This is a genomic window from Mucilaginibacter sp. L3T2-6 (assembly GCF_030519355.1).
Taxonomy (GTDB): Bacteria; Bacteroidota; Bacteroidia; order Sphingobacteriales; family Sphingobacteriaceae; genus Mucilaginibacter.
Window position 1 is genome coordinate 57,672 of sequence record NZ_JAUMKC010000018.1, and the last position, 57,671, is coordinate 115,342.

General features: G+C 44.9%; 48 protein-coding genes, 1 tRNA gene and 1 pseudogene (2 of these 50 cut by a window edge). 26 read left to right on the forward strand and 24 right to left on the reverse strand.

Translation table 11 applies throughout. From position 1 onward, the window contains the following. Positions 1-479, reverse strand: partial view of an MOSC domain-containing protein gene (locus Q3W13_RS18480; protein ID WP_302866300.1) — the 5' portion only. 355 nt of this gene lie to the left of the window's left edge; the window shows 479 of its 834 coding nt (coding positions 1-479); its start codon is at positions 477-479; the stop codon falls past the left edge of the window. A gap of 75 nt (positions 480-554) precedes the next feature. Between Q3W13_RS18480 and Q3W13_RS18485 the strand changes: the two genes are divergently transcribed. The 3 genes from Q3W13_RS18485 to Q3W13_RS18495 all read left to right on the forward strand — a co-directional run bounded on the left by Q3W13_RS18485 (position 555) and on the right by Q3W13_RS18495 (position 3,660). After that, positions 555-1,421 carry a sugar phosphate isomerase/epimerase gene (locus Q3W13_RS18485; RefSeq protein ID WP_302866302.1) on the forward strand — a complete coding sequence of 289 codons (867 nt, stop codon included), beginning with the start codon at positions 555-557 and terminating at the stop codon, positions 1,419-1,421. Between the two features lie 146 nt (positions 1,422-1,567). Then, entirely contained in the window at positions 1,568-3,292 is a 1,725-nt protein-coding gene (locus tag Q3W13_RS18490) for a GMC oxidoreductase (protein ID WP_302866303.1), read from the forward strand. Positions 3,293-3,336: 44 nt separating this feature from the next. Next, a complete protein-coding gene (locus Q3W13_RS18495) occupies positions 3,337-3,660 on the forward strand; it encodes a YbjQ family protein (protein WP_302866305.1) in 324 nt (107 codons plus the stop codon). A gap of 199 nt (positions 3,661-3,859) precedes the next feature. Here the strand turns inward: Q3W13_RS18495 and Q3W13_RS18500 are convergent, their stop codons facing one another. The 5 genes and pseudogenes from Q3W13_RS18500 to Q3W13_RS18525 form a co-directional block, all read right to left on the reverse strand. Beyond that, positions 3,860-4,567 (reverse strand): DUF4397 domain-containing protein, encoded by a 708-nt coding sequence (locus Q3W13_RS18500; RefSeq protein WP_302866307.1) that lies wholly within the window; start codon positions 4,565-4,567, stop codon positions 3,860-3,862. 152 nt (positions 4,568-4,719) lie between these two features. Further along, positions 4,720-6,276 (reverse strand): M20/M25/M40 family metallo-hydrolase, encoded by a 1,557-nt coding sequence (locus Q3W13_RS18505; RefSeq protein WP_302866309.1) that lies wholly within the window; start codon positions 6,274-6,276, stop codon positions 4,720-4,722. A 145-nt stretch (positions 6,277-6,421) separates the two neighbouring features. Continuing rightward, positions 6,422-6,996, reverse strand: a pseudogene (locus Q3W13_RS25245) (DUF2238 domain-containing protein). Between the two features lie 38 nt (positions 6,997-7,034). Next, a complete protein-coding gene (locus Q3W13_RS18520) occupies positions 7,035-7,232 on the reverse strand; it encodes a hypothetical protein (RefSeq protein ID WP_302866315.1) in 198 nt (65 codons plus the stop codon). A gap of 79 nt (positions 7,233-7,311) precedes the next feature. Beyond that, on the reverse strand, positions 7,312-7,704 hold the full coding sequence (locus tag Q3W13_RS18525) for a hypothetical protein (RefSeq protein WP_302866316.1): 393 nt from the start codon (positions 7,702-7,704) through the stop codon (positions 7,312-7,314). 135 nt (positions 7,705-7,839) lie between these two features. Here Q3W13_RS18525 and Q3W13_RS18530 point away from each other — a divergent pair, with 135 nt between their 5' ends. The 3 genes from Q3W13_RS18530 (at position 7,840) to Q3W13_RS18540 (ending at position 11,980) form a co-directional block, all read left to right on the forward strand. Then, a complete protein-coding gene (locus Q3W13_RS18530) occupies positions 7,840-9,354 on the forward strand; it encodes an MFS transporter (RefSeq protein ID WP_302866318.1) in 1,515 nt (504 codons plus the stop codon). Between the two features lie 132 nt (positions 9,355-9,486). Then, on the forward strand, positions 9,487-11,202 hold the full coding sequence (locus Q3W13_RS18535; protein ID WP_302866320.1) for an IlvD/Edd family dehydratase: 1,716 nt from the start codon (positions 9,487-9,489) through the stop codon (positions 11,200-11,202). A 10-nt stretch (positions 11,203-11,212) separates the two neighbouring features. Beyond that, positions 11,213-11,980 (forward strand): SDR family NAD(P)-dependent oxidoreductase, encoded by a 768-nt coding sequence (locus tag Q3W13_RS18540; protein WP_302866321.1) that lies wholly within the window; start codon positions 11,213-11,215, stop codon positions 11,978-11,980. A gap of 89 nt (positions 11,981-12,069) precedes the next feature. Here the strand turns inward: Q3W13_RS18540 and Q3W13_RS18545 are convergent, their stop codons facing one another. Next, positions 12,070-12,261, reverse strand: a complete 192-nt coding sequence (locus Q3W13_RS18545; protein ID WP_302866323.1) for a cold-shock protein — start codon at positions 12,259-12,261, stop codon at positions 12,070-12,072. Between the two features lie 120 nt (positions 12,262-12,381). After that, positions 12,382-13,092, reverse strand: coding sequence for a DUF92 domain-containing protein (locus Q3W13_RS18550; protein WP_302866325.1), 711 nt, complete (start codon positions 13,090-13,092; stop codon positions 12,382-12,384). Between the two features lie 115 nt (positions 13,093-13,207). Here Q3W13_RS18550 and Q3W13_RS18555 point away from each other — a divergent pair, with 115 nt between their 5' ends. The 3 genes from Q3W13_RS18555 (at position 13,208) to Q3W13_RS18565 (ending at position 17,282) form a co-directional block, all read left to right on the forward strand. After that, a complete protein-coding gene (locus Q3W13_RS18555) occupies positions 13,208-14,752 on the forward strand; it encodes an MFS transporter (RefSeq protein WP_302866326.1) in 1,545 nt (514 codons plus the stop codon). Positions 14,753-14,847: 95 nt separating this feature from the next. Beyond that, the gene (locus Q3W13_RS18560) at positions 14,848-15,687 is read left to right on the forward strand and encodes a TonB-dependent receptor (RefSeq protein ID WP_302866328.1); all 840 of its coding nucleotides are present in this window, start codon (positions 14,848-14,850) and stop codon (positions 15,685-15,687) included. Between the two features lie 5 nt (positions 15,688-15,692). Further along, positions 15,693-17,282 carry an outer membrane beta-barrel family protein gene (locus tag Q3W13_RS18565; protein ID WP_302866330.1) on the forward strand — a complete coding sequence of 530 codons (1,590 nt, stop codon included), beginning with the start codon at positions 15,693-15,695 and terminating at the stop codon, positions 17,280-17,282. A 68-nt stretch (positions 17,283-17,350) separates the two neighbouring features. On the opposite strand, the gene Q3W13_RS18570 is transcribed toward Q3W13_RS18565, so the two are convergent. Next, the gene (locus tag Q3W13_RS18570; RefSeq protein WP_302866332.1) at positions 17,351-18,244 is read right to left on the reverse strand and encodes a cation diffusion facilitator family transporter; all 894 of its coding nucleotides are present in this window, start codon (positions 18,242-18,244) and stop codon (positions 17,351-17,353) included. A 234-nt stretch (positions 18,245-18,478) separates the two neighbouring features. Between Q3W13_RS18570 and Q3W13_RS18575 the strand changes: the two genes are divergently transcribed. Next, complete coding sequence (locus tag Q3W13_RS18575; RefSeq protein ID WP_302866334.1) at positions 18,479-19,234, forward strand: DUF72 domain-containing protein; 756 nt, start codon at positions 18,479-18,481, stop codon at positions 19,232-19,234. A 7-nt stretch (positions 19,235-19,241) separates the two neighbouring features. On the opposite strand, the gene Q3W13_RS18580 is transcribed toward Q3W13_RS18575, so the two are convergent. Further along, positions 19,242-20,000 carry an N-acetylmuramoyl-L-alanine amidase gene (locus Q3W13_RS18580; protein ID WP_302866335.1) on the reverse strand — a complete coding sequence of 253 codons (759 nt, stop codon included), beginning with the start codon at positions 19,998-20,000 and terminating at the stop codon, positions 19,242-19,244. A gap of 223 nt (positions 20,001-20,223) precedes the next feature. Between Q3W13_RS18580 and Q3W13_RS18585 the strand changes: the two genes are divergently transcribed. After that, entirely contained in the window at positions 20,224-20,778 is a 555-nt protein-coding gene (locus Q3W13_RS18585; protein WP_302866336.1) for a dihydrofolate reductase family protein, read from the forward strand. 153 nt (positions 20,779-20,931) lie between these two features. On the opposite strand, the gene Q3W13_RS18590 is transcribed toward Q3W13_RS18585, so the two are convergent. From Q3W13_RS18590 to gltB, 5 genes are all read right to left on the reverse strand, one after another. Continuing rightward, positions 20,932-21,492, reverse strand: a complete 561-nt coding sequence (locus Q3W13_RS18590; RefSeq protein WP_302866338.1) for an RNA polymerase sigma-70 factor — start codon at positions 21,490-21,492, stop codon at positions 20,932-20,934. Positions 21,493-21,639: 147 nt separating this feature from the next. Then, entirely contained in the window at positions 21,640-22,662 is a 1,023-nt protein-coding gene (gene ruvB, locus Q3W13_RS18595; RefSeq protein WP_302866340.1) for a Holliday junction branch migration DNA helicase RuvB, read from the reverse strand. Between the two features lie 150 nt (positions 22,663-22,812). Continuing rightward, the gene (locus tag Q3W13_RS18600; RefSeq protein ID WP_302866342.1) at positions 22,813-23,544 is read right to left on the reverse strand and encodes a polyprenol monophosphomannose synthase; all 732 of its coding nucleotides are present in this window, start codon (positions 23,542-23,544) and stop codon (positions 22,813-22,815) included. A gap of 233 nt (positions 23,545-23,777) precedes the next feature. Further along, complete coding sequence (locus tag Q3W13_RS18605; RefSeq protein ID WP_302866343.1) at positions 23,778-25,268, reverse strand: glutamate synthase subunit beta; 1,491 nt, start codon at positions 25,266-25,268, stop codon at positions 23,778-23,780. Next, positions 25,268-29,788, reverse strand: coding sequence for a glutamate synthase large subunit (gltB, locus tag Q3W13_RS18610; protein ID WP_302866345.1), 4,521 nt, complete (start codon positions 29,786-29,788; stop codon positions 25,268-25,270). The genes Q3W13_RS18605 and gltB overlap by 1 nt, the downstream gene beginning before the upstream one ends. A 364-nt stretch (positions 29,789-30,152) precedes the next feature. On the opposite strand from gltB, the gene Q3W13_RS18615 reads away from it, so the two are divergent. The 4 genes from Q3W13_RS18615 to Q3W13_RS18630 are packed head-to-tail and all read left to right on the forward strand — an operon-like array spanning position 30,153 to position 36,153. Then, a complete protein-coding gene (locus Q3W13_RS18615; protein WP_302866347.1) occupies positions 30,153-32,111 on the forward strand; it encodes a nucleoside-diphosphate sugar epimerase/dehydratase in 1,959 nt (652 codons plus the stop codon). Beyond that, complete coding sequence (locus Q3W13_RS18620; protein ID WP_302866349.1) at positions 32,108-32,752, forward strand: hypothetical protein; 645 nt, start codon at positions 32,108-32,110, stop codon at positions 32,750-32,752. The genes Q3W13_RS18615 and Q3W13_RS18620 overlap by 4 nt, the downstream gene beginning before the upstream one ends. After that, positions 32,749-34,443, forward strand: coding sequence for a capsule assembly Wzi family protein (locus Q3W13_RS18625; RefSeq protein WP_302866350.1), 1,695 nt, complete (start codon positions 32,749-32,751; stop codon positions 34,441-34,443). Before Q3W13_RS18620 ends, Q3W13_RS18625 begins: the two co-directional genes overlap by 4 nt. A gap of 15 nt (positions 34,444-34,458) precedes the next feature. Further along, entirely contained in the window at positions 34,459-36,153 is a 1,695-nt protein-coding gene (locus tag Q3W13_RS18630; RefSeq protein WP_302866352.1) for a capsule assembly Wzi family protein, read from the forward strand. Here Q3W13_RS18630 and Q3W13_RS18635 read toward each other — a convergent pair. The 3 genes from Q3W13_RS18635 to Q3W13_RS18645 form a co-directional block, all read right to left on the reverse strand. Then, positions 36,137-37,213: a hypothetical protein gene (locus tag Q3W13_RS18635; protein WP_302866354.1), complete on the reverse strand. Its 1,077-nt coding sequence runs from the start codon at positions 37,211-37,213 to the stop codon at positions 36,137-36,139. The two genes, Q3W13_RS18630 and Q3W13_RS18635, sit on opposite strands and share 17 nt — an antisense overlap. A 3-nt stretch (positions 37,214-37,216) precedes the next feature. Further along, positions 37,217-39,553, reverse strand: a complete 2,337-nt coding sequence (locus tag Q3W13_RS18640; RefSeq protein ID WP_302866355.1) for an SLBB domain-containing protein — start codon at positions 39,551-39,553, stop codon at positions 37,217-37,219. 177 nt (positions 39,554-39,730) lie between these two features. Then, positions 39,731-41,218 carry an MFS transporter gene (locus Q3W13_RS18645; RefSeq protein ID WP_302866357.1) on the reverse strand — a complete coding sequence of 496 codons (1,488 nt, stop codon included), beginning with the start codon at positions 41,216-41,218 and terminating at the stop codon, positions 39,731-39,733. A 632-nt stretch (positions 41,219-41,850) separates the two neighbouring features. On the opposite strand from Q3W13_RS18645, the gene Q3W13_RS18650 reads away from it, so the two are divergent. The 5 genes from Q3W13_RS18650 (at position 41,851) to trxB (ending at position 47,479) form a co-directional block, all read left to right on the forward strand. Beyond that, positions 41,851-43,479 carry an acyl-CoA carboxylase subunit beta gene (locus Q3W13_RS18650; protein WP_302866358.1) on the forward strand — a complete coding sequence of 543 codons (1,629 nt, stop codon included), beginning with the start codon at positions 41,851-41,853 and terminating at the stop codon, positions 43,477-43,479. Positions 43,480-43,606: 127 nt separating this feature from the next. After that, positions 43,607-44,017, forward strand: coding sequence for a DUF3592 domain-containing protein (locus Q3W13_RS18655; RefSeq protein WP_302866360.1), 411 nt, complete (start codon positions 43,607-43,609; stop codon positions 44,015-44,017). Between the two features lie 216 nt (positions 44,018-44,233). Further along, entirely contained in the window at positions 44,234-45,409 is a 1,176-nt protein-coding gene (locus Q3W13_RS18660; RefSeq protein WP_302866361.1) for a dipeptidase, read from the forward strand. 28 nt (positions 45,410-45,437) lie between these two features. Continuing rightward, complete coding sequence (locus Q3W13_RS18665) at positions 45,438-46,433, forward strand: toxin-antitoxin system YwqK family antitoxin (protein WP_302866363.1); 996 nt, start codon at positions 45,438-45,440, stop codon at positions 46,431-46,433. 89 nt (positions 46,434-46,522) lie between these two features. Beyond that, entirely contained in the window at positions 46,523-47,479 is a 957-nt protein-coding gene (trxB, locus tag Q3W13_RS18670) for a thioredoxin-disulfide reductase (RefSeq protein ID WP_302866364.1), read from the forward strand. 268 nt (positions 47,480-47,747) lie between these two features. On the opposite strand, the gene Q3W13_RS18675 is transcribed toward trxB, so the two are convergent. Further along, on the reverse strand, positions 47,748-48,140 hold the full coding sequence (locus tag Q3W13_RS18675) for a putative quinol monooxygenase (RefSeq protein WP_302866367.1): 393 nt from the start codon (positions 48,138-48,140) through the stop codon (positions 47,748-47,750). 159 nt (positions 48,141-48,299) lie between these two features. Here Q3W13_RS18675 and Q3W13_RS18680 point away from each other — a divergent pair, with 159 nt between their 5' ends. The 4 genes from Q3W13_RS18680 (at position 48,300) to Q3W13_RS18695 (ending at position 52,412) form a co-directional block, all read left to right on the forward strand. Then, positions 48,300-48,425, forward strand: a complete 126-nt coding sequence (locus tag Q3W13_RS18680) for a 30S ribosomal protein THX (protein ID WP_302866368.1) — start codon at positions 48,300-48,302, stop codon at positions 48,423-48,425. Between the two features lie 136 nt (positions 48,426-48,561). Further along, complete coding sequence (locus Q3W13_RS18685) at positions 48,562-50,889, forward strand: family 20 glycosylhydrolase (RefSeq protein ID WP_302866371.1); 2,328 nt, start codon at positions 48,562-48,564, stop codon at positions 50,887-50,889. Between the two features lie 8 nt (positions 50,890-50,897). Next, positions 50,898-51,689 (forward strand): hypothetical protein, encoded by a 792-nt coding sequence (locus Q3W13_RS18690; protein WP_302866373.1) that lies wholly within the window; start codon positions 50,898-50,900, stop codon positions 51,687-51,689. A 126-nt stretch (positions 51,690-51,815) separates the two neighbouring features. After that, positions 51,816-52,412, forward strand: a complete 597-nt coding sequence (locus Q3W13_RS18695; RefSeq protein WP_302866374.1) for a short chain dehydrogenase — start codon at positions 51,816-51,818, stop codon at positions 52,410-52,412. Between the two features lie 79 nt (positions 52,413-52,491). Here Q3W13_RS18695 and Q3W13_RS18700 read toward each other — a convergent pair whose 3' ends face one another. Next, positions 52,492-53,010: a C40 family peptidase gene (locus tag Q3W13_RS18700; RefSeq protein ID WP_302866376.1), complete on the reverse strand. Its 519-nt coding sequence runs from the start codon at positions 53,008-53,010 to the stop codon at positions 52,492-52,494. Between the two features lie 42 nt (positions 53,011-53,052). Next, a complete protein-coding gene (locus Q3W13_RS18705; protein WP_302866377.1) occupies positions 53,053-53,601 on the reverse strand; it encodes an RNA 2'-phosphotransferase in 549 nt (182 codons plus the stop codon). A gap of 82 nt (positions 53,602-53,683) precedes the next feature. On the opposite strand from Q3W13_RS18705, the gene Q3W13_RS18710 reads away from it, so the two are divergent. After that, positions 53,684-54,769: an MBL fold metallo-hydrolase gene (locus tag Q3W13_RS18710; protein WP_302866379.1), complete on the forward strand. Its 1,086-nt coding sequence runs from the start codon at positions 53,684-53,686 to the stop codon at positions 54,767-54,769. 44 nt (positions 54,770-54,813) lie between these two features. Here Q3W13_RS18710 and Q3W13_RS18715 read toward each other — a convergent pair. Both Q3W13_RS18715 and Q3W13_RS18720 read right to left on the reverse strand, forming a co-directional pair. Then, positions 54,814-54,895, reverse strand: a tRNA-Leu gene (locus Q3W13_RS18715). A 112-nt stretch (positions 54,896-55,007) separates the two neighbouring features. Next, positions 55,008-55,454, reverse strand: a complete 447-nt coding sequence (locus Q3W13_RS18720) for a carboxymuconolactone decarboxylase family protein (protein ID WP_302866381.1) — start codon at positions 55,452-55,454, stop codon at positions 55,008-55,010. A 141-nt stretch (positions 55,455-55,595) separates the two neighbouring features. On the opposite strand from Q3W13_RS18720, the gene Q3W13_RS18725 reads away from it, so the two are divergent. Beyond that, positions 55,596-57,542, forward strand: coding sequence for a tetratricopeptide repeat-containing sensor histidine kinase (locus tag Q3W13_RS18725; protein ID WP_302866383.1), 1,947 nt, complete (start codon positions 55,596-55,598; stop codon positions 57,540-57,542). Between the two features lie 55 nt (positions 57,543-57,597). Here Q3W13_RS18725 and Q3W13_RS18730 read toward each other — a convergent pair whose 3' ends face one another. Further along, a protein-coding gene (locus tag Q3W13_RS18730) for a Crp/Fnr family transcriptional regulator (RefSeq protein ID WP_302866384.1) crosses the window boundary here: on the reverse strand, positions 57,598-57,671 show its 3' portion. It continues 499 nt past the right edge of the window; only the last 74 of its 573 coding nucleotides appear in the window; its start codon lies beyond the right edge, outside the window; its stop codon occupies positions 57,598-57,600.

Below are 57,671 nucleotides of genomic sequence, written 5' to 3' on the forward strand. Positions count from 1 at the left end.
GCTTGCCCGACTAGCAGGAATGGATAAGCATCTGCAAATGAAGTGATCGAATCCTCCTTAGCATAACGTTGATCAACCATACGGTGCGTACTGTCAGGCATGTAAACTAACCTGCATTTTATACCCAGCATTTCGGTAAACCATTTGTCGGCCTCAGCGCTTACTAATTCCGCAATGCAGTTATCATCCCAAATGGTTACCATGACTTGTTCATGACCTGTACCAGGTGTATAAAAAGGTATGAATATTGATTTGTTGTTGACTTTATGCGTTACCCTTAAACCATCATTTTCGATTGCAACCTGCAATAAAGCCATCTGGTGATGCTCGCGTTGGGTTATGAAGCAATTGTTCTCATCAACTAACAGCCAACGCCGGTCGTGCCCCAAGCCGCGGGATGTTACAAAAGCTTTTTTTACCGGTATGCCGGCCAATGATTTGATAGGATAAATGTATAGTTCGCTTACCTTTAGCATCATCAAATTTATTAAATACGATTTTAAAAGGCATAATAAACAGTTATTTAGTATGTTTACGGCCTATTTAATTATCGTATGACAACTAATTTTATAAAGCACATTAAATTTGCCGCAGCAGCTGTGATTTTCTGCTTAGTGGCGCAAGGCAGTTTTGCCCAAACATCCACGCCGCAAAAACCAGGTGTGGTTTCTTACACCTACCGCAAGGCTTTTGAAAAAGACCCTGCTGCTGCTCTTGATATGATCAAGGCAGCCGGTTTTACCGATTTAGAACTTTCAAGCCTGTTTGGTAAAACGGCTACTGAAATGAAGACGTTGATGGATGCCCGCGGCATAAAATGTTCTTCATACGGCGTGAGCTATGAGGACCTTGTTGGTAAAACTGATCAGGTAGCAAAGGATGCCAAAACGCTCGGCGCTACATTTGTGAGGGTTTCAAACATTCCTCATAAAGGGCCATTTACCGAGCAGGATGCACAAAAAGGTATCGACGATTTTAATAAAGTTGGTAAAATACTCCTGGATAAATACAGCTTAAACCTGGTTTACCATAATCATGGCTTTGAATATGAGCCATTCCGAAATGGTACTTTGTTCGATTTCCTGGTGGAACAAACCGACCCAAGCTATGTAAGCTTCGAAATGGATATTTTCTGGGCTTACTTCCCCGGACAGGAGCCTGCTGCAATTATTGACAAATACACCAGCCGTTTTAAGCTCATACATATAAAAGACCTTAAAAAAGGTGTGACCGGAGATTTGTCGGGAACAACATCCCCTGAAAATAGTGTTGTTTTAGGAACAGGCCAGATAAATGTTGCAGATTGCCTGGCAGCCGCAAAAGCAGCTGGTATATTACATTATTACCTTGAGGATGAAAGCGACAACGTACAGGCGCAGGTTCCTCAGAGCCTCGCTTATCTTGCCGGATTGAAATTATAATATCGCATTTTATTGAAAACAAAGCAGCGCAGGTCACAAGCCTGCGCTGTTTTGTTTTTGAGCTTTTTTTTCAATTGTTTGGATATTACGGTAGCCTACAGGAATATTTTTTTATTTTTAGTAATCCAATTATTTAATGTTTGTTTATGTCTTCAACTGCCGGATTTAATTATACTGCCAATTCAAATCATACTTACGATGCCATTGTTATCGGTTCGGGAATAAGTGGCGGCTGGGCCGCTAAAGAACTGTGCGAAGCCGGTTTAAAAACACTGGTGCTGGAACGTGGCAAAAAGGTAGAACATTTAAAAGATTACCCTACCGCCACTAAAAATCCATGGGATTTTAAACATCATGGCGATATCCCTATAAAAAACAAACAGGAAAACCCGGTAGTTAACCGTTGTTACGCGTATGACGAAAGTACCGAGCACTTTTTTGTAAAAGATACTGATCATCCCTACATCCAGCAAAAGCCTTTCGACTGGATACGAGGTTACCAGGTTGGCGGAAAGTCGTTATTGTGGGCGAGGCAAACCCAGCGCTGGAGCAAATATGATTTTGAAGGCCCCGCTCGTGACGGGTTCGCTGTTGACTGGCCAATACGCTATGATGATTTGGCGCCATGGTATAGCTATGTGGAACGTTTTGCGGGAATCAGCGGAAACAACGATGGGTTAGATACTTTACCCGACGGTGAATTTTTGCCGCCGTGGGAAATGAACGTAGTAGAAAAAGTGATGCAACAACGCATCATGAACAACTACAAGGACCGAAACGTCATAATCGGACGTTGCGCCCATCTCACCAAACCCAAAGAGGTGCATTTACAACAAGGCAGGGGGCAGTGCCAGGCGCGTAATCTTTGCCAGCGCGGCTGTCCCTTTGGCGGATATTTTAGCTCCAACTCGTCAACATTACCCACGGCTGCTAAAACCGGCAATCTCACTGTTTTGCCAAATTCTGTAGTCCATTCAATTATTTATGACGAAAAGAAAGGGAAGGCTACAGGGGTAAGAGTGATAGATGCGCATTCGAAACAGGCAACTGAATACTTTGCCCGGATAATTTTTGTGAATGCGGCTTGCCTCAATACAAACTTAATATTGCTTAATTCAACATCGTCGCGTTTCCCGCAAGGTATTGGAAATGATAATGGATTGTTGGGCAAATATATAGCATTCCAGAATTACCGCGGTTCATTAACCGCGCGCATGGAAGGCTACGAAGATACATATTACTATGGGCGCAGGCCGACGGCTGTAATGATGCCTAACTTCAGGAACGTACATAAACAGGAAACCGACTTTTTGCGTGGTTATATGGTATTTTATACCGCTACCCGCGGTGGCTGGGGGCATTATACACCTGGCAGCCAAATCGGCGCAGACTATAAGGATGCTATTTCGGAAGCGGGTAACTGGGGCGTTTATATGATGATGCAGGGCGAAACTATCCCGAAAGCCAGTAACCTGGTTTATTTAAGCAAGGACAAGAAAGATGAATGGGGTATTCCGCTGCTTGCCGTGTCAGTGGATTATGACGACAATGACGAAAAATCGCTGAAAGACTTTTTACAGCAGGGGGCTGAAATGCTGGAAAAGGCAGGATGTAAAAACATTAGTCCGAACGATAGCAAACAGGCTCCTGGCCTTGATATTCATGAGGTTGGCGGCGTGCGTATGGGGCATGACCCTAAAACATCCCTGCTTAACAAGTGGAACCAGTTACATGCCTGCACCAACGTTTTTGTAACTGATGGCGCCTGCATGACCTCAACAGGTACACAAAATCCGTCGCTTACTTTCATGGCTATTACTGCCAGGGCGGCTAACTATGCCGCTGAACAAATAAAAAAAGGTAGTCTTTAGAAACAAATCGCCGGGGAAGGCATCCAATAATAAAACAGAAGAATATGTTAGTAACAACAAGCACTCATTTGGAAGGATACAAAATTACCCAGCATCTTGGCATTATCAGGGGTATTACTGTTCGCTCCCGCGGCATAGGCGGCAATGTATTAGGTGGCTTACAAACGTTGGTGGGCGGTCAGAATACCATTTACACCGAATTATGTGAAACAGCACGCGAGGAAGCGTATCAACTAATGATGCAACATGCTCAGCAGCACGGGGCCAACGCAGTAATTAATATGCGGTATGACGCTAATGAAGTTATGAATGGCGTAACCGAAGTATTAGCTTACGGAACAGCTGTTGTGGTTGAGAAGATACAATAACAATATGCTTTGATAAAGCAGTCAGGCTAAATAGTTGGTTGTGAGGTTTTTGCAGTTTGCTATTTATGACCCGGTGATCAGCCCGGTAAGCCTCCTTCATTTGCTTCACCGAAAACGGGACGGCCTGTGCTACTTATCAAAAAAACAACGAGGCTACCCAAAAAGCAGCCTCGTTGTTCTAGTAGTTGCAGGCTGGTGACTAGTATATGGCGTTAATTATCAAATCTCCGGTTGGGGCATTGCCATCTGTAGCTCCTGCCAATCCGCGGAAATAAATAGTGTATACCAGGCCAGGGGCGATAGTTTTGTTCGATAAGGTGGCCAGGACGGTGGCAGTACCTGCTTTTCTTATCTCAAAAGTATAGTTCTTTCCTTCCAGGGAAGCAAAATCCGAATAACCTTTAAAAGGTTTGTTTGCTACCAGAACCGCACCATCTTTCACGGCCAGGTCAACAGCTCCGTTGTCTGGGCTGAGGTTAACAAAGCGCAGGTTTGCATTACCCGAGGAGGGCTGTGTAATAGCATCATGCAACAGCAGGAACTCCGGGGTTGCGGCTTTGTTTACCAGGCAAAGTGAGTAAGCCAGGTTCTGCTCCAGCGTTATGGTATCTGATTTAACAACGGTTCCGCCGGTTTGGGTAAATGCCGCTGTTCTTTTTCCCGCATAAGCTCTGAAATAATCCAGTCCGCTGCCATAAACTATTGAATTGTTGTTTACCCGGCTGCCATTAAGCGTAAAATTAAGCGGCTGCTGCCCGGGTGAATCCTGGATAACACTCAGCAGCGCTACCGGCGGCGGCGGGGTAGTATCGTGATTTTTTATGCACGATGTTAAAGCCATGGATAATATGCATACTGCACCAATCCTTGCCACTAATCCTTTTGAAATGTTTTTAAAGTTTTTCATAATCTATAATCAGAAAGTAAGTTTATAATGGCATTACGAAGTAAAAATGAATTGCGCTACAGTGATATTTCCAAAACTGATTTTTATTTTTTATCTCAAAAGCAAAAAGCCGCCCTGTAAACAGAACGGCTTTGATACTAAGTTAAATAATGTTATAAACCGTCAAACACGAAAGTGCCTTTTTCTGCCGGCTTACGTGGCATCATATCGGGCCTTACGCTGGTTTGATACACAAAAGAAGCTACAATAATAGCCGCTTGTTTAAGGTCTTCGATTTTTAAATGGTCGTAATTGTCCATGTTGCTGTGGTGTGTACGCGTCTCATAATCAATAGGGTCCTGTATAAACTGGAATCCCGGGATACCTGCCCAGTCAAACGACAGGTGGTCGGTTGAGCCTGTGTTGGCAAGAGTTACAGTGCTGGCGCCCAAATCGGCAAACGGTTTAAACCACTGTTCAAATACGGGTTTAATTGCCGTGTTGCCTTGTGCAAATATGCCCCTGATTTTGCCGGTTCCGTTATCGAGGTTAAAATATGCAGACACCTTAGCAGCTTCAGGCTTTAACACCATGTCGGTTCCCCTGAAGTGATTTTTTACATAGCCGTATGAGCCTAAAAGCCCCTGTTCTTCGCCGCCCCACAAAGCGATCCGGATAGTACGTTTGGGTTTTAAACCAAGCGAATCCAGCAACCGAACAGCTTCCAGCATCACAATACAACCTGCTCCGTTATCGGTAGCGCCGGTTGATGACGCCCAGGCATCCATATGGCCCCCAAGCATTACCAGCTGCGATTTTAGCTTGGGATCCGTGCCCGGGATTTCGCCCACTACGTTGTATCCCTTCGTGTCCGCATCGTAAAATTTACCTTTAACATTCAGGTTCAGCTCAACATTCTGGCCCGATTCAACCAGTCTTTTTATACGCTGTCCGTCTTCTGATGAGATTGCCACTTTAACCACGCTTGCCTCTGTATTGGTTTTGTAGCCAATAAGACCCTGAACAAACACGGTACCGTTTCGATTTTCATTACCACTGGTAAGAATAGCCAATGCACCTGCTTGTTTGATAAGCTCCGGAACCCTGGCGATCACCTTAAAAAATTTAAGGTAGCCTTCCAGTACCTGGCGGCTGAGCATATAAGTATCTTTCATATTGGCCAATGCAGTATCAGACAACCGCTCGGCAGATGGTTTAAAATCGGCATCGTATGCTGGCGCCTTACCGGCGATCAGTACAAACTTTCCCTTAAAGTCAGCAGAATGCTTAATGATGTAGGCGGTATCCATAGCATTTGCCTGTGGTAAAATCACCACGCCGCCGCTAACCGGTCCGTTAGTGTTGCCTGTCCATGGTTCAGGATAAGCGATAATCGATTGCGAATAAGGCGACTTAAATGAAATGCTGAAGTCCTGTATTTCCCAGCCTTTGCCGAAATCGCCCCAGGGCTCCATGGCGGTATTTTTCATCCCCCATTTTTTCATGGTTTCAACAGCCCACATACCAGCTCGTTTATATCCAGGTGAATTGGTAAGCCTTGGCCCGGCAACATCGGTAATATAATGAGCGATCATCGGGATATGTGAATTCGACATTTCGGCCCTGCGAATTTTGCCGAATACGGCGGTATCAACGTTCTCCTGTGCGTATAAGCTTGCGGAGGCCAACATCAAAACCGCTAAAACGGGTTTAAAGTAGTTGTGTTTCATGTTCTTTTAGTTCTGTGGATTTTGGTCAGTTAATTATATAAAACTAAGATATTGGCTTTGCAACCGCAACTTTATTTGAAAAGCTCGTTTAAAACCATTAAGGCAGACAGTTTTCGCTCAACGGTCCTTCAATTTGGCAATGTGCTTATTTTGGATTCCCGACATGAATATAATCATGCATATCGCCAATAGTGGCAAAAAGCATATCCGGCTGCGTATTCCAAACATCACCCTGCGTCCCCAGGAATGAATCACCGGCGGAGCCGGACACAACGGATACAAACCACTCAAGAAACTCATAGCACATACTGATCGCCATGCAGACGGTAACCGTGAGAAAAGCCATCCAGCCTTTTCCACGAACTACTTGCTTTCTTATCAAGACTTCACGAACAATTAAGCCGGTACAAAGCCTTGCGCAAAATGCCCAAGCTTATCATAGTTGTTCCGGGTTTGATGCAACATATCGCGAACCCAGTTAAATGCGGGCACCTGGGCATAGGTATAGTGACCTCCGACAAATAGGATGTAACATTGTATAAGGATAAAGCAATACGTAAGGTAGCTGAACCTGAATTTTCTAAAAGTAATAAGCAATATGAAAAAGCCTGCAATTTCAGGAAAGACTTCCAGTATCCAGGTAAAATAATCGTGCGGACTAATGGCCGAAACTCCCAGGCCGGCCCAGAACAAAATAATAAGCAGATAATATTTTTGCATACCCTAATGTAGCACTATCGCTATTATATAGACTGTTATTAATCCATTTTGCTAAATTTTAAATATTCTGTTTCATTTTCTTCCGAACCTCTGGTTTCGTTTTGTTCGGTATCTGCAAATAATTTTCGGTCTTTGGTTAAAATTGGGGGGACGCCGTACAGGCCTATGCCAGCCAAAGCCAGCATAAGAAAAAGAATCAGGGCACAAAGCCTTAACACCTTTTTTATGGGTTTCATAAGAATATTTTAAAATAATTGAGAAGCTGATTTTATAAGCAGCGTTGATTGATTGCGGCAGGCCGCTAAAGAGTGGAGTTTATATCAGGACTATGTCAGGATCGTCGTATTGTTGAGAAGTTATTTTGGGCTGATAAAAGAACCAGTTGTCCGGCTTACCGATAGTTTTGCTGTTGTAAACTTTATTGAGTGTTTTAGTGTGAAGACTAGCGAAACGTGATAATACTGTTAGTGGCTTATCAATTGAAATCAGCCGGTTCTGTAACTGATATACTTGTATGATAGCTCTTTGGTAGGTAATACTTTTTACAGCATGCCTTTCTGAAATGTAGAAGACTTCAGTGCCTGATAGTTCTTGATTGGGCTGGGCTCGCAGCGTAGCGCCCGAAAATAAAAAGACGCCCGGCAACAGGGCAATTGCCAGCAGCCATTTGATGAATAGCGCTTGATAATTAAAATGCCGGTCATTCATTGTAGCATAAATATACAAAGAAAGGCTGTAAATCAACTATTTAATACCCGGATATAATGGGTTGTCATTATTTCCGCCCTACGTTGGCATATATTCACCGTATTCAATTAGCCTCACATTTATATTTTTGGCTTTATGCAAACAGTTCAGTCTAAAGCCGGAAGCAAAGAATGGATAGCACTTGCCGTGCTTGCATTGCCTACTTTACTGGTATCAATGGACACCACGGTTGTTTACCTCGCAGTGCCATCCATCAGCCAGGCACTTAAACCGTCCAGTTCACAGCAGTTGTGGATAACAGATATTTATGGTTTTTTGGAATGCGGTTTCCTGATTACAATGGGGACAGTTGGCGACAGGATTGGCCGCCGAAAGCTATTGCTGGCAGGCGCCATAGCATTTGCGGCAGCATCTGCATTGGCCGCATTTGCAAAAAACGCCGATCTGCTTATATGTGCCCGGGCCATGCTCGGTATAGCAGGGGCTACCTTATTGCCCTCTACGCTTTCTATGATTCGCAATATGTTTCATAACGATAACCAGCGCAACTTTGCCGTGGGGTTGTGGACTACCTGCTTTTCAACAGGCACAATGTTAGGACCGGTGGTTGGCGGTTTTTTGCTGACTCACTTCTGGTGGGGCTCGGTGTTTTTGATGAGTGTGCCTGTGATGATACTGTTTTTAATATTGGGTCCCTTGCTGCTTCCGGAATTTAAGGATCCGGGCACTGCAAAGTTTGATTTCATCAGTGTAGTTTTGTTGTTGGTAACTATACTGCCTGTTACCTTTGGCATAAAAGAACTTGCAGAAAAAGGTTTAGAGCCTGCGATGTTAATACCGGCTTTAATTGGCGGCGCGTTTGGCGTCGTATTCTTTCGCCGTCAGCAAAAATTGACCGCCCCCCTGATCAACCTGGACCTATTCAAAATACCACTTTTCCGTATTGCGCTGGTTACAACTTGCATCGCGTTGTTTATGTGGTGCGGCATCTTTTTATTTGTGGGGCAATACCTGCAATTGGCCTTAGGCATGACGCCGCTTGCCGCCGGGCTGTGGACCTTACCGGCAGCTATTATCAGCACCTTTTCCTGCTCATTTGCAGCTCCGCTAAGCAAGTTCATCCGTAAGTCGCTATTAATCACGCTGTCGTTAATAACAATGGGAGTTGGGCTAACCGTTTTCACACGTATCAATACAGATCTAACGGTAATGCTTATCGCCTCAATGCTGATCTCCACCGGCTGCGGGATGGCCGTAACCTTAAGTATGGGTAATGTAATGACAGCCGCGCCACCCGAACGGGCTGGTGCGGCGGCAGGTATTTCGGAAACAATCACAACATTAGGCGGCTCATTTGGTATTGCTTTGCTTGGTAGTATCGGTGTGGCGGTATACCGAATGGATTTTTTGAGGTTGAAAGAAACAGGGCTTCCGCAAAGCGCAATTCATGCTGCTTCTGCAACTTTTGGGGCCGCGGTGGAGAATGCAAAACAGCTTCCCGGCGCGGCTCAGCATGGCATTTTAACGATAGCCCGTAATGCCTTCCTGCATTCGTTTAGAGTTAGCGCCATAATAGCTGCAATATTGATGTTTACTGTCGCTTTTATTGTAGGAAGAATGTTCAGGAAAAATAAGCTAACGGCAGGTTGATGTTCTTTTCGTGGAGACGCAATGCTTTGCTTTTTTTGTCGGCAGGCTATCGAAAAGTAGCTTTTATAAGACCCGGGTATCGCGTCTCTGTAAAAAAAACTAACTTTACCCATCACAAGCCCAATTATAAACATGAGTGAAAAAAAGCTGCGCAGCAGTGAATGGTTTGGCCGTACAGGCAAGGATGGCTTTATTTATCGTTCCTGGATGAAAAACCAGGGTATCCCAGCGCACGAATTTAAGGGTAAGCCGGTAATCGGCATTTGTAATACATGGTCGGAATTGACGCCTTGCAATGCACACTTCCGCGAACTGGCTGAATCCGTAAAGCACGGCATTTACGAGGCCGGTGGTTTTCCGGTTGAGTTTCCTGTGATGTCACTGGGCGAAACGCTTATTAAACCCACAGCGATGCTTTATCGTAACCTGGCAAGCATGGATGTAGAAGAATCGATAAGGGCCAATCCTCTTGATGGGGTAGTGCTGCTGTGCGGCTGCGATAAAACCACGCCATCGCTGATTATGGGCGCATGCAGCGTGAATATTCCAACTATCGTAGTCTCGGGCGGCGCTATGCTTACCGGCAAGTACGAAGGCAGGGACATTAGCACTTCGGATGTATGGCGTTTTTCTGAAGCACAACGCTCCGGCAGGATGACGGAGGAAGAAATGAATGTTGCTGAGGCCTGCATGTCGCGAAGCAGGGGGCATTGCGCTGTAATGGGCACAGCATCTACTATGGCCGTTATGACAGAGGCACTTGGCTTATCACTCCCCGAAAATGCCGCCATTCCTGCGGCTGACTCTCGGCGTAAGCTGCTGGCCCACCTGTCAGGTATGCGGATTGTAGATATGGTTAAAGAAGATTTGAAATTATCGGATGTATTGACCCGTGAAGCCTTCGAGAATGCAATTATTGCCAATGCGGCTATCGGCGGTTCTACCAATTTTATCATTCACTTACTGGCCATTGCCGGCAGAATTGGAGTTGAATTAACGATAGATGATTTTGACACTGCTGCAAAAGGCGTCCCGTTGCTGGTTAATCTTCAGCCCTCCGGCAAGTACTTTATGGAAGACCTTTATTATGCAGGTGGCATACCCGCTGTAATGAAGGAACTTGACTCTTTATTGCATCGTGAAACAATTACGGTAAGCGGCAAACCTATAGCAGAAAACTATCGGAACGCTGCGTGCTATAACCGGGACGTGATAGCAACTATTGCCGAACCGTTTAATCAACTGGCCGGCATAACCGTTTTGAAGGGCAATTTGTGCCCAAATGGCGCAGTGATGAAGCCGTCTGCGGCTAATACAGCGCTGATGCAGCATACAGGTAAAGCTGTAGTTTTTGAAAATATAGAAGATTACAAGGCGAGGATAGATGACCCGTTGCTTGATGTTGACGAAAACAGCGTATTGGTTTTAAAAAACGTCGGTCCGCAAGGCTATCCTGGCATGCCTGAAGTTGGCAATATGTCGTTGCCTAAAAAGCTGCTTGAAAAAGGAGTTACCGATATGGTGCGCATTTCAGACGGGCGTATGAGCGGAACCGGTTTTGGCACTGTGGTGCTGCATGTTTCTCCCGAAGCGGCCGCAGGTGGTACCATCGCCATTGTGCAGGATGGCGACCTGATTACGCTTGATGTTGCCAGTAAAACATTGCACCTGGCGCTTAGCGGGGAAGATATTGAAAAACGTAAGCAAAACATGCTTCCCTCTTATCCGCAAGTACAGCGCGGCTATACCTGGCTTTACCAGCAAAATGTTGAGCAAGCGCATTTGGGAGCCGATTTTGGCTTCCTTAAGGGCGGCAGCGGCAGTGAGGTGTTAAGGGATTCGCATTAATTTATTAATAATGACAGAAAAGAAATTCGACGGCCAGGTGGCTGTAGTAACGGGTGCAGGGCAGGGTATAGGTTTCGAAATTGCAAGACAGTTGGCGCATCAGGGCGCTTCAGTAATTTTAAATGATATTGAAGATGAATTGGCGAGCAAGGCAGCTGATACTATAAAAAACGAGGGCGGTAAATGTGAGGCTGTAGCAGGCGATGTAAGCAACGTCGCATTTATCCAATATTTAGTGGATGAGGCCGTAGAAAAATTCGGCAAGCTTACAATCGCCATAGCTAATGCCGGGATAACCACTTTTGGTGATTTCCTGGAATATCAGCCTGAATCGTTACAGCAGCTGATGGGCCTTAATTTGTACGGCAGCTTTTTCCTTACACAGCGGGCCGCGATTCAGATTAAAAAACAAGGTTCGGGCGGCAGAATATTGCTGATGTCATCAGTAACAGGGCACCAGGCACATAAAAACCTGGCAGCATACGGTATGACCAAGGCGGGGCTTAATATGCTAGCCAAGAGTTTGGTGGCCGAATTGTCACCTTATAATATTACTATTAATACTATTGCGCCGGGGGCCACACTAACCGAACGAACCATGATGGATGAAGACTACAAAGATATCTGGTCGCGCATAACACCTATAGGTAAGCCGGCTACGGTGCAGGATATCGCCAATGCGGCTTTGTTTTTCGTTTCGCCGGAGTCTGGCCATGTAACTGGTCAGAGCCTGGTTGTTGATGGCGGGTGGACTTCGATGAGCCCTTCGCCATATTAAGAACGGTACTTACCTGAGACTAAGACTCTAAAACGAAAAAGCGCCTTCGGTTTAACCAGAAAGCGCTTTTAAGATTGTTTAATAGTATGTTAAGCTATCTTTACTCGTACGGCGTTAGGGCCTTTTCTACCTTCTTCTACTTCATACTGTACGGTGTCATTCTCGCGGATGCGGTCGATTAGTCCTGATGAATGTACAAAGACTTCTTTGTCACCGTTGCTTGGGATAATAAATCCAAAGCCTTTTTCTTCGTTAAAAAACTTTACTGTTCCTTCTTGCATTATATTGATATTAATAGCGGTAAATGTAGTTAATATTATTTACCAAACATCTATAATAAATTTTTAGCAGAAATCTTTTTTAAGAGGTTTTAACCTGATGGTTATGTAAATATCTAATTATTAAATGTTTTCCAGGAAAAGGCAACACAAGGCTCCGGCCGAAGTATTCATAAAATTCACTGCATTATTTCCAATTATTCCTTTCTTTTCGAGAGTTGCGCCTAACAATGAGTCGATAAAATTGCCGGTAAGGCCCGCAATTATTATCCATATCAACTCCTTACACCAGCCTTGTGAAATACCGTACACCAGCGCTATCAGTACACATCCTCCGGCTCCGGCCAGGGTACCTTCCAGGCTTATAACGCCGTCAAGCCCGGGTTTATCTTTTTTTAATGTTACAACATTGTAAAAACTGCGGCCCAATAGGGTGCCTAATTCGGATGATATCGTATCTGCGGTGGCAGCGGCGAGGCTTCCGGCCAGCATTAACTGTAACGTATGCGCAGATGAAGGAAAATACCATGCCAACGCCCCGGTGATAGCTGCCACGCCGCCGTTTGCAAACACCTGCCCGGCGGTGCGGCAACCCTTGTTGGCTTCGGCAAAGCCCAGCGCTTGCTTTTTATTTAGCCCTTGTCCTGTAGCCCACGAACCCAACACAAAAAATAAAGTAAGGAGGATTATACCTGTATAACTATCACCGAGGTACACTAACCCACCAACAACAAAACCTAAACCGGCGCCGGATACCGTTAGCTTTTTTGCAACAACGCTCAACACAGCGCCGGTAAAAAGCAAGGTATAAATAAGATAGGGGATGAGGGTCATGGCTCAAATATAGGTAACAGGCAGCGCTCATTGATATATGTAAATTGTGTCCCGCTGGTTTTGCCAAACTTTTCTGCTGATATTTGTTAGCATCATCACGCTATAAATCAACAATATGCTCACGGTATCACTTCGCAGCAGAGCGGGAAAATGGATCATGATTTCTACCATATTGGCTTCATCAATGGCATTTATTGATGCTACGGCGCTGAATGTGGTGTTGCCTGCTCTTCAAAAAAGCCTCGGGGCCTCTGGTGCTGATTTATTCTGGATATTGAATGCCTATCTCCTGATGCTGGCTTCGCTGATATTGATAGGTGGTTCATTGGGCGACAAGCTGGGCCGCAAAAAGGTGTTCATGGCCGGCATATTTATTTTTATATGTGGATCAGCAGCGTGTGGTATATCTCCGGGCGTTACCTATCTAATCTTATTCAGAATAATACAGGGAGTTGGCGGCGCCCTGATGATACCCGGCAGCCTTTCCCTGATATCATCATCCATCAACCCGGATGAGCGGGGGAAAGCTATAGGTACCTGGTCGGCAGCCACCACATTAGTTACCATGGGGGCGCCAATACTGGGTGGGGCCTTAGCCGATTCGGGCCTGTGGCGTTATATTTTTTTTATAAATATACCTATCGGTATAGCTGCTTTGCTGATGCTTGGCTTTAAAGTATATGAAACAAAAGACCAGGACACAAGGCAACCGCTCGACTTTCAGGGAGCGATGACAATTGCCTTTGGCCTGGCTTTATTAACTTTTGGCTTTTTGAGGATACCGGCTGTCGGCTTACATAATCTACAGGCCTATGGCTCGCTGGGAGCAGGCATATTATTGCTGGTGATATTTATAGTAATCGAAAAAAACAGCAAACAACCTATGATGCCTTTATCACTTTTCGCCAATCCGATATTTACCGGCACAAATCTGCTTACTCTGTTTTTATATGCGGGTTTGGGGGCCGGCATGTTGTTCATATCGTTAAATCTGGTACAGGTACAGGGCTATAGTCAGTTACAAAGCGGGCTGACGTTTTTGCCATTTACGCTAATGATGATCACCCTGGCGCGTTTTGCCGGCAGTCTTGCTGATAAATTCGGTCCCAGGCTTTTGCTGATTTTCGGACCCACAACGGCCGGGGCGGGCTTGTTAATTTTATCATTCATAAAACAGACAGCAGGTCCCTCTGATTACTGGACAACCTTTTTTCCCGGTTATATTGTTTTTGGTTTGGGCGTGTCGTTTACAGTGGCCCCGCTTACCGCTGCGGTTATGGGTTCAGTAAGCGATCATTTTTCAGGAACAGCATCCGGTGTAAATAATGCCATGTCGCGTATTGCGGGTGTTTTTGCTAACGCGATTTTTGGCGCTCTTGCCGTCTTATTTTTCATAAGCGCTCTGCAAATCCATCTAAGAGATACAACACTAAAGCCTTACGAAAAACAGCAGGTTATAGCCCGGGCTGCAGATCTGGGCAACGCGGAAGTCCCGGCGGGAATAACCGGCAACGAAAAGCAGTTAATAGCAAAGGCTTATCACGAAAGCTTTATCAGTGCCTATGCTAAAATTATGCGAATTTCCTCGGGGTTGGGGTTCTTAGCAGGTTTAACGGCTTTTGTTTTTGTGAAAAGACAGGGAGGCGGCGGAAAAAAATGAAGCCGGTAAAATATGACTAAAGACAAAAGTGATTCCGGCACACCTTTAATCAGGATTAGTTGGATAACTTGGCGCCATATTAACCAATAAGATTGATGTTGCAAACCCGAAAATTTTTCTACAGCTTTTTTTTTACTATCTGTGTCACCGCAACCGCATACTGCCAGCAACTACAGTCAAATACTTTTTCATTAATAGTAGTAAATGAAAAGGCGCTGCCCGCCGATGGTGCAACTGTCAAGCTCGTGCAAGACGGTAAACCTGTTAAAAGCATAGCTGCCAACCCGGCTGGTATTGCAAAGTTTGGAAATATCTCTGCCGGCGATTATACTTTTTCGGTTTCTTACACCGGTTATCAAGTTCAATCAAGCCGGCTATATCATTTTCCATCAAAGACTGTCAGTGATACCCTGAGACTTCAGCCTGTCACCACAAATCTCAGTCAGGTCGAGATAACATCGAAGGCAAAAGCAATTGAGGTGCAAAAAGGAAAAGTTATTGTAAACGTTGATGCGTCAGTCACCAATGCAGGTACAACGGTATTGGAGGTGCTGGAGAAATCTCCAGGTATAACAGTGGACAGGAATGGCGGTATTGCCTTACAGGGAAAAACCGGCGTGCTGGTTACCATCGATGATAAACCCACTTATCTATCTGGCGCTGATTTAAATAACCTTTTGAGCAGCATGAGCTCCAACCAGGTTGCCCAAATTGAATTGATCTCCAACCCGACAGCAAAATATGATGCCAGCGGCAATGCGGGCATTATTAATATCAAGACAAAAAAGAACAAGCTTAAAGGCTTTAATGGTTCGGTAAGCACTGCATTTGGCCAGGGTGTTTATTCAAAAAATAACAATAGCCTGGTATTAAACTATCGCATCGGCAAAATCAATACATTTTTAAATTACAGTAATGCTACAACCATTATCTGACTGATTTGTATGCCCTGCGCACATACTATGACGACAATAACAACATAACCGCGCTGCTCAAACAACCATCTTATTTTAAAGGTACTGCAGTAAACAATACTGTAAAAACCGGGCTCGATTATAGCATTACACCTAAAACAACAATCGGCTTTGTAGCCACTGGTATGTTCATTCACAGGGAGGGTAACAATGTTTCAACGGCATCGTGGATGCAACCGGCGGGCACTGTGGATTCGGCGATTTTTACCGGAAATAACAATACCGGCAGCTTCAAAAATGGTGCGGTAAACATTAACCTGCGGCAAGAGATTGGCGAGAGCCAAAACATCGCGGCAGATTTTGATTATCTGCATTATTCCATAGGCAGCGACCAGGATTTCATTAATCACCTGTTAACGCCCGATGGTTATACCGAGCAAACCCGGAGCAACATCCCTACGTCTATCAAAATTAAATCGGGCAAAGCTGATTATACTTTTAAAACCGATAAAAACTCGACGCTTGAAGCTGGTTTCAAATTTTCATCGAGCAGTACGGACAACTTTGCCGCCTATCAAAATCTTCTTGATGGTCAATGGGTTAACGACAATACCAAAAGCAACCATTTTATTTACGACGAGAATATTAATGCAGTATACACTTCATTTGAGCGGAAAATGGGTAAATTATCTTTGCAAGCCGGTATAAGGTATGAACATACGGGATACCATGCTCACCAACTGGGCAATGCCATCCAAAAGGATTCCGCTTTCTCCCGTAACTATGGGCAGTTTTTTCCCAGCGGCTATATCAGCTACCAGGCCGATACGGCCAACAACTTTACTTTTACTGCCAGCAGACGTATAGACAGGCCTGTATTTCAGAGCCTTAACCCATTCTACTTTATCATCAACAAGTACACCTACCAAACCGGCAACGCTTACTTACTGCCGCAATACAGCTGGAACCTTGAAGTGACGCACCAGTATAAAGATTTATTGACAACAACGATATCGTACAGCAATATCAAAAACTATTTTTCGCAGTTGTTCCTGGCTGATACCGCAAAGGGGATTTTGCTTTATTCGCAGGGGAATGTGGGCAGCACCTATACGGCTGGCCTGTCGACTGCATTATCGGTTTCCCCGGTAAAATGGTGGTCGGTAACGGCGCAGGCAACATACACTTACAAACGGCTGAAAGGGTTTAACGGCAATGATTACACCAGTAATATCAATCAGCTTAACCTGAACGCAAATAACCAATTCCATATCGGCAAGACTTATACCGCGGAACTCTCTGGATTTTATACCACCAAGGCGCTCAATGATGTGCAGGAGCTGTTATACCCCACGGGCCAGCTATCTGCAGGCGTAGCACGACCGATACTGAAAAACAAGGGTACACTGCGATTTACAGCGCGCGATCTATTCTATACCAATGCAATGGAAGGGTTCACATCGTTCCCCAATGCAACAGAGTATTTTATTATTCACCGGGATAGCCGGGTTTGCACGATATCGCTGACTTACCGCTTCGGTAAAGTTTATAAAGCCAGGAAGCGCACCGACGGCAGCGCCAGCGAAGAAATGGAGCGCGTTGGAGCAGGCGGATAATTGATTGCTGGTGAATTTGATGCCTGTTTTTGTAAAATCCCTTGCGTTTTAAGAATTAACCTTTAACTCTACACGGGCTCAATAAAAACGTGTTTATAATAGGGATAGGTTTCCTGTATAGATTGGCGCAGCCCCCGGACGACATGCACGAGATCCTGCGTTTGGCGGCCGTGTTCAAATTCAATCTTTAACAACAGGATGATCTCCTCCGGCGACATATACATGGATAAATGAGTAGCAACCCGGTGAACATCATTATGGTGCTCCACCAGCTGCATAATTTTTTCAAGTTCTTCTTTCGCCGATGTCTCACCCATAAGCAGGCTGTAGCTTTCGCGTACCAGCAGAACGGCGACCATGGTAAGTAAAATACCGATAAGAATAGACGCCACGCCATCAAGCTGCGGCAGATGCAGAAGCTGGCTTAATAAAATGCCTGTAAATGCAATTAGTATACCGATAACGTCTGCCGCATCTTCAAATAAAACCACAAAGGTAGTAGGGTCTTTGCTTAACCGCACAGCTTTCCAGAAAGGTATAGAGCCGCGCTGCCGGTTAAACTCCTTTAAAGCCGTTATGAGCGAATAGCCATCCAGGAGAAAGGCTACACCCAATATGGCAAAATTCCAAACCGGTTTGGTTATTGCTTCGGGATGCATCAGGTGTTCGATACCCTCGTAAATTGAGAATCCGCCACCTAGCGCAAAAAATAAAAGTGAAACCACGAACGACCAGAAATATAATTCCTTTCCGTAGCCAAAGGGACGTTTTTCATCTGCCGGTTTCTGGCTTTTATGGATACCGAGCAGCAGTAAAACCTCGTTACTGGTGTCGACCAGGGAATGGATCCCTTCTGACGCCATCGCGGAACTGCCTGTAAATGCTGCAGCCGTGAGTTTAGTAGCTGCAATAACCATATTGGCGATAAATGCCGTATAAATTGGAGTTTTACTCGAAGCCATAAATCAAAGGCAAAAATAACAAACTGAGCAGGGGAAGGTCAACAATTATTTCCTGGCGACGGGGTATTTTATCACCGCTGCAAACATCGTATTTATTTTTTTAGCAGGATAGAAAAAATTGCCTTTTTGCCTTTGTAATTTGTATTATAAAGAGGCTTAGGCAAACATCCGTGTCAAAACCATGTTTGCTGTTATAACGCGCGTGCATATCACTAATATCGCGCATCTAATGTCTTGAAGAACAAAAGAGGTACATTTTACGGCGGCACCAGCGGGCTTTTAGTGCCTATGCCAAAGCGGGATTTTCCACCAGAATTTAAAGAGTATTCACGTTTAGCTTTTTGCGCTACGCTAGTCAACAGCATTGAAATTAACAGTTCGTTCTACAAACTTCCCCAACCAAAAACGGTTGCCAAATGGGCTAACGAAGTTCCTGCCGGCTTTACTTTTACTTATAAGCTTTGGAGGGAAATAACCCACAACAAAGGCCTTGTTTTTAATGATGCAGATATCGCGCGTTTTATGAATGTTATTAACTACGCAGCCGATAAAAAAGGATGCTTACTGGTGCAGTTGCCGCCAGGCGCCACTATCGCCCGGGGACAACTGACGCATCTTCTGGCATTGTTGCAAGGCGAAAATGAAGACCAGGGCTGGCGAATCGCCGTTGAATTCAGGCACCGGTCCTGGTATACAGAGGATGTGTACGATCTGCTGCGCCGGTTTAACGCAGGCCTGGTTTTACAGGACATGCCTAAATCTGCGACACCCCAAATATCAACGTCTGACGATTTTGTTTATTTACGCTTTCATGGCCCAAGCGGCAATTACCGCGGCTCATACAGTGATGAACTGCTTAACGAATACGTTTGTTACATCCGTGAATGGCAGGATGAAGGAAAGGACGTTTTTGTATATTTCAATAATACGGCGGGCGATGCGCTGAATAACTTACTGACATTAAAGCAATACCTATGTAACGGCGAATAAAATCAAATTATGCCATGTCGATCAGTTCCCATGTCTTTCGGCCTACAACGCCATCCGGCAGCAAGCCATTGGTCGCCTGGAAGGCTTTTATTGCAGCCTCTGTCTTCGGTCCGAAATTTCCATCCGGATTTACGCCGATTTTTTCCTGCATAATTTTCACCAACTCGGGATCATTAGGCAATCCCCGCTTTAGCGTAGGTCGCGGACCTGAGGCAGGCGGAGCCAGAATAACTGCTACCGCTTTCCGGAACGCCCCCATATCAAAACTGGGATCGCTTTTACGTCCTTTGGGCAAAGCATATTCTTTATGGCCGGCACAAAATTCCGGTCCCTTGCCGATGTGTTTTAGTATGGCGGCCACACCGCGGTGGTAGGCATCCATTTGAATTTCGGGCCAGGGTTTGTCATCCTTTCCGCCGGTATTTTCAGCCTCGATACCAATAAAGCGGCTGTTGCCGGCAGTTATTCCCTGCCATTTTCCTTTACCGGCGTGGTTGCATCTGCCTGCGGCTATAATATAGTAAGTACCATCGCGGCCAAGCCCGAGCTGAGATAGCGGTCCCGGTAAATCAGGCCGGCCGTTTATTAAAGTATTAAGTGTAGGCATATTGCCGCTGTTTTTTCCCGGCGTGCCGGTATGGTGACACAGCACACCGGAAACGATGCCCATATCTCCCTGTCCGCGGGTTTCCCAGCCCGCGGACTCTATTACTTTTAATCCGGCATTTCTTAAAACTCCGGGTAACCATGTTAGTGAAAATGTCATAAAGCGTTAAGTTTTAGGTGTCGGTCATAATTGTTATTTAGGTTGACGAATCCCAGCCCCGGTGATATTGAAAAGAAAATATCAGTCAGCATAGTTTTGTCGCCAGTAATATAAATATAGATTAAATCGCACTGTATCACAAGTATTTAAAAATGGGAGCATGCAGAATAAAACAATATGCGTTGATTACTAATTTTAATTAACAAAAAACTAAATTATTGATATGAGAAAGGTTGTGTATGGGATCAATCAAACCTTAGATGGCTGCTGTGATCATACGAAGGTATCGGGCACTGATGATATTCATATTTATTTTGCTGACCTAATGAGAAATGCTGACCTCGTTGTTTACGGGCGCAAAACGTATGAATTGATGGTCCCATTCTGGCCCAATGTAGCAAAGGAACAATCGGAAAGCGAACCAGTAAACGAATTTGCGCAGGTGTTTGACAGTATCGACAGGCTGGTTTTCTCCCGAACATTGAGGAGCCTTGATGACAAAAAAACAAAGCTGGTCAATACTAATCCTGTCGAAGAAATACTAAGATTGAAGCAACAACCAGGTAAAGATATTTCGCTTGGAGGAGTTGAGTTGCCTTTACAGTTGATACTAGCCGGCCTGGTTGATGAATTCCATCTGGTAATACATCCCGTAATTGTTGGGCAGGGGAGACGCTTGTTTGATGGTACTGATATTAAGAAAAATCTCCAACTAGAGCTTGGTGAATCAAAGCCTTTTCCATCAGGATGCGTCGCACTGATCTATGTTAAGAAATAATAAATTATTTTCTCCTGTCCTTACGACAAGTTCAAGGTACTCTTTTTGATAACGCCGGTGGTCATCATTTGGATTATGCGGCCCTATCCGTTGCTTGTAGCTCACAGCCGCCAGAAATTTGCGCTCATTCGCCAATGAATTGTAAACTAAAGTCTATAGCAAAAAACTGCTCAGCCTCGCCCTCAATGTTTTGAGCGCTTTTCCTAAATGCGCTTCAACCGTTTTCTCAGAAATACCCAATTCGGCGGCTATTCTTTTTTGTGATAAGCCCGACTCACGGCTGAGCCTGTAAACCAGGCGGCATTTCTCCGGAAGGTCAGCTACAAACATCGCCAGACGGCTTCGCAGCTCCTCAAACTCAAGCCATTGCTCGGTTGAATCGTCAGCAACGGATAAATACTGGCTGTAGTCGGTATATTTTTGTTGGCTGTGGCGCTTAGCCAGATGCTTTATTACCCGGTATTTAACAGAAACCGCCAGATAGGGGCTTAGCGTTTCAATTTTACCAAGTTCATCGCGGCGTTTCCATAGCGATACAAATATATCCTGTACAATTTCCTCAGCTTCATTAAGTTCTTTCAGCTTATTGGCGGCGATGGCAAAAAGCCTTTGCCAGTACCGGTTGTAAATTTCCGTAAAGGCATGCTCATCACCTGCCTGCAGCAGTGTGGTTAATTCCTTATCGCTAAGAATATTGTAATTGCAGATATTCAAAATAACTGTTTCCGGAAATATTTAATATCAAAAAATATCTGCAGGCGCAAACAGGAAACGGCCATGCATGCATAAAACATGCCGGATATAATATATGTTTTTCACCGGGGCAGATCGGTTTATAAAATCAAATGTAATAACTATAAGTTAAAATAAAGAAGGGTTTCCGCCCATTTTTATTTTCCCAAGATGCCGGTAGGCCAATTCGGTTACCTCGCGACCGCGTGTGGTACGCATTAAAAAGCCCTCCTGTATTAAAAAGGGCTCATAAACTTCCTCAATGGTGCCTTCGTCTTCGCCAACGGCAGTTGCCACAGTTTTTAACCCCACAGGTCCACCTTTAAACTTATCGATAATTGTAGTAAGTATCTTGTTATCCATCTCGTCAAGCCCATGTTCGTCCACATTAAGTGCATTCAGGGCATATTTTGCGATGGCGGTATCAATATTACCATCGCCTTTTATCTGGGCGAAATCACGGGTACGTCGCAGCAGGGCATTTGCAATACGTGGGGTACCGCGGCTGCGGCGGGCGATCTCATAGGCGCCTTCGTCGCTTATCGGCGTTCTTAGTATAGATGATGAACGCAACAAGATAGTGGTCAATAGCTTGGCATCATAATATTCCAGCCTGGCATTTATGCCGAATCTTGCCCGTAACGGAGCTGTAAGCAGGCCTGAGCGGGTAGTAGCGCCGACCAGCGTAAACGGGTTCAATGAAATCTGTACCGAGCGCGCATTCGGACCGCTCTCCAGCATGATATCTATTTTAAAGTCCTCCATCGCGGAGTACAGATATTCTTCGACCAGCGGACTTAGCCGATGAATTTCGTCGATAAACAGGATATCGCCGGCTTCAAGATTGGTGAGCAGGCCGGCAAGATCACCGGGCTTATCCAGCACCGGTCCTGAAGTAATTTTAATGCCCACGCCCATCTCGTTTGCTATAATGTGAGAAAGTGTGGTTTTTCCCAATCCGGGCGGGCCATGCAGTAACACGTGGTCGAGTGCCTCGCCGCGCTGACGGGCTGCCATCACGAATACCTTCAGGTTAGCCAATATTTTATGCTGACCGGTAAAATCCTCAAAAGCCTGCGGCCGCAATACCTTTTCAATATCACGTTCGGCAGGAGAGAGGCGTTCGCGGTTAGGATCGAGATTTTCGTTCATTGCCAACGAAATTAGTATTTTTAGGTGAAAGGTAAAAGGTTAAAGGCAAAAGGTTTTAGATAGCGAATCCAAAGACAAATATCTTACAAGTCAAAGGCTTGATAAGCAGCAAGATTAGTAATCTTTAACCCTTCAATCTTCATTTTATCCTCAACCCTCGGGGTACTTCCTGAAAATAGAATTTATTTTCATCTGGATAACGCCGAAGAATGCTTCGCGGAAAATGCTTGTTGACATTTTAGATGTGCCGGCTGTGCGGTCGGTGAAAATGATCGGGACTTCCACCAACTTAAAACCATGCTTAATGGTGGTATATTTCATCTCGATCTGGAAAGCATAGCCTACAAATTTAATTTTATTAAGGTTTATGGTTTCCAGCACCTTACGCCGGTAACACATAAAGCCGGCAGTGGCGTCGCGTACATCGATGCCGGTTATGAAACGCACGTACACCGAGGCAAAATAGCTCATTAAAACACGGCTCATAGGCCAGTTTACCACATTAACCCCGTTAACATAACGTGATCCCACAGCCGCATCGGCGCCTTCTATGCAGGCGTCGCGCAGTTTTAGCAAGTCATCGGGATTATGCGAAAAATCGGCGTCCATCTCAAAAATAAAATCATACTGGTGGGCAATGGCCCACCGGAAGCCATGAATATAAGCCGTACCCAAGCCTTGTTTGCCGGCGCGTTCTTCCATGAACAGACGCCCGGAGTATTCCTGTTGAAGTTGTTTCACAATCAGCGGCGTTCCGTCGGGGGAACCATCGTCGATTATTAAAATATGGAAATCGTGCGGAAGTGAAAATACTCTCCGGATCATCCGTTCGATATTTTCCTTTTCGTTGTAGGTGGGGATAATTACTATACTGTCCGGCACTTGAAAAAATTTCAGGTAGTGAAGGGCAAAAGTAATTATTTTAAAAAGGTTTTAAAATAAAAAATATGGGCATCACCAGCCTTTATTTTGCCGGAGTCAGCGCGTTGTAATAGTATTTCAGAAAGGAAAAAACCGGACGACATTCATCGCCCGGCTCACATTGGTATAATTGATTAACTGACTTTTAAATTGCCCGAAAGTCTCATTGTCTTTACCGCGTCTTTCGGTTTTTCTCAAAATACCTCATCAAATTGATTCACTGCATCTTTACTTTCAAGGACAGAATGCCCCATTAGAAATTCGTCCACTTTGCGCGCAGCCTCGCGGCCTTCGGATATAGCCCATACCACCAACGACTGCCCGCGGCGCATATCGCCTGCAGTAAATACTTTACTTACATTGGTGCGGTAAGCCTTTTCTGTTGCACGTACGTTATTGCGGCCATCCAATTCTATGCCAAGACTTTCTAACATACCTTCATACTGTGGATTCAGGAAACCCATCGCCAGGAATACCCGTTGGCAGGGGATCTCACGTTCAGAGCCATGAACTACAGTTTTTGCGACAGGGCGGCCGTTTATGTCTTCTTCCCATGATACATCGACGACTTTCAAAGCACGCAGATTGCCTTGCCCGTCGCCTAAAAATTCAATGGTTTCTATACCCCAATGCCTCCAGTGACCATCGGCATCTACCTCCTCGTGACTGCTGGTGGTTTTTAAGAGCATAGGGTAGGTAGGCCATGGCATGTGTTTGGTGCGTTGCTCCGGCGGGCGCATCATTACCTCAAACTGCCTGATAGATTTTGCTCCCTGTCGTTTGGATGTGCCCACACAGTCAGAGCCGGTATCACCACCACCAATAACAATTACATCTTTATCAGTTGCCACTATATCTTCACCCTGAACCTCAATATTGCTTACACGTTTATTCTGCTGCTTCAGGAAGTCCATCGCGAAGTGAATGCCTTTAAGTTCCCTGCCGGGGATATTCAAATTACGCGGGATGGTTGAACCACCTGCCAATATCACCGCATCATTCGACCGAACCAGTTCATCTGCGGAAATGTCAATACCTACGTTGGTATTGATTTTAAACTCAACGCCATCTTTTTCCATAATCTCCAGCCGGCGGTCGATAACACTCTTCTCCAGTTTAAAGTCAGGAATACCATAGCGCAGCAGTCCGCCTATACGGTCGTCACGCTCATAAACAGTTACGGCGTGACCAGCTTTAACCAATTGAGCAGCGGCTGCAAGGCCAGCAGGACCGGAGCCTACTACGGCAACCTTTTTGCCGGTTTTTACCAATGGCGCTGTAGGTTTAACCAACTTGTTTTTATAAGCTATCTCTATAATGTGCTTTTCAATTTCTTCAATTGCAACCGCCGGCTTATTGATACCTAACACACACGCAGACTCACAGGGAGCAGGGCAAATTCTGCCGGTAAACTCCGGAAAATTGTTGGTTGATGAAAGGATATTGTATGCTTCTTCCCAGTTTTTGCGGTAAACCGCATCGTTGAATTCCGGGATAATATTACCCAGCGGACAGCCTGAGTGGCAAAAGGGAATGCCACAGTTCATGCAACGCGCCGATTGCTGGTTCAGCTTCTCGTCGGTATACAGGTGCACAAACTCTTTATAGTTTTTTATACGCTCGGCAACGGGTGTTTTTGCCGGCAGCTCCCTGTTAAATTCCTGAAATCCTGTCGGTTTTCCCATTAGCTGATAGTTTGATATTGTAATTTCTCGATAACTTTTTTATACTCTCTCGGGTACACTTTAATAAATTGTTCCGATGCTACGGCCCAATTGCTCAGTAGATCTTTTGCTACCTTACTTCCGGTTAAGTGTACATGTTTGTGTAACAGCGCCTTTATCTGCTCCTCGTCTTGCTGCGATAACGGGTCGAGGTCTACCATCTCGGTATTGCAGTTTTCAGCAAACGTGTTGTTTGGATTATAAACCCAGGCAATACCGCCGCTCATACCGGCTGCAAAGTTGCGGCCTGTTTCGCCAAGTATCAGCGCGCGACCGCCGGTCATATACTCGCAGCCGTGGTCGCCAATTCCTTCAACAACTGTGGTAGCACCCGAGTTGCGTACAGCGAAACGTTCGCCGGCCATACCACGGATAAATACTTCTCCGGATGTTGCGCCATATAAAGCTACGTTGCCGATGATGATATTCTCTTCCGGCGTGAATGTTGCTTTTTCTGATGGATAGATAGCCAGCTGCGCTCCGGACAACCCTTTGCCTACATAATCATTGGCTTCGCCTTCCAGCTCAAAGGAAACGCCTTTGGTGGTAAACGCGCCAAAACTTTGGCCGGCTGATCCTTTAAACTTAAAGTTGATGGTATTATCGGGCAATCCAGCGGATCCGTAAATTTTTGATATTTCGTTCGATAGCATAGTGCCGATTGTACGGTCAACGTTCTTCACATCGAAAGTTGCAAACACCGGTGTTTTGTCGGCAAGAGCTGGTTGCGCTGCTTCCAGCAATTTCCAGTCCAGTATTGCATCTATGCCATGGTCTTGTTTTTCGCTATTATACAGCGTCGAACCTTTAGGAGTATTTACGGGATGCAATATATCTGAAAGGTCAACGGTTTGCGCTTTCCAGTTTTTGATGCCGTCTTTTACTTTCAGGAACTGTACACGCCCAACCATCTCGTTCACAGTACGGAAACCAAGCTCGGCCATGATTTCCCGGAGCTCTTCAGCCATAAACCTGAACAGGTTTACGATGTGCTCGGGCTTGCCTGAAAATAGCTTCCTCAATTCAGGATCCTGCGTAGCCACACCCACAGGACAGGTGTTTAAATGACATTTACGCATCATGATACAACCGCCCGCAACAAGAGCCGCGGTAGCCACGCCCCATTCTTCGGCGCCCATTAAAGTGGCAATTGCCAGATCGCGGCCGGTTTTCAGCTGGCCGTCGGTTTGCAACACCACGCGGCTGCGCAGTTTGTTGCGTACAAGGGTTTGATGTGCTTCTGCTAAACCAAGCTCCCATGGTAAACCGGCATGTTTTATTGAACTGATTGGTGACGCACCAGTTCCGCCATCATATCCTGCAACCAGGATAACGTCGGCATGGGCTTTGGCCACACCCGCGGCAATAGTGCCCACACCGGCTTTTGATACCAGCTTGACATTGATACGGGCAGCACGATTGGCGTTCTTTAAATCGAATATCAGCTGAGCCAAATCCTCGATAGAATAAATATCGTGGTGCGGCGGCGGAGAAATCAGGCCTACGCCAGGGGTAGAGTGACGGGTTTTTGCAATCCAGTCGTCAACCTTGTGACCGGGGAGCTGACCACCTTCACCAGGCTTGGCGCCCTGCGCCATTTTTATCTGCAGTTCGTCGGCATTAGTGAGGTAGTTTGACGTAACACCAAACCGTGCCGAGGCTACCTGCTTGATGGCCGAGCGCATAAAGTCGCCGTTTGGAAGCGGCTCATAGCGTATTTCATCTTCGCCGCCTTCACCTGTATTGCTTTTACCGCCAATACGGTTCATGGCAATAGCCATAGTGCTATGGGCCTCGTGCGAAATTGAGCCGAACGACATGGCGCCTGTAGCAAAGCGTTTCATAATATTTTCGGCCGGTTCAACCTCATCAAGGGTTATTGGCTCACGGTGGTGCGCAAAATCCAGCAGACCGCGGATGGTGAAATGCTTTTCGCTTTGATCGTTTATTTCTTTAGCGTAGTTTTTATAAACATTAAAATCGTTACTGCGGGTAGCGTGCTGCAGCAAGTGAACCGTTGTCGGGTTAAATAAGTGCTGCTCGCCGCGGCGTTTCCATTGGTATATACCACCCTCCGGCAACAAATGCGCACCGGCTTTGGAGCCGCCAAAGCCTATTTTGTGCTTGCAAAGCGATTCGCGGGCCAGCTCATCAAGGCCCAAACCACCTATGCGGGTAACTGCGCCGGTAAAATATTTGTCAACAACAGATTTATTAATACCTAATATTTCAAAAACCTGCGAGCCATGATACGATTGCAGTGTTGAGATACCCATTTTTGAGAATATCTTTAACAATCCATCGTTAACCGCTTTCACATAATTTTTTTGGAGCGCTTTAACATCAAGGTTAGTATCGAGGTTGCCATTGTTTTTAAGTGTTTTGATGGTGCTTAATGCCAGGTACGGGTTAATGGCCGTTGCGCCAAAAGCAAGCAGACAGGCAAAGTGGTGAACCTCCCAGGTGTCGCCGGTTTCAACTACAAGTCCAACCGCTCCACGGCGGCCGGTACGAATCAAATGGTGGTGCACAGCGGATACGGCCAGCAATGAAGGTATTGGCGCGTGTTCAGAGTCAATTGCCCGGTCAGAGAGTATCAATACTTCAAATCCGTCATCTACAGAATCCTCCGCGTAGCGGCAAAGCCTTGCCAGGCCTCTTTCAAGTGATCCTGGCATGCCATCGGCATTGTAATAAGTTTGCAGCGTTTTAGCATGAAACATACCGGTATCAATACTGCGCAGTTTTTCCAGCTGGTGATTTTTTAGTATCGGGTGTTGCAGTACAACACAATGGCAGTGCATCTTATCTTCGTCAAGCAGGTTGCCGTTGTTGCCTATAAATGTCGACAGGCTCATTACCAGGCGCTCGCGTATAGGATCAATAGGCGGGTTAGTTACTTGTGCGAAGAACTGTTTGAAGTAACTCGATATATGCTGGGGCTTGTCAGACAAGATCGCCAGCGGCACATCGGTACCCATTGAGCCAATAGGCTCTTTGCCATCAATAGCCATAGGCTTGATGATACTTTCAATGTCCTCTCGGCTGTAGCCGAACACCTGCTGGTAACGGTAAACAGAATCATCTGACAAACTTGCGAATGCGAGGCGTGGTTCGCCTAACTGACCCAGCTCAATTTTGTAGTTCTCCAGCCAGCGCCCGTATGGCTGACGTGATGCAATCTGGTGCTTTATTTCGTCATCAGTAATTATTTTTCCCTGTTCTGTATCAATCAACAGCATTTTGCCTGGCTGAAGACGGCCTTTGCGAACTACCAGGCTCTCATCAATATTCAGCACGCCAGCTTCGGAAGCTGCTATTACCCGTCCATCTCTGGTGATCGTAAAACGAAGCGGACGAAGACCATTCCTGTCGAGCAATGCGCCTACCACTTTACCATCGGTAAAGCTGATAGCGGCAGGGCCATCCCACGGTTCCATCAGGGTAGCATGAAATTCATAGAATGCTTTTTTTATAGGGTCCATTTGCTCGTTGCCATCCCACGCCTCCGGGATCAGCATCATCATAACGTGTGGCAGCGAGCGGCCGGTGTGCTGTAAAATCTCGATAATATTATCAAGGCATGCAGAGTCAGATTGGTTATTATCTATAACCGGCAGCAGCATTTCCATTTCTTCGCCGGTAAAGTATGATGACGCCAAAGATTTAACTCCTGAGTAAAACCAGTTTAAATTACCGGTAAGGGTGTTGATCTCACCATTATGTGCAATCAGGCGGAACGGCTGAGCCAGTTTCCATGACGGAAACGTATTGGTCGAGAATCGCGAGTGGATCATGGCGAGCCCAGATGCAATACGCGGGTCTGTTAAGTCCTTAAAGTACTTACGGAGCTGGTATGTTGTTACCTGGCCTTTGTAAATAATGGTTTTGCACGACAGCGAGGTGAAGTAAAAATGTTCTGCCGCAGTCGGTATAGTTTCGGTTACTGTTTTGTTGATGTAACGCCTTAATACATACAGTTTGCGCTCAAAGTCATCGGTATTGTTGATGTTATGGGGCCTTTGTATAAATATCTGTTCAACAGATGGCTCAGCTTTACGGGCGGTTTCTCCAATTACCGATGAGTCAACATTAAGCTTTCTGTAGCCAAGTGTATGCAGCCCAAGTTTCTCTACAGCGTTGTCGATTATCGTTTTACATGCTTTTTTTAGCGCAGATTCTTTTGGGAAAAATATCATACCTACGCCATAGGCGCCTGCTTCGGGAAGGCTTATCTCCAGGTCGGAGCATTCCTCCATAAAAAATTCATGCGGTATTTGTATTAATATACCTGCCCCGTCGCCACTTTCAGGGTCACAGCCGCAGGCGCCGCGATGTTCCATGTGTTCGAGCATGGAAAGCGCGTCATCAATTATTTTGTGGCTTTTGTGCCCGTTAATATTAGTTATAAAACCCGTACCGCACGAGTCGTGTTCAAATTCCGGCCTGTAAAGCCCCTGTTTCCTTTCAGCTTGATCCATCGTAAATTAATGCCGTTTATAAAATGGTGCAAGTACGAAATTACCGAAATCGGTATATAATTAAAAATATCTTAAAATTTTTGTATTTATGTAAAAATCATTGCATCTACAAATGATTAAATTGTAATTATTTTAAATATAATCAATTTTTATTATTAATTTATTAAATCGATATTTTGGTTCAAAGTCATCTTGAAGTGCCAGGGCGGGGCCTGCACCTTTATTTTAATAAATATCGAAATGCAATATTAGATTATTACTTTTGCGGAAACCCTAATTACAAAACATATTGTTGAGTAAAACGATATTCTATTGTAAATTATTTTGATAAATTATACGGTATTTACTTACCGGACCATCAATTATGAACACCTCGGTGCCCTTCAAACAAATAAACATTGTACCGCGCTGGATTATTTTCCTGCTGGATCTTTCGATTTGCTTTATATCATTATCTCTCGCTTATTTTATCAAGCATAATCTTGATGTATCGACCATTAATATGGTTGAATTCAGCCGTAATTCCCTGATTATTGTTACACTGAGTACAGTAGTGTTCCTGGCTGTTAAAACACATACAGGTATTATAAGATACACCAGTGCGCAGGACTCATTTCGCATACTGCTCTCTGTGGTGATCATTCATGGATCGTTCTTGTTGATGAACATTGTTTCTGCAGCGTTGTCAAAACCAATATTTATTTCAAATTCTGTGTTGATTATCAGTTGCCTTGCCTGTTTTTTATTTATGGTGATATATAGGGTGATGATTAAATACTTTTTTGTATATATAAAAAACCTTAAGCTCGATAAAAAGCGGGTTATCATTTATGGGGCGGGCGAAGCCGGTGTAGCGGCTAAAAGAACTTTTGACCACGATTATAAAGTAAATAAAAGGATCATTGCTTTTGTGGATGACGATCAGCGAAAGGTCGGGAAATCAATTGATGGTATAAAAATTCTTGACGCTGCCAATTTGCCGCTGTTGATCAGTGAACACGAACTGGATGAGATTATCTTTGCTGCTTATACAATACCGGAAGATGTAAGGAATAGCATTGTTGACATTTGCCTCGAAAATAATGTTAAAGTGCGGCATATTCCTTCGCATGACGTTTGGCCGAGCGGTAAAATGCAGCGTGGCCAAATTCAGAAGATAAATATCGAAGATCTGCTGAACCGCAAACCGATCCACATTGATACAGCAGCGATCCAGGCGGAATTAAAGGGTAAGCGGATATTGATAACCGGAGCAGCGGGGTCTATCGGAAGCGAAATTGTAAGGCAGCTCCTAAAGATGCAGGCCGGCCTTATTATTATGTGTGACCAATCTGAAACGGCTTTGCATCATTTATACCTTGAAATAGAGGCAAAACATACTGAAACCAACTTTCATGCGTTTATAGGTGACGTAAAAGATGTAAAGAGAATGCAGCATCTGTTCGAAACGTATAAGCCTCATTACGTGTACCATGCTGCGGCCTACAAACATGTGCCTATGATGGAAGACAACGCAGCAGAGGCAATAAAAACCAACGTACTGGGCACCAAAACCATTGCCGACCTTTCCGTACAATATGATGTGAAGAAGTTTGTAATGATTTCGACAGATAAAGCTGTAAATCCTACAAACGTAATGGGCGCCTCGAAACGGATTGCCGAAATTTATGTTCAATCGTTAAATAATCATTTAATAAATAATAACACTCATCCAGCGTCTACCAATGGCTCAAGCCGATTAAACGGTAAATCTGCCACTCGATTTATTACCACGCGTTTTGGAAATGTTCTGGGTTCAAATGGCTCGGTTATACCAAGATTCAAAGAACAGATAGAGAAAGGGGGACCAGTAACTGTGACCCATCCGGAGATTACACGCTATTTTATGACTATCCCGGAAGCTTGCAGATTGGTACTTGAGGCGGGATGCATGGGAAAAGGCGGGGAGATATTTATTTTCGACATGGGAAAATCCGTGAAGATTGTTGATCTGGCGAAAACGATGATCCGCCTGGCAGGTTTAACACCGAACCAGGATATTAAGATTGAGTACACCGGTTTAAGGCCCGGCGAAAAGTTATTTGAAGAGCTGCTGAATGATAATGAAAATACCATGCCTACCCATCATGAAAAAATCATGATAGGAAAGGTACGGGAATACAAGTTTACCGATGTTGAAAAACAAATACACGATCTGGTGTTGCAAGCGCAAAACAATAACAACCAAAAGGTAGTAATGTTAATGAAACAAATGGTAAGCGAATTTAAAAGTAAAAATTCGATCTTTGAGGAGTTAGACCTCGCACCCAACACTACCATATGAGCAAAAGACTACTTTTTTTGGTAATCCCGCTTTTTTCTGTTTTATCCTGCCATAAAAACGTTAAAAATGTTGCGGTAGTTTACCATAATGATTTTGAAACGAATGACCTGACAAATATCACGAATGGCGATACTGTCACGTTTAACCATACAACCGTACTCGGAACATACAACAATAGTGGCTTTACCCTGTCGCTGAAAAGCCTGCCTGCGCATGACCTGGTTACTGTTTCGTTCGACCTGTACATACATGACAGTTGGGACGGTAATAAAATGGCGCCTGACGGACCGGACATATGGACAATGCTTGCAGACGGCAGCCAGTATATAAATACCACATTTTCAAATGACGATTGCGGACCTGGACAATTTTGTTCCCCGCAATCGTATCCGTTAAATTACCCAAATAACTATAATAATCCCAAGACTGGAGCCTATCGTACCGATTTACCCGGATTTTGTAGCTGGTCTTTCAGCACCCATGGTACAACCCTGTATAAAATTACAAAAACCTTCAAACATTCCGGGAGCACGCTGAAATTGCAGTGCATAGATAAGCTGGTGCAAACAAATACTTTCACTCCTAAATGCGACGAAAGCTGGTCGATAGATAACATCACTGTAAAAGCAACTACCCTATGAGAATTCTGAAAACTTCGATTATATGTGCGTTGGCTGCTTTTACACAATTTGGGGCGAAAGCACAAACATTGCCCGTTGGGACCCAGGCGCTTGAAGATTATTACCGCAGGTCGCAGTTGCTGGGTACGGCGGATTCAAATGTATCATTCACAGTAAGGCCAATTTTTCCCAATTCTATAAATAAGTCAGCAAATATATTTTACCCGGACAGTACAACAGGTCAGCAAGGGCTTAGCCCGCACCGCTTGTGGAAGGTTGATGGCGGCACCAACATCGCTGTGAACTTTTTACCGGTAACTCTTCAAACGCAATTTAATTCAGACCACCCCTATGGCTGGAATGACGGAATAATGATCCCGGCAAAAGGACTGCAAACAGTACTGAGCGGAGGCATCCATTTAAAGTACGGCATTTTAACAATACAACTCAGGCCTGAATTGCTGATGGCCGCCAATTCAGATTTCGAGACATTTAATAAAAATCATTACGACGTGATTTTTGCGCGGTATTATGATATCTATAACAATATAGATATGCCCGTACGTTTTGGCACCGGATCATACAACAGGCTGCGCCCCGGCCAGAGCAGCATACGCGTTAACTATGGCTCGATGTCGCTTGGTCTCTCGACAGAAAACTTATGGTGGGGCCCCGGTATCCGGAGCTCTCTTTTGATGAGTAATACTGCTCCTGGTTTTTTGCACGCAACATTGAATACTACCAAACCTATACAAACTGCTATCGGCTCATTCGAGGGACAATTGATAGGTGCTAAATTAACTAACTCCGGTTTTCCACCGCTTGAGCCCGACCATTATTACTTTGGCACTGATTTATATGTACCAAAACCTACCGACTGGCGGTATTTGGCCGGCATAGTGGTTACCTGGCAGCCTAAGTGGATTCCGGGATTGTTCCTGGGGTATGATCAGAGTTCACAAACCTATGGAAAAGATTTAAACAGTATAAAAAACATACTTCCGTTTTTCGCTCCCGTAAAAAAAACTGATGCACCTAATGAGGCGGTTAACAAACAAGATGAACGAAGCGCTGTATTTATGCGCTGGCTGTGGACCCGCGAAAAGGCCGAAATATACTTTGAATGGGGGCATAACAATTATACAAACGACCTCTTGCAGAGCATACTTTCGCCCAATGAGTCAAGGGCTTATATTTTTGGATTGAGAAAAATACTGACATTTAATGCGGCAAGAAATGAGAACCTGCTAATTGGTGTTGAGGTAACCCAAATGGCAGAAACCAATGTTGATAAAATCAAGGCCGGAAATGAATGGTATACCAGCACAGGTATAAGATCGGGGTATACAAACGACGGCGAGGTGCTTGGAGCGGGCATCGGGCCCGGAGGTAACCTTCAGTCGTTGGAGGTAAGCTGGGTGAAAGGATTAAAACGCCTTGGGCTTCAATTTGAGCGGTACATTCATAATGATGATTTTTATTATTATGCTTATTATGATAGTTATGATTTCAGGAGGCACTGGGTTGACTTGAGCGTTGCAGCAAATGGCGAATGGGACTACGGGCATTTTATATTTAATGCAAAGCTTGCCGCCATCAAATCTTTAAATTACCAATGGTATTTAAAGCAGCCACCAGGAGCTCCTTATTTTACAAACGGGGCCAATGCTGTAAACATACAACTGCAGGCCGGTGTTTCATACAGATTTTAACCGTTACAGCTACAAATGAGAAAGACATTTTATATACTAAGTTTTATATCAGCTTTTACTTTCTTTTTGGAGGGTACGGTAAAGGCGCAATCACTTCCGGTAGGGACACCTGGCTTGGAAGATTATTACCGACGGCAGCAATTGCTTGGCAAATTGGACTCCAGCGTATCATTTACCGTCCGCCCGCTGTTCCCGGCTACATCATTTAAAGTAAAGGATGCCTTTGACCCTGATACCACTTTAAAAGGTGATAACTGGACATACCTGGGGCCAGTATCGTTTGCTAATGGTGCTGGAAAATTTCAAGTATTGCCCTTAGGCCTGCTGCAGCAATTTAACACTAACCATTCCTACGGCTGGAATGACGGCCCGATGATACCTGCCAAAGGATATCAAACGATGGCTACCGGCGGTTTATTCATAAAATACGGACCTTTGAGCATACAGCTGATGCCGCAGTTCGTATATGCGGCAAATCCATCGTTTAACGGATTTGCAACAGGGCACGGGGACAATGATCTTAAGAGCTATTACGCTTTCTATAATCAAATAGACCAGCCTGAACGTTTTGGCACCGGTTCGTATACGAAAGCATTTCTTGGGGAAAGCAGTATAAGGCTGACGTTCGATCCTATATCGATTGGCCTTTCAAACGAGAGCATGTGGTGGGGGCCAGGCATCCGGAACTCAATTATTATGAGCAATAATGCTCCCGGTTTTAAGCATATCACCTTAAACACCACACGGCCGATAAGAACGCCGCTGGGATCATTTGAAGGCGAGATAATTGCGGGCAGGCTGGATGGCTCAGGATTTACGCCCCTGCTTACGCATACATTGTCCAACGGAGCAGAATTGTATCGTAAAAAGCGGAACGACTGGCGTTATTTTACAGGTGTAAATATTACTTACCAGATAAGATGGGTGCCCGGGCTTACTTTGGGGCTGATAAGGACATTTGATGCTTATCGCAAAGATGTTAATACCTTTAGCGAATATGTGCCTTTCTTTTTTCCATATCAAAAACAAAACACCAACGATGGCGATCCTATCCCGCGTGACCAACAAACATCGCTATATGCCAGGTGGCTATTTCCTAAAGCACAGGCTGAAGTATACTTTGAATATGGGCTGAACGATAACTCATACAATTTTCGCGATTTTATAGGTTCCCCGGAACATTCCCGGGCGTACATATTTGGCTTGAGGAAAATGTTGCCTCTGGCAAGCCAGGATCAACATTTATTATTTGGCGCCGAAATAACGCAATTATCGCAAACTCCTGATAGATTGGTCAGGACTGCGGGGGGGTGGTATGTGCATGGCCAAATTACCTATGGTGAGACGAATCTGGGACAAATTATGGGCGCCGGAACAGGAAGCGGCGGAAATCTGCAATCTGCACAACTGAGCTGGGTTTCGGGGCTGAAGACGCTCGGCATAAGATTTGAACGCTATGAGCACAATGTTGATCTCGCCCAGCGGTTTTTCCCGGATATTAATGGTAACAGCCGCAACTGGGTTGACCTGGCCGTGGCGTTGCAGGGCGATTGGACATACAAAAACCTGATATTTAACGCTACTATAGAGGGTGTTAAGTCATTAAATTACGAATGGGTACTAAAAGACTACAATGCCTCGGAATATTACATTCCGCATAACAATGTATTTAACCTGCATGCGTTGATTGGGGTTACTTACCGCTTTTAGCTTCCCGTTTTTTGCGTGTCAGCAATATATAAAAACTAAAAAGAATCCCTGAAATTATAAAGCCGGCCAAAATAGCGACAGAATATTTGAGCCGGTTTTTCTTTAAAGGATATTCGGGCTCATCTACGATCTGTACTGTAGGGGTTTCCTGAGCAAGCATGGTTTTGCTCGATTCGAGGCTTTTTACTGTTTCAGAGAACACTGTGCTCAATACAATTTTGTCGCGCTCCTTTATATCCACGTTTGCATTGGCTTGGGTATAGGCGGGGTTAACATCCAAAAGGCTTTGGTTTGCCGAAGACAGGGCATACGTCTTTTTATTCAAAAGTGCGCCAATGCTGTCAGCTCGTTGCTGCAACCGCTCTACGTTATTTCTTAACCTTTTTGTTTTGGTGCTTATGAAGAAATCAGTAGCTTGCTTAATCATGCGGTTGCAAAAAAGAAACGCGAGCTTTTCATCCTTCATCGTAGCATTAACTTCAAAAAAGCTCAGTTTTTTATCGGTTTTAGAAATTCCAAATTCGCCGCCCAGTATTAGAATCGTCATTTCGTGCAGCAAACTATCTTGCAAGCGTGTATTACCTTTTCCACCCAGGGGGAAGCGCACAATCTTTCCGTCGGGGCTGTATTTGAGCCATTTTTTATCAAGCTTATTCACAGCGGCATAACGGTCGGCCAAAGTTTGGGTGCTATCATAAGCGGTTACCAATGTCTCCTTAATCAGTTTATGGCTTTTTATTAGTTCCTCTACGTTATCTCCGGCTAATACACCGCTGGCGCCACCAATGCCGTCCAAGTTAAAACCAAACTGGCCCGCAAGTGCTGATAATCCACCCGAAGCTGACGACTTTGAATCATCGACAACAAAAGTCAGCCGCGCTGTATAGGTGGGGGTCCAAAACCAGGCGGTAAGCGCACCCAAGAGCCCCCCGATAATCAAGACCAATGCCAATGCTTTCCTGAAGCTGAAAATATAAGCCACGTCGCCTGCACGGTCTTGAAATAGTTTTTTTAATGAGAATTCAGGCTCATATGGGTATGGCGGGTTTTGTTGACTCATTTTTTACTTATGAAGAATGGCAATTATACTGACTAAGGCGGTTAACGCAGTGGCGATGGCGCCTACGTCGCCTATGCCAATCTTGATGCGTGAATCCGGTGATTTTTCAGGTACAACTATCTTTGCGCCTGGTTTTACTTCGGGATAATCTCTGAAAAACAGGAAATGCTTCACCGGCTGATTCAGCCCGTCGGCATACTTAATATATGCGCCTTTAAGCCTCGCGTTTTGTGTGGTACCACCAGCAGCATTAATATAATATTTAAAACTATGGCCATTGTAGCTGATATACTGCGGGTTATTTACTGAGCCTGAGACCTCGACGTAAGAAATTACTCTTGGCACGTAAACACTATCGCCCGGCATTAATACCATGTCAACAGAGGCTTTTTTGCCTTCGCCTTTGCTTGTAAGATCGACGTTTACGCGTATTCCTTTGCGATAAACCTGCGCGTTTTCCAGCGATCCATTAGGAGTAACGCCGCCTGCCCGGTTCAGGAAGTTAAGCGCAGTTTCATCACGCTTTTGAACAGCGTAATCACCCGGAAAAACAACCTCGCCCTGAACACTTACGTTGCCTAATGAACGGTAATTTACCAGCCTCGGTATATAGATAAAGTCCATCGGCTGCAATTCAACGTCTTTACCTGCATCGGGATTGTCCATGTTAACAACAAAGGTGTTTACCAACTGATTGGCTACGCTGTCCGACTCATTTTTAATTATTCTTGATATTTCCACATGGTGGTTTGCGGCCTCATCAACAAAGCCGCCGGCGGTAGCTACTACGTCAGCGAGTGTCATTCCTTTGCGCCAGGTGATCACCTGGGGTTTATGTACATATCCGTCAATGGTAACTTTAGGACTCGATATAAATACATCGCGGTTAAATATTACAACGGTGTCCTCACGTAATAGCGGTATATCAGTTTTACCGGCAACAACATCGGAGGGCTTAAATGAAAGCATCTGTTTCTCCAAATCGGGCATGGTGCGCTTAATATAGCCGCGATCCATATAGGCTTCTGGCTTTAATCCCTGCGCCGACTTTAACAGTGCGTTTAAAGTGAGGCCTGCAGTAAGTTCATACACCCCCGGGCGGTACACAGCGCCGTCCAATACAATGCGATTGGTATATCTTTCGGTAATTGCGCCTATTTGTACCATGTCGCCATTACGGGGCACATAGTTGGCAAAAAGATTTGAGGGAACATCCTTTACCTCTCTTTCGAGCGCGTTTACCTGATCAACTTTGGCAACACCTTTATAGGCGATATCGGTAAAACCACCGGCATATTTTATCAGGTCTTCCAGCTGTTCATTGTCTTTCAGTTCGTAGATCGCCGGACGTTTTACCTGTCCGCTGATACCGACGTGCTTTTTATAGACCGGGATATGAATAACATCCTGGTCTTCCAAACGAATGTTACCGCTCAATACGCCATTTTGCAGGAAATCGTAAAAATCTACAGTTTTATAAACTTTATTGTTTCTTATCAGCTCGATATTTCTTAAAGAGCCATTTTGATTCGGGCCTCCTGAATTGTATAAAGCGTTGAATAACGTAGAAAGCGACGAAAGGGTATAACTGCCCGGCGTTTTAACTTCGCCCACAATAGTGATTTTAATACTGCGCGTATTACCGAGGTTTACCACCAGTTGGCTTTGCCCTGAATTAAGGGAAGGATAAACCTTCGCCATTTTCGCCCGTATCAGGCTTGTTGCTTGTTCAATAGTAAAACCATTTACATAAATTATACCGGCATGCGGAATTTGCAGATTGCCTTCCGGGCTTATTTTAGAGCGTACACTACTCTCGTTCAGGCCGTTCAGCAGTACAATAAGTTCGTCGCCCGGCCCTAAAACATACCCTTTTGGGGTAGCCACCGAGAAGTTAGGCTCGAACTTAACACTGGTTTGGTTAAAAAAGTCCATTCCGTAAACCGGCAGCGTGGCGGTAACAGGCGGAGCAGGTTTATTTGCTTTTGGCGGAGTTACCACGGAATCGTTCCCATCGCGCGAAAAATCGATCCTCTTTTTTTCAGCCGACTGGCTGGCCTGGGTGCCGGTTTTTTTATTCAGCCCCAACAATATCACTCTGTTTTTAAAGGCATCAACTTCAGCTTCGGGCATGCCTCTTTGCATCAGCAGCTTATAGGCATCGGCTTCGGATATGCCGGAATCCTGCAGCTTTTTCCACGCCGCGGTTATTTGCTCATCGGTTAACGACGCTACTTTAATGTTCTGGATGTTGGAGAGCGATACGTCCTGCGCTCTTACCTGTACAGATAAGGCAAGAAAGACAAAGAACAACAGGTAGAAGAAGTATTTAATCCGCATTTAAAATTGATTTAAGCTGATGTTGCAAATATAATATAATAAAGGACTATGTATTTACTGTGCATTTAATGATTTTGTAAATCAAAATCACGCTTAATTGTTTGCGGATTGGCCTAAATAACAAAACCCGCAGTGTTAGCTAACGGGCTTTGCTGATAAATTTAAATAAAGCGAGATTTATAGTTTTTCAGCATTTGAGGCCACTTCGGCATCAATAACCGGGTCTGTGATATAGTTACGTTCCTTCATCCGCGGCGAAACGAAAAGAAAGACGATAACAAATACCATAATGAAAGTAACGAAGAACCACTCGTAATTTGCGCCTTTAAGGTTCCTGGCCCACCAGCCACCACCTTCTATAAAACTATTAACCAATGCAGTGATCAGGTTACCGAACGATACCACCAGGAACCAGATGCCGGTCATAGTACTTTTCATTGATTTTGGCGAATGGGTGTAAGCATATTCCAAACCGGTGATGGATACCAATACCTCGGCAGCTGAAAGCAATACAAAGGCGAAAACCTGCCACCAGATTGACGGATGATTGCCGCTTTCAATGCTGGCATGCGTAAAGCCTATTACAACGAATGATAAGGCAGTAATAATTAAACCTGTGCCCAGGCGGCGTAAAGGCGTGGTTTTTATACCGATTTTATCAAACCACGGATAGATAACATAGTTAAATAATGGTATGAACATTAGCAAAAACACAGTATTGAATGTGGATAGCTGACCCGGGAAAATGGTAACGGTTGTAAAACCAAGGTTTATAACACGGTCCATTTTTTCAGCATACAACGTCCATTCAGACAAACACTGATCCCAGACAGCCCAGAACGCGAGCGCGAAAAAAAATACGGCCATTACACGGTACACGGCTTTTACTCCTTCAACTCTTTCTGGATCGTACGGGCCTTTGGCAACATCAAGCATTGACTGCCCGGGTTTTCTTTGGCTGCTGTGGGTTAGTGCATACCAGGTGATAAATACCAGGTTATTGCGGTTGACGCCCTGGGGCGGAACTTTTACATACATTTTACGACCCGAAAAAAATATAATTGTAGCCAACGCCATTAACAGGCCAGGAATACCAAACGCCCACTTGGGACCGAAGTGCTCATATGTCCATGGAATGGCAATAGTCGAAATCATAGAGCCGGCGTTGATACTGAAATAAAACCAGCCATAAACTTTTGAAAGCAGATCCTGGTTGGTAGCGTCGAACTGGTCGCCGACGTTGGCTGATACGCACGATTTAATACCGCCGGCGCCAATGGCAACCACCAATAAACCTAATTCAAAACCAGTTAGGCCACCGTCAAACGTAGCTAACATTAAATGGCCGATACAATAAACGATAGATACATACAGGATAAGCTTGTATTTACCGGTATACCAGTCGGCTATCATACCGCCTACAAATGGCAAAGCATAGGCCACCATCACAAACAGGTGGTGCAGCTTATTGGCATGTGCGTTGGCCTGGTCGGTTAATGCGGCGTTGTCTGTAGGGTTAAAGAACTGCTTTACCAAAAAAAGACTGAGTACGGAACGCATCCCGTAAAAACTGAAGCGTTCTGCGGCTTCATTACCAATGATGTACGGTACGGCTTTAGGGAATCTGGATTTTTTTACCGGGGCTGCTGTAGCGGTTTCCTGCATTAATGATAGAATTAAAAAATTTTACTAAAGTAGTATAATTCCGGCAATTCAAAATTTAATACTGAAAACGTTACAAATCGCGACGGTATTATTTGGTTCCCGTTGCATTTATAAATTATAAAATGAATGGATGATTTTGTATATTTGTACGGACTACCAGGCCTTCCCCGGGTTAATAAGGCAACTGTTTCTCATCCAGTTGTGTCTTAACAGAAAGATATAATTTATACTAATAGTAATTTGAAAGCCGGGATGTTCTCCGAAATGCCTGTTTTTTGTCGAAAAATCAAACAAAAAGCTTCAATTTGGTTAATTAAACAAGGTTTTTAGACCGAACGGGCATAACAGTTTTTGCCCGTTTTTGACGCCATTTTGGTTACAGGCAAAACACATTTAGCCCGTTTTTAGCGTAGTTTTCGTTACAGGCGAAACACGTTTAGCCCGTTTTTGGTGTGATTTTCGTTACGGCCTAAAGGTATTTTGCCCGTCTACTTCGGGGCCAAAGGGTTTAAGACTATTGCCATGTGTAATATCAACAATATGCCGGGCTGTCATTTTTTTTAACGCCCATGGTAATTGCGCCTTTTTTGAACCAACTTTGCCTGCAACCAAATTATCCGTAAAACCAAATTATGGACCTCGATTTCAATAAAAACGAAGATATAAACAAACAGCTGGTTTATGACCTGAATACGCGGCTGAGGAAAGTACACCAGGGCGGTGGCGAAAAGGCCGCAGCCAAACAAAAGGAAAAAGGCAAAATGCTTGCCCGCGAACGTATTGAGTATCTGCTCGACAAGGACAAACCATGGCTGGAAGTAGGCGCATTTGTGGCTGATGGCATGTATGCTGAGCATGGAGGTTGTCCATCGGGCGGGGTAGTGTGCGGCATTGGCTATGTATCGGGCAGGCAGTGTGTGGTTGTGGCTAACGATGCTACCGTAAAGGCTGGAGCATGGTTCCCAATTACAGCCAAGAAGAACCTGCGCGCTCAGGAGATAGCCATGGAAAACCGCTTGCCGATTATCTATTTGGTTGATTCTGCCGGCGTTTACCTGCCCATGCAGGATGAGATATTTCCGGACAAAGAGCATTTCGGGCGGATATTCCGCAACAATGCCATGATGAGCAGCATGGGTATCATCCAAATTGCGGCTATCATGGGCTCGTGCGTTGCCGGCGGCGCTTACCTGCCCATTATGAGCGACGAGGCAATGATTGTGGAGGGGACAGGCTCTGTTTTCCTGGCGGGGTCTTACCTTGTAAAATCGGCTATTGGCGAGGATGTCGATAATGAAACTTTGGGCGGTGCAACCACGCAGTGCGAAATATCAGGCGTTACTGATTATAAACAACCTAACGATAAAGCCGCGCTGGATTCCATCCGCAATATTATGAGCATGACCGGCGACTATACTAAAGCCGGCTTTGACAGGATAAAATCCGCAGAACCAAAGCTAAAACAGCAGGATATTTACGGTATTTTGCCCATCAGCCGCGAAGGCGCTTATGATATGCACGAGATTATCCTGCGCCTGACAGATAATTCTGAATTTGAGGAGTATAAGGCCGGCTTTGGTCAATCAATAATTTGCGGACTGGGCCGCGTTGACGGCTGGGCTGTAGGTATTGTAGCCAATCAGCGTAAAGTGCTGAAATCAAAAAAAGGGGAGATGCAGTTCGGAGGGGTTATCTATTCTGATTCGGCCGATAAGGCGACCCGCTTTATTATGAACTGTAACCAAAAGAAAATCCCACTGGTTTTTCTGCAGGATGTTACCGGTTTTATGGTAGGCAGCAGGGCGGAGCACGGCGGTATTATAAAAGACGGCGCCAAGATGGTGAATGCCGTTGCCAATTCTGTAGTACCTAAATTTACTATTGTTGTTGGCAATTCCTACGGAGCCGGTAATTATGCTATGTGCGGCAAGGCGTACGACCCGCGTCTGATCTATGCCTGGCCGACTGCCAAAATTGCTGTGATGGGCGGCGCATCTGCCGCAAAAACCCTGGTGCAGATTCAGGCCGCCGGTTTGAAAGCCAAAGGCGAAGAAGTTAACCAGGAGAAAGAGGCCGAATTGTTAAAAGAAACTACTGAGCGCTATAATGCACAAACCACACCCTATTATGCAGCGGCCAGGCTTTGGGTTGATGGTATTATAGACCCGATGGAAACACGTAAGGTAATATCGATGGGGATTGAGGCGGCCAACCACGCGCCGATTGAGCGGCCTTTTAATGTGGGCGTTATACAGACGTAGTTCTTATGCGGATGTTCGAATGATTTGAAGATGAGTTGATTTGAAAATTTGAAGATTAAAGCGGATATTCATCTTTTAACCAGTGTAATGTGTGCAATCATTATCAAATCGGTGTAATCACAAAAATATGAAGGTTACGTTTGCCGAACTCGCCGCGATAGGTATTGGCGGCTCGTTTACCATAACTGCCATACGCAAGCGCAATGATCGCCTTAACTTAATGGCGGATGGCTTGAGGGCAAAAGGAGAGGTTGTGAAAATTGAAGAAGTTCCATCGTCGGATAATTCGGTAAATACTTATAAGCCGGTAATTCAGTTTACTACCATAAACAAGCAGGTTATCAGCAAAGCGATGGAGGTTTCAACTAATCCTTGTCCTTACCAGGTTGGCCAGAAAGTGATTGTGTTTTACGACAAAGAAAAAGCCGAACATTTTGCACTGGATGACGGACCATCTATTTCGATAGAAATCACCATGTTTGTTGCAGGAATAGTAGTGCTGATAGTTGCGGCTGTTTTGTTTTTTACTGCGGAATAAGTTTATGGGATTTTAGGATTTCATGTGATAAAACTGCAATAAATTATACCGGAGGTAAAACTGCCTCGAAAAGTTGTAGTAAGGAGGCATTTGGAAATAAAAGTCGTAATGCCGCTAACCGGGCCGCCATGAATGAGTTGAAACCCGGTAAGGGCAATGCTTTTAAATCTTTGGACGAACTTTTCAAAAGTATATAATATTCCTATCTTACCATCCATGAAAAAACTGTTGCTGCCATTACTGTTGCTTATCGCTTCGGCTTCATACGCCCAAAATCCGGCTAAAATTCATCAGAAAGGCATCCTTATCGATACGCATAATGATATCCTCTCCAACATATTAATTACCAAACTGGATGCCGGGAAACTGCAAACTACCGGCAATTTCGATTTGGTAAGGGCGAAGGAAGGCGGGTTGGACGGTCAGATATTTTCCATCTGGTGTGGCGAAGAATACGGTAAGGGCAAAGCTTTTGCGATGGCTAACCGGGAGATTGATTCGCTGTATGCGTTAATCGCGCGCTATCCGGACAAAATCACGCTGGTACATAACGCTAAGGAAGTGCAGAATGCCGTTAAACAAGGAAGATTGGCGGCTATGATAGGCGTTGAGGGCGGCCACATGATCGAAGACCGGATGGATTATATTGACAGCCTGGCCAGACGGGGGATGAATTACCTTACCCTAACCTGGAATAACAGCACCTCATGGGCTACTTCCGCCCGCGACGAAGTGACTAAAAAAGATTCTTTCAAGCATTTGGGGTTAAGTGATTATGGTAAGCAGATTGTAAAACATTTGAATGAACTGGGGGTAATGGTGGATGTATCTCACGTTGGCGAACGCACTTTTTATGATGTTATAGCCACCAGCACAAAACCGGTTATTGCTTCGCACAGTTGTGCTTATGCTCTTGACCCCAATCGCCGCAATTTGAAAGATGCACAGCTAAAAGCCCTTTCAAAAAATGGTGGAGTGGTTTGTGTTAATTTTTACAGTGGTTTTGTGGACAGTGCTTACACACCTAAAGTGTCTGCCTTTTTACATAAGCACAAGCATGAACTCGATTCGCTCACACAGGTTTACCACGATGGCGATCTGGCTAATATCAGGCTGAACTCCATTTATAAAAGCGAATCGGATAAGATACGGCCACCGCTGAGTTTGCTTATTAAACACATCGACTACATAGCCAAGCTGATAGGGGTAGACCATGTGGGCATTGGCTCTGATTTTGACGGTGCGGAATCATACCCGCTGGGCCTGGATAGTGTTGCTGATTACCCGAAAGTAACGGAAGAATTGTTAAAACTGGGCTATAGTGAAAAGGATATAGATAAAATATTAGGTGGGAATGTTTTGAGGGTATTTAAGGCGAATACGGGAAAATAATTATATTAGAGCTAAAAACCACCCCTAAGTGAAACTATTATCAACCTTTACGCTCTGCGTGCTCGCTGCGACGTGTTCATTTTCACAGTCGGCCCACACTATTTATCTGAAACCGGACGGTTCTAAAACTACGCATTCTGACAGTGCCAATTCATACATTATGTATGGTAAAGAAAATGATTCGTTATGGTTCATGCGGCAATATGGCATGGATAATATGATCATGACGTCGGGTTATTACGCGGATGAAGCAATGTTGATTCCCCATGGTAAATTTACTTATTATCAGTACCATGGCGATTTAGCAAGTATAAATTATGATTTTGAAAAGCGCAGGTATGATACCGTCAAATACAATGCGTCGAATTATATAGCGAAAATCGGCTATTATGTAAACGGAAAACGCCAGGGCAAATGGCAGATATATAATGAATATGGGAAACTTTACGAAGTTTTTTTTTATCAGAATGATAAGGTGTCTGGCCCGGCGCGCTTTTATGCCGATGATGGGAAGCAGATTTTGGAGGAGGGAAATCTAAAGGACGATATGAAAGATGGTAATTGGAATTTTTATTCACCGAAAGGTGCTTTGATGGGTGTGATAAGATATTATAAGGGACAAAGACAAGGCATTAGATCGCATCTGAATTCAAAAGAGTTATCTGTAAAAAACGGTATGCCCGACTACGATTTAGCTGCTTACCTGACGGGGGCGCTTAAAAGTAGGAAATTGTCTACTTCCAGGCATTGCTACATAACTTATTCGTTTCATCTAAATAAAAACGGAACACTCACGCAACCCGAAATTTATAGGTCTGGCTGTGATATTGAACTTTGTGTTGCTATTGGGGAGATAATGTTGAACGCTCCAGCGTGGGATGCCGCAATTAAAAACAAACAGCCAGTAGACGCCACCGCTGTAATGTTTTTACAGATTATGTTTGATGCAGACAAGAAGCCTCATGTAACTTTTAATACAAGCAACCAGGATGACAATATATACGTGTTGTCGCCGGATTATTAAATTGACCAATCCGCTTGAGGCACGTTTTACCAGCGCCTGACTAATACCCTTCCTTTTTTAACTATCTTTGGGCTTCAATTTAAAAACAAATGTCGCAGGATATTGAACATGTTAAATGCCTTATCATAGGCTCCGGTCCCGCAGGTTATACTGCTGCTATTTATGCTTCGCGTGCTGATTTAAAGCCGGTTATGTACACCGGTTTACTGGCAGGCGGTCAGCTTACCCAAACCACTGATGTAGAGAACTATCCCGGTTACCCTGATGGTATCATGGGGCCCGAAATGATGGAGAATTTCCGCAAACAGGCTGAACGTTTAGGAACCGATATCCGTTTTGGTTATGTAAGTTCGGTCGATTTTTCGAGCCTTCCGCACAAAGTTGTGGTTGATGACACCAAAACCATTACCGCAGATACAGTGATCGTATCTACCGGCGCCTCGGCAAAATGGTTAGGTTTGGATTCAGAGCAGAAATATAGCGGCTTTGGCGTTTCGGCTTGTGCTACCTGCGATGGCTTCTTTTTTAAAGGCGAAGATGTTGCAATAGTAGGGGCTGGCGATACTGCTGCCGAAGAAGCTACTTACCTGGCTAAATTGTGCCGTAAGGTTACGATGATCGTTCGCCGCGATGAGTTTCGCGCTTCAAAAGCAATGGTGCACCGTGTGCTGAATACCCCGAATATTGAAATACTTTATAATACCGAAACCAAAGAGATATTAGGCGACGGCCAAAGCGTAAATGCAGTGAAGGTTGTCAATAATATCACCAACGAGGAGACTATTTTGCCGGTATCCGGATTTTTCGTTGCCATCGGTCACCATCCCAATACCGAAATATTTAAAGGATGGCTGCACATGGATGAAACCGGCTATATTAAAACCACACCCGGTTCAACCACAACTAATGTTGAGGGTGTGTTTTGCTGCGGCGATGCACAGGACCACATCTACCGCCAGGCCGTAACTGCTGCCGGAAGCGGATGTATGGCTGCCATTGATGCAGAGCGCTACCTCGCCGCCAAACAGCATGTGGTAACAGCGTAAAAAGAGGTTAAAGATCAGTAATCAATAAAAAAATATTAAGACCTGCTTTGAGAGAGGCGGGTCTTTTTTTTGGCCATCTGTCCGCGAGATTCCGCAATGTTCCGGACTCGTCCCGGCCAATTACCATACCGCCTTTTGTTCAATCTTGCGGCCAATAAACTCGATATGGCTGCCAGTCTCCGCAGACACCGGTATCTGCAGGTTTTTTTCATATCAATCAACTGCATCCTGCTTGTTGATGGTAACATCAGCACGGGGCGGGCGATAGTTAAAAACCCGTTTTCTTAGCGGTCGCAATTAACTTTACGTCAACTAATTCAAGGTGTTTAACCATGTGTTCTACTGTAGCTTTGTATTTCTTAAAGTGCGGGGTTAATATGTGGCGCTGGTAAGCATCAGTATCTGCATAAATTTCGAGTATGGTGATGTTCGCCGGGTTGCTTTTGTCTGCTACGGCGTAGTAAGTTAATACTCCGGGTTCTGTACTAATAGCCATTGTCATTTGTTCCTTTAGGGCTGCGTTGTAATGATCAACCTGGGTAGGATCTACCTGGATTTTCGCCAATCGTATCATTTGTTTGTTTTGTTGTGCCATGCTGGTTTGACTGAAAAACAGTAGCGACGAACCTACTGTAAAAATGTATAGTAATATCTTGTTCATCGAATTGGGATCGAAAATTGAAATTAATCAAAAGCGACTTCGCAAAAAAATAAAATCTAATTTATACCGGGAATTAATAAATCATAAATTCCTTCAAACATCTTTTTTAATAAACTTGTATATTGCATATAACCATTAATTAAAAACAAGTTTACTGTTATGGGAAAAGGTGATAAAAAAACACGCAAAGGAAAAATAGCAATGGGTTCGTACGGTAAAACACGCCCGCACACCGAGAAGAAGAACAAACCCGCAGAAGCTGCGGTAATTGCTGAAAAGAAATAAAGAGGGAGCCGCTTTTACGCAAGGTGGCCCCCTCTTTATTTTTATTGTAATACATATTTTATAATGCAGCAGGATTGTTTTTTTCTAAAATCTCCTATCTTCACCGGCTCAATAGCCAAACCATAAATTTACCGAAATGCTAAAAAAGATTTTGATGTCGCTGTGTATTGCTGTTGCCTTTTTTTCCGGAACTGCAAACGCGCAGGATGGCGGCCCTTACCTGGGTATTATACCTGCACCGGTTTCCGTTAAAAAGGCAGACGGGCAGTTTGTTTTGAGCCAGGAGACCGTAATACTGGCCGATAGCATAAACAATAAAGCCGTACTTTTTTTGAAAGGCTTTTTGCTGAACGAGGCTAAACTGCACGTAAAGCTGAAACACAATACAGGTGCTGCGGTGCCAGGAAGTATTGTAATGACATCAAAGGGGGCTTCAAATCTGCCTGCAGAAGGGTATAGTCTGACCATTACTCCAACTAAAATCACTATTGTGGGCAAAGGCGCCGGTTTGTTTTACGGCGTGCAATCACTGATACAGCTGTTGCCGTTAAATATGGCTGCAACTGCCAAAATACCCTGTGCCGAAATACAGGATTACCCCCGCTTTGGTTACCGCGGACTGATGCTGGACGTAAGCCGTCATTTCTTTTCGGTGGAATTTGTTAAGAAGTACATCGACCTGATGGTAGCCTACAAGCTCAATAACTTCCATTGGCACCTTACAGACGACCAGGGCTGGCGCATCGAAATAAAAAAATATCCTAAACTTACACAGGTAAGCAGTCAGCGCGCACAAACCGTTATCGGCAACTACCACGACCGTACCCCGCAACAGTTTGATAATACACCTTACGGCGGCTTTTATACCCAGGAGCAGATAAAGGATGTGGTTAAATACGCTGCCGATCGCTATATCAACATCGTACCGGAAATTGAAATGCCCGGCCACTCCGAAGCTGTATTAGCCGCTTACCCTGAGTTAAGCTGCGACCCATCATTAGGTACCTATAAAGTAGCCGAAACCTGGGGCGTTTTCAAGAACATTTACGAACCATCTGATAAAACTTTTGCCTTTTTGCAGGACGTGCTTACCGAGGTGATGGCGTTGTTCCCGGGCAAGTATATCCACGTGGGTGGCGACGAGGTACCCAAAGATGCGTGGAGGAAATCGCAGTTTTGCCAGGATCTGATTAAAAAACTGGGTTTGCTTGACGATAAGGAATCATCAAAAGAAGACAAACTGCAAAGCTATTTTATTAAACGCATCGAGACATTCATCAACTCCAAAGGCCGCAGTATGATCGGATGGGATGAAATATTGGAAGGAGGGCTCTCTCCAAATGCTACGGTAATGAGCTGGAGAGGCGAAGCAGGAGGTATTGCAGCAGCCAAACAGCATCATAATGTGGTGATGACACCCGGCAGCGGAGGTTTATATATAGACCAGCAGCAGGGCAAATCAAACCTGGAGCCGTTGAGCATTGGCGGGTTCGACCCACTGAGCCGCATTTACCGTTATAACCCGACACCATCGGCCCTGACGGCCGACGAGCAGAAATATATTTTAGGTGTGCAGGCTAACCTGTGGACAGAATACATCCCGACAGAAAAGAAAGTAGAATACATGATCCTGCCGCGCATACTGGCCCTGGCCGAGCTGTCATGGTCGCCGCTTGCCAATAAAAATTATACCGATTTTGCAGATATGCGCCTGCCCGGTCACCTGGGTTGGCTGGAAAAGGCAGGGTTTAATTACCGCGTTCCAGAGGCTATCGGTACAAAAGATACCACCATGTTTGGCAGCCAGCTAACTGTGGACTTAAAAAGCCCGGTGGAAGGCGCTAAGATGTACTATACCATTGACGGATATACCCCGCGCGAAACCGATATGGAATACACCCACCCAATGACCTACAACGTACCGCCCGATCAATACCGCGAACTGAAAACTATCGTGATCACCCAATCGGGCAAGCGGAGCCAGGTGACCCGCGCGATTATGTACAATAAGCAGCCGTTGCCTGCCGTGCAGGGAAGTAATACCAATAAAGGCTTAAAGTACAAAGTTTATACCGGCGAATTCAACAGCGTGAAAGATTTGGATAAGGCTGCGGTAATTGACAGTGGCGCCACTACCACCTTCAGCACATCGGCCATAAAGAAAAATTTAAAGGGCTACGGCGTAATATATACCGGTTTAATCCGTATTGATAATGACGGCGTTTACAGCTTTTCGACCGCCTCGGCCAATGGCTCTGCCTTGCTGATTGACGGCCAGCCTGTTGTGGATAATGACGGCAAGCATTCGGTGTATGATGTGGGTGGTAGCGTTGCGCTTCAAAAGGGATATCATAAAATCACCATAAAATATTTCGACGCTACAAGCAATGGTAATTTAAAAGTGTTTATTACTGCGCCGGATAAGCTTAAGGCCGAGCTAACCCCGGAGAACATGTATAATTAAAAGTTCCTATGAATTGCAAACAAAGCCTTAATTTGCTGATGTTGAGCTGTGTGATGCTTTTAGCCGCATGCAGCGACGATAGCAAACCAAAAACCACGTTACCGGCAGTACCGGCCAGGCCGGCATTAATGCCGCCGTTCAGGTTTCATAAGCTTGTAGAGGTGTCGCCCGGGCAGGATTACGATGTGGTAAGCTGGGGACGCGGGGCGAAAACTGCCGGCGCTTTTGCAATTCTTCATTCCGACTCATCGGCCGTAAAGTTTACTACCACCACCGGCGATTTGGATGGCGAAATTGTAGATGCTTACAATTCGGACATGGACCTTGACGGCAACCCGGAAATACTGATACAAGCCAAAGGCCGCGACACCATTAATTACGCCAATATTTACGCTTTTGAATTTAACGGCAGCAATGCGCATAAGCTTGATTTTCCGAAGCTGACCAAATCGCAAAGGACGGGCTACAGGGGCGATGATAATTTTTATATTAAAGATGGCAAGCTCATCCGTGAGTTTCCGATTTATGACGGCAATTCCAAAGCCGCCAAACCCACCGGCGCAAAACGCCAGTTTGAGTACGGTTTGCGCAATAATGAGTTTACCATAAAGCAGCTAAGCAAAGATTCCACCGACAAAAAATCCGCTACGGCTACCGCCAATCAGCCTGCTAAATCAAACAATTCAAGCAAAAAAGAGGAAAGTTCATCTAAAAAAGAAACCACCTCGAAAAAATCTAAAAAACACACCGAAGAAACATCCCATAAAAAGAAAAAGAGAAAACACAGGAGCGGGGAGTGATTATTTGATTTTCGGCCGCTTTGGCTGTTCCCGGTGCAACGAAGCATAACCAGGCGCAGCCGTAAGCAATGCGCTGGCTCAGTTAAAAAGTTTTACAAAATCATACCAGGAAGAATACATACGCAAATGAAAATCATTATAGTTGGCGCCACAGGCACTATAGGCAAGTATGTAACCGCTGCCTTACAAAAAGACCATGAAATAATTACAGCCGGATCAAAAAGCGGCGATTTGCAGGTAGACATTACTCTAACCGAATCTATTGAAAAATTTTATGAACAAGCCGGTAATTTCGACGCGCTGGTAAGCGTAACGGGCGCGGGCCATTTCGGGCCGCTTTCCGCTATGAAGGATGCCGATTTTAGGGTAGGGGTGAATAGTAAGCTGATGGGGCAGGTTAATCTTGTGCTGATCGGGCAGCACTATGTAAACCCTAAAGGATCGTTCACGCTCACATCAGGCATTTTGAGCGAGGACCCGGTTGTATATGGCGCAGGCTTAAGCGCGGTGAACGGGGCGCTTAACGGCTTTGTTGTCGGGGCCGCGATTGAGCTGGAAAATGATGTACGTATTAATGCCGTCAGTCCTGGCGTTGTTGCGGATTCACCGGGCTTTTTCCCGTATTTTCCGGGACACATACCGGTGCCAATGGATAAGGTTACGCAGGCGTACATCAAAGCTGTGCTGGGCGCAGGTACCGGGCAGGTGATAAAGGTTTATTAGCCGAAATTAAGAAGCTGGTATTGTGGTTAGCTGAGGGCCGCAATACGAAATTCGCCAGTTTAGGATTGTGTACCTGAGGTCATTTTGCTGGAAATATCCTGATCGTTTTAACGTATCTGGTTTTGTAATAATCATCAAAAGTTGTTTCAATCACACCAATGTTTTTACCCGACCCGGAATGAATAAAGGTTATACTTTTACCTGAATTTGCAGTAATTATACCCATGTGCCCAACGATTTTTATTGTACTGTCCGTTCCGGTAAATAATATCAGGTCACCGGGCTGCGCGTCAGCCAGGGCAACAGGATGATCAACCGGTGTAAAATCTACCGACATGCGGGGAACGATTATGCCAAAATGCCTAAAAACGCAGGTTATAAAGCCGGAGCAGTCTAATCCTCGCGTAGGATCGGCAGAGCCATACATATATGGTGTGCCTTCCAGTGAGCAGGCAAAATTCAACAATTCAGATGGTTTGGTTTTACCGGTTTCAATATGTGTGATATGCTCGGTGTCTTCTTTTTGTGTTCGGTTATTGACACGTGTGCAAGACACCAGTGTAAACAAGGATGCTATGATATACAGCCAAATGCGCATCCCATAACTGCATAAAAATCATTCCAATAAATACCCGGCCAATTATTGCTGATTTAAATATTTTGAAGGCACTGAATCAGTTAGCCATACTCCATTGTCGGACAAGAAGAATTTAAAGCCATCGTTATGCATTTGCAGTGCGTAGACTTCAAAAACGGCCGGTTTTCCGTGGCGGATTCCAACTTTAATGGCCGTTTCTGTGTCCCTGCTTAAATGAACGTGCTGTCGTTGGCGTTTTTTGAGGCCGGTTAACAAGATTGAGGCCACATTGTTGATCTCCGTACCGTGATACAAGATTTCTGGCGGCATCTGCGGTTCATAGCCCAGTTCAACTTCAACGGAATGGCCCTGGCTTGCCCTTATTTTATCAAGCGATTCGTTAAAAGCAAATCTTTTTTTATTGTTGGTGGCAACCACATGGTTTAGTATGGCAAAATCAAACTTAACGCCTGCTGCGTTTGACTTTTGTATAAGTTCATCAACACTTACCCATCCATTTTTATCAACGGAGATAGCGATAGCTTCCGGCTGATGACGCAATACAAGGCTTAAAAATTTACTGATTTTGGTAATTTCTTTTTCGGGAAGCATAAGCGAAGGTACAAAATACGGCCAGGCAAAAACTCTTTTACAAAATATTATGCAACTTTAACCGTTATTTGATTTTTTATGCATGAGATTTAGATATGTGGGGTTTGGTATGGCAGCACTGCTGTTAGCAGCAACATTTGGCTGTGGAGTGGTAAAATCAGTTGGTAAAAATCCCAAAGGTGATGAGTTAAGCCGGTTGGACACGCTGCCTAATTTTAAAAACGGTGCTTTCGAAAATCTGGCGGAACGTTCCGACTCAACGGTTAAGCATAACCTGATGTTTCACCGCCGCCCTAAAACCATAAGGCCCTCGCACGCGTTGCCATGGGTTGAAACTGATTTAAAAACCCTGGCCTCGCCGGCGCCTACTGTTGTTTGGTTCGGTCATTCGTCGTTACTGATCAAAACAGGCGAGGGAAACATACTTATCGATCCCATTTTCAGCAATCATGCAGGGCCGGTGCCCGGATTAGTTACCGCATTTGCGGGTACTAAACATTATCATGCGGCGGATATGCCACCAATCGATGTCCTGATCATTTCTCACGATCATTACGACCATCTTGACTACCGAACTTTAAAAAAGCTGAAAGGCCAAATCAAAATGGCTGTGGTGCCAATGGGTTTAGCTTCAGACCTGGTATATTGGGGATTCGATCCTAAAAAGATAATTGAACTGAACTGGAACCAATCGGCTACCTTGCCCGGCGGACTTAAGATCACCGCTACTCCCGCACAGCATAAAAGCAACCGTACTTATGGCGCTGAAAATAAAACACTTTGGGCATCTTACGTAATACAGGCAAACCAATACCGCATGTTTTACAGCGGCGATAGCGGTTACGGGCCGCATTTTAAACAGATCGGCCGGCAATACGGACCGTTTGATTTGGCCCTGCTTGAATGCGGACAGTATAGCCCTAACTGGCCGTGGACACACCTCTGGCTTGGGCAGCCTGCGCAGGCTGCAGTCGACTTACATGCACGATTGCTGGAGCCCATCCACTGGGGGAAATTTGTGGAAGCTGACCATCCCTGGAATGAGCCTATCGAGAAGCTGATCCCCGCCGCCGAAAAGCTAAATGTTCAGGTAAACGTGCCACGCATCGGCGAGCCGTATACTTTGGGCGACGCGCCTAAAACGATGGTTTGGTGGGATTTTAAATAGAGAAAAGCCGCTAACTTATCCAGCTAACGGCTTCAAACTTTCAGTGCGGAAGAAGGGACTCGAACCCCCACGCCTCGCGGCGCCAGATCCTAAGTCTGGTGCGGCTACCAATTACGCCACTTCCGCATCTTTAGGATTTTTATGAGGCGCAAAGATAGCGTAAAATAGTTAATTCCGAAATTGTTTTTTATTTTACAGCTTATCCGCTTATCCTACAGCCAGTTATTTTGTGCGGCCGTTAAGCTTCGGTAAGTGCAGGATGCATTTCTGTGGCCACGCCAATCCTGTTCCATGCATTGATGCTAATAATTGCCATGATTAATTGTGCCAGGTAATTTCTGTCGAACAATTCAGCCGCTTTGTTATAAGTTTCATCAGAAACGCGCCCGGCTATCAATGTCACTTCTTCGGTCAGGGCAAGCACCGCCCGCTCTTGCTCATCAAAAAAAGGAGTGTCGCGCCATGAAGTAAGGCCGTAGATGCGCTGTTCGGTCTCACCGTTTTTACGGGCATCGCGGGCGTGAATATCGATGCAATAGCTGCAGCCGTTTATCTGCGAGGCGCGGATTTTTATCAGGTCTTTGTGCCTTGTTGTTAAGCCGGTGCTCTCAATATAATGGTTCATAGCGAGCATAGCCTTGTATGCGGCGGGTTCAAGCTGGTTGATTCTGATTCTGTTACTCATTTTTTACTGTTTTGATAGCACAAAGTTGCCTATTGAAACTGCCTGAAAAAATGAACTGTGATTAATAAAACAGGCCGGAAATGATTTTTTTACAAAACTTATTGGAATGTTATCCGTAAAAAGGATCTTAAAGATTTGATTATGATGTGGCGCCTTTCAACCTTGTTCCTGCTGTACTCCTTCAGTTTATTTGCACAGTCCCCGTTGCCATCCAAAATATATAAACTAAAGACTGCATCAGATAACGAAAAACTAAAGCTATTTCTCGAGCTCAGCCAGGATTACACCGCTGTCCAGCCCGATTCGGCTGTTTATTACGCTAACCGGGGTTTACAGCTTGCGCAAAAACAAAGCAACTGGAATGCGCAGGCGGTGCTTTTGCTTCAGCTGGGCCGTATCAATGCGGCGCATCATCATGATGGGCTGGCACGCCGGTTTTACAACGAGGCGCTCAGTATTTCGAGGCATACGCAAGATGTTGCCGGTATAGCAAACGCGTACGATGAACTTGGATTGCTGGATGCAGAAGATCAGGACCGGTCATCATTAAACCCCAATTTAACCCGTGCCATGAAGCTTTACCACAGCAGCAGCGATAGTTCCGGGATAATTGAAAGCTACGCGCAATTAGGTAAAGTATATGAGCAAAAAGGCGAAGCGGAAAAAGCATTAAGCTATTATCAGCGTGCATTGGCCCAGTATGAGCGCCAGAAGATTAAGCCGGAGGCTTATTTTATTTTGCTGGAAGATATAGGCAATCTTTACATGAAAAAAGGAAAGCCGCAAATAGCGCTAACTTATTTGAAGGAAGGTATCGATAACAGCCGCAAAGCCGGTTTACGCGATACCGAAGTTTCGTTGCTGAATGAAGAGGGTATAGCCTACCAGGATGAAGGCCAGAAGACCAAAGCGTTATCCTTGTATAAGGACGCCTTTGAATCGGCAAAAAAATATAAGCAGCCGGAAGAGGAAGCAAAGGCGCTGATTAATATCGCGTCGGTATTACAGAAACAAAATTCAAACAAAAGCCTCGCTGATTTAAAAGAAGCGATGAGAATTGCCCGGACAATCAAGCAGCCGCAGTTGGAGGCCCGGATACTGGAAGCAATGGCCGGCGTTTACCGGCAGGAGCAAAATTATAAAGAGGCAATGAACGCCTTATCGGAACAGCACCGCCTGCTTGACAGCTTGCTGCAGGCCGACACAGCGAAGGACATTGCAGCGCTCGACAGCAGCTATGCGCTCGAAACCTCGTATGAAAAGATCGGGGCGCTGCAGCAAACCAACAAGCATGTGAAAAGCGAATTACAGATAGGCTGGATAATCTTGATATTGGTTTTGCTGATATTGGTTTTAATCTGGCTGTATCTCAGAAAAGTTAAGCGGCTCAACCAGGAATTGAAAGCATCGAACAAAATAAAGGATACCCTATTCTCCGTAATCGGTCATGATTTGAAAGGACCTGCTGCAAGCGCTGTGCAGCTTTTTGAAATGATGGAAACGGAAGAATTTACTGCCCCTGAACTAAAGGGAATGATTATTGAACTAAAGAAACAAACCAACGCTTCGCTTGAATTGTTAAAATCATTGTTTGCCTGGGGCAAAGCACAATTGCAGGGAATTGAAGTCAATAAAGCTGATTTTTTGGCTAAGGAATTAATTGACAGATGTATAACGCTTTTAGCTCCGCAAGCATCTCAAAAAAATATTACCATAAAAGATAATGCGCCCGCACATTTAAAAGTGCATGCCGATGCCGATCATTTTGAATTTGTAATCCGCAATCTTTTATCAAACGCTATAAAATTTAGTCATCCCGGCGGCATTATTGAAGTTGAAGCCAAAATACAGGATAACAATGAAGCGGTGTTTTCTGTATCAGACCATGGCGTTGGCATAAGCAAAGCTCAGCAGCATATTTTTTTAACCGGCAATCTTAGCACGTCCTTCGGAACCGCAAAAGAAAAGGGGAGCGGCCTCGGTCTGTTGCTTACTAAGGACTTTCTGAAGGCGAACAATGGTCAAATATGGTTGAAGAGCCGTGAAAATGAAGGTTCAACATTTTATGTTTCCCTGCCTGCAGCCTGACCGGGCTTAAAGTCCGGGGGGCTTGATTCTAAAGCTTATTTTTCTGACTTTAAGCCTAAGACTTTTTAGCTCTCATCCGGCTCAAAAACTGCGGCGTAAAGCCAAGGTACGAGGCCAGCATGTATTGCG

Coding starts and splice junctions, on each gene's coding strand:
- Q3W13_RS18485 (WP_302866302.1), top strand. CDS start 555: ATGACAACTAATTTTATAAAGCACATTAAATTTGCCGCAGCAGCTGTG.
- Q3W13_RS18490 (WP_302866303.1), top strand. CDS start 1,568: ATGTCTTCAACTGCCGGATTTAATTATACTGCCAATTCAAATCATACT.
- Q3W13_RS18495 (WP_302866305.1), top strand. CDS start 3,337: ATGTTAGTAACAACAAGCACTCATTTGGAAGGATACAAAATTACCCAG.
- Q3W13_RS18500 (WP_302866307.1), bottom strand. CDS start 4,567: ATGAAAAACTTTAAAAACATTTCAAAAGGATTAGTGGCAAGGATTGGT.
- Q3W13_RS18505 (WP_302866309.1), bottom strand. CDS start 6,276: ATGAAACACAACTACTTTAAACCCGTTTTAGCGGTTTTGATGTTGGCC.
- Q3W13_RS18520 (WP_302866315.1), bottom strand. CDS start 7,232: ATGAAACCCATAAAAAAGGTGTTAAGGCTTTGTGCCCTGATTCTTTTT.
- Q3W13_RS18525 (WP_302866316.1), bottom strand. CDS start 7,704: ATGAATGACCGGCATTTTAATTATCAAGCGCTATTCATCAAATGGCTG.
- Q3W13_RS18530 (WP_302866318.1), top strand. CDS start 7,840: ATGCAAACAGTTCAGTCTAAAGCCGGAAGCAAAGAATGGATAGCACTT.
- Q3W13_RS18535 (WP_302866320.1), top strand. CDS start 9,487: ATGAGTGAAAAAAAGCTGCGCAGCAGTGAATGGTTTGGCCGTACAGGC.
- Q3W13_RS18540 (WP_302866321.1), top strand. CDS start 11,213: ATGACAGAAAAGAAATTCGACGGCCAGGTGGCTGTAGTAACGGGTGCA.
- Q3W13_RS18545 (WP_302866323.1), bottom strand. CDS start 12,261: ATGCAAGAAGGAACAGTAAAGTTTTTTAACGAAGAAAAAGGCTTTGGA.
- Q3W13_RS18550 (WP_302866325.1), bottom strand. CDS start 13,092: ATGACCCTCATCCCCTATCTTATTTATACCTTGCTTTTTACCGGCGCT.
- Q3W13_RS18555 (WP_302866326.1), top strand. CDS start 13,208: ATGCTCACGGTATCACTTCGCAGCAGAGCGGGAAAATGGATCATGATT.
- Q3W13_RS18560 (WP_302866328.1), top strand. CDS start 14,848: ATGTTGCAAACCCGAAAATTTTTCTACAGCTTTTTTTTTACTATCTGT.
- Q3W13_RS18570 (WP_302866332.1), bottom strand. CDS start 18,244: ATGGCTTCGAGTAAAACTCCAATTTATACGGCATTTATCGCCAATATG.
- Q3W13_RS18580 (WP_302866335.1), bottom strand. CDS start 20,000: ATGACATTTTCACTAACATGGTTACCCGGAGTTTTAAGAAATGCCGGA.
- Q3W13_RS18585 (WP_302866336.1), top strand. CDS start 20,224: ATGAGAAAGGTTGTGTATGGGATCAATCAAACCTTAGATGGCTGCTGT.
- ruvB (WP_302866340.1), bottom strand. CDS start 22,662: ATGAACGAAAATCTCGATCCTAACCGCGAACGCCTCTCTCCTGCCGAA.
- Q3W13_RS18605 (WP_302866343.1), bottom strand. CDS start 25,268: ATGGGAAAACCGACAGGATTTCAGGAATTTAACAGGGAGCTGCCGGCA.
- gltB (WP_302866345.1), bottom strand. CDS start 29,788: ATGGATCAAGCTGAAAGGAAACAGGGGCTTTACAGGCCGGAATTTGAA.
- Q3W13_RS18615 (WP_302866347.1), top strand. CDS start 30,153: ATGAACACCTCGGTGCCCTTCAAACAAATAAACATTGTACCGCGCTGG.
- Q3W13_RS18620 (WP_302866349.1), top strand. CDS start 32,108: ATGAGCAAAAGACTACTTTTTTTGGTAATCCCGCTTTTTTCTGTTTTA.
- Q3W13_RS18625 (WP_302866350.1), top strand. CDS start 32,749: ATGAGAATTCTGAAAACTTCGATTATATGTGCGTTGGCTGCTTTTACA.
- Q3W13_RS18630 (WP_302866352.1), top strand. CDS start 34,459: ATGAGAAAGACATTTTATATACTAAGTTTTATATCAGCTTTTACTTTC.
- Q3W13_RS18635 (WP_302866354.1), bottom strand. CDS start 37,213: ATGAGTCAACAAAACCCGCCATACCCATATGAGCCTGAATTCTCATTA.
- Q3W13_RS18640 (WP_302866355.1), bottom strand. CDS start 39,553: ATGCGGATTAAATACTTCTTCTACCTGTTGTTCTTTGTCTTTCTTGCC.
- Q3W13_RS18645 (WP_302866357.1), bottom strand. CDS start 41,218: ATGCAGGAAACCGCTACAGCAGCCCCGGTAAAAAAATCCAGATTCCCT.
- Q3W13_RS18650 (WP_302866358.1), top strand. CDS start 41,851: ATGGACCTCGATTTCAATAAAAACGAAGATATAAACAAACAGCTGGTT.
- Q3W13_RS18655 (WP_302866360.1), top strand. CDS start 43,607: ATGAAGGTTACGTTTGCCGAACTCGCCGCGATAGGTATTGGCGGCTCG.
- Q3W13_RS18660 (WP_302866361.1), top strand. CDS start 44,234: ATGAAAAAACTGTTGCTGCCATTACTGTTGCTTATCGCTTCGGCTTCA.
- trxB (WP_302866364.1), top strand. CDS start 46,523: ATGTCGCAGGATATTGAACATGTTAAATGCCTTATCATAGGCTCCGGT.
- Q3W13_RS18675 (WP_302866367.1), bottom strand. CDS start 48,140: ATGAACAAGATATTACTATACATTTTTACAGTAGGTTCGTCGCTACTG.
- Q3W13_RS18680 (WP_302866368.1), top strand. CDS start 48,300: ATGGGAAAAGGTGATAAAAAAACACGCAAAGGAAAAATAGCAATGGGT.
- Q3W13_RS18685 (WP_302866371.1), top strand. CDS start 48,562: ATGCTAAAAAAGATTTTGATGTCGCTGTGTATTGCTGTTGCCTTTTTT.
- Q3W13_RS18690 (WP_302866373.1), top strand. CDS start 50,898: ATGAATTGCAAACAAAGCCTTAATTTGCTGATGTTGAGCTGTGTGATG.
- Q3W13_RS18695 (WP_302866374.1), top strand. CDS start 51,816: ATGAAAATCATTATAGTTGGCGCCACAGGCACTATAGGCAAGTATGTA.
- Q3W13_RS18700 (WP_302866376.1), bottom strand. CDS start 53,010: ATGCGCATTTGGCTGTATATCATAGCATCCTTGTTTACACTGGTGTCT.
- Q3W13_RS18705 (WP_302866377.1), bottom strand. CDS start 53,601: ATGCTTCCCGAAAAAGAAATTACCAAAATCAGTAAATTTTTAAGCCTT.
- Q3W13_RS18710 (WP_302866379.1), top strand. CDS start 53,684: ATGAGATTTAGATATGTGGGGTTTGGTATGGCAGCACTGCTGTTAGCA.
- Q3W13_RS18720 (WP_302866381.1), bottom strand. CDS start 55,454: ATGAGTAACAGAATCAGAATCAACCAGCTTGAACCCGCCGCATACAAG.
- Q3W13_RS18725 (WP_302866383.1), top strand. CDS start 55,596: ATGATGTGGCGCCTTTCAACCTTGTTCCTGCTGTACTCCTTCAGTTTA.